Consider the following 56,234-nt stretch of genomic DNA (forward strand, 5'->3'; position numbering starts at 1 on the left):
ATCGTGCAGCACCAGTACCGCACGTGCGCGCGGCGGCAGGGTCGCCAACGCGCGTTCCAGATCGCGTTCGGTGCCGGCGCAGCCGTCATGCACCGCCATCTCTGGTATCCCACCGTCAACGTCGTCCAGGCTGTCGTGGTCATGCCCGGCGGCGCGGCCGCGCAGTTCCATCAACGCGGCGTTGACCCCCAATCGATGCAGCCAGGTGGACAGGCTGCTCTCGAAACGGAAGCCGGGCAGTGCCTTCCATGCCTGCAGGAACGTCTCCTGCAGTGCATCCTCGGCGCGTGCCTGCTGGCCGCCACACAGCCGCCACAACGAGGCAAACACGCGCGGCGAATGCCGCCGATACAGCAGTTCATAGGCAGCGGTATCGCCGGCCGCCGCCGCACGCACCAAGGCGGTTTCGTCGACGGCGTCGGTGGCGGCAGGCGGCGCGGGCATGGTGGTGTCGAGCATATCCGTTGGATGCGGCCAGCCGGAAAAAGGTTTAGATCTGCCGACGCGCTTTCCGCTTGCAACCTTTTCGCGGCTGGCTGCATCCATCACAGGTCCCCCGCAGGCCTTCCCGGCCAGGAGCCACCCATGTCCAGTCCTTCCTGCGCCGCCCTGCTGGCGATCGTGGCCTGCATGCTGCTGCAGGCGTTCGGCGTTTCCCTGCACTGGCGTGCCGAGAGCGGTCGCGCCTGCCTGCAGCAGCACAAACAGGACCTCGTCTGCCTTGCCTGGACACAGACGGTCGAAACGTCGACACGCGCCGGGTAACATCAAGCCCCGTTTCCGTCACACGTTGTCGCCCCATGATGTTGTCGCTGAAGGACCACCTGCCCGCCTGGACCCACCCCTGGCTGCATGACATCGGGATCGCCCTGCAGATCCTGATCACCCTGCTGGCCGCCTGGCTGCTGCGGGTCCTGGCCCGGCGCCTGATCCGCCGCTTCGCCGACCACTACACGCTGCCACCGGAAATGGTGATGGGCGCGCGCCGGATCACCAGTTTCGTGGTCTATTTCAGCGCGGTGCTGTACATCCTCAGCCTGCTCGGCGCCTCGCCCTCGGTACTGTGGACGGCCTTCACCGGCTTCGCAGCGGTGGGTGCGGTGGCGTTCTTCGCGGCCTGGAGCGTGCTGTCCAACATCTTCTGCACGCTGCTGATCTTCACCACGCGACCGTTCCGCCTGCATGACTACATCGAAGTGCTGGAGAACGGCGAAAAGCCCGGGCTGAAGGGCCGGGTGATCGACGTCAACCTGATCTACACCACGCTGCAGGAAACCGGTGACGGCCACGAGGGCACGGTGCTGCAGCTGCCGAACAACCTGTTCTTCCAGCGTACGGTGCGCCGCTGGCGCGACCCGACACAGGCGCCCGGCGGCATCCAGGGCGACGGCTGAGGTCGGGTTGGTCGGCAGGGCTGCGCCCTGCACCCGCCGAAGCGGTAGTGCCGGCCGCTGGCCGGCAACCTCAACAGCAAAAGCTGGGTTCCTGTGGGTTGGCGGGATGGGTCCGGTGGCAGGGGCCGCTGCAAGTACGTCCATGTAAGCTCGGTCGCCGCATCCATGCGGCTCACGCCCCTGCCACCGGCCCCACCCCGCCTTCGACAGTTTTCCGCGAGCTGTCGGAACGGCATGACCTGCCCTTGGTGGGTGTCGACCTTGGTCGACACGTAGATCCACGCCATGCGTGGATGTTTTTCGATCAATTGTCGAAATATTCGATTTCGATGGAGATTCATCCACGCATGGCGTGGATCTACCAGACATCGGGAAACTGTCGAAGGTGGGGCGGTGTCGGATTGCGGGGTGTCAGCCGCATGGATGCGGCTGCCAAGCCCCCAGGGATGGGTTTACGGCGTCCCCGCAATCCGACACCGCCCCGCCACCCCACGGAATGCCAGCTTTTGCTGTTGCTTTTGCTGTTGCCTTTGCCTTGGTTTGAAGGCCTCGGCGGGTGCAGGGCGCAGCCCTGCCGAACCCCCCTTACCGCAACTGGCTGTCCTTGCTACCGCGCCGGTTGTAGCCACTCTGCGCCTGTTCCTCTTCGTCGTGCGCCTGCTGGCAGTTCACGCACAGCCGAACCCCAGGCACCGCCTGACGACGCGCCAACGGAATCGGCGCGTCGCACTCCTCACAGTGTTCCAGACCCGGGCCCTGGCGCAGCTGGCGCCGCGCGCGGGCAATCGCATCGTCGACGGTGGCGTCGATCTGGTCCTGGACCGCGCCATCTCCGGCCCAACCGGTAGCCATGGCCATCCTCCGCAGGGGTGTCGCCTGATATGGGGACAATACACCCCGCCGCAATCGGTAGCGCCGGGCCATGCCCGGCGGACGCTGCGGCCGGTTCAGCGCCGCCTTACCAGACCAGGTCGTCGGGAACCTGGAACTGCGCGTAGTAGGCGTCGTCCTCGGCGTTGCCGGTGGAGATCTCGGCGCTGGAGCCGGGCGTGCCATGGTCGACGATGATGGCTTCCGGGGCGCGTTCACGCACTTTTTCAGCCGCCGCGCGTGGCAGCACCGCGTAGCTGTCGCCATGGGCCACGATGACCAGCACGCCCACCGACAACGCCTTGCGCAGTTTGGTATCGATCAACAGGGTACGGATCACCGCGCCATCGCTGAATCGGTACTCGTCCTCGCCTTTGTGCGGCACGGCGTGGGCCGCGATGATCTGTTTCGCCTGCGCCTTCTGTTCAGCCAGCTTGGCCTGCGCGTTGCGTTCGGCGGCCAGCGCGCGGTCGCGCTCGACCTTCTCGGCGCGAGCGCGTTCAGCTTCACGCTGGACTTCCGCCGACGTCGACTCGGCCTTGCCCTGGCGGGCCTTGGCCTGTTCACGCGCGGCGGCGCTGGCCTGCGACTTCTTGGCCAGGCCGGCCTTGAGCAATTGTTCCTGCAGCGCGTTGGGCTTTGCCATGGTCGATACGTACCGCGTGTAATCTGGATGCCCCATTCTACCGACGCGCCGACGCCCCTGCATGGCTGTCCTGAAGTACCTCACCGGCTACCCCGAACCCCTGGTCGCCCAGGTCAGCGACCTGCTGGCACAGGGCAAGCTCGGCCCCTGGCTGCAGCAGCGCTACCCGGACCCGCATGAGGTGCGCAGCGACCGCCAGCTGTACGACTACACCCAGGACATGAAGGACCGCTACCTGCGCAAGTCGGTGCCGCTCAACAAGGTCTGCTACGACAACACGCTGGAAGTCATCAAGCATGCCCTGGGCACCCACACCGCCATTTCCCGGGTACACGGTGGCCGGCTCAAGGCCAGCCGCGAGATCCGCATCGCTACCGTGTTCCGGCAGGCGCCAGCCGCCTTCCTGCGCATGATCGTGGTGCACGAACTGGCGCATCTGAAGGAGGCCGACCACAACAAGGCCTTCTACCAGCTGTGCCAGCACATGGAGCCCGATTACCTGCAGCTGGAGTTCGATACCCGGCTGTACCTGACCGAGCTGGCCAACCGTGGCCAGCGCTGAAACGGCGTAGCGGCTACACTGCGCGCCCCCTGCCCGACCTTTCGCCATGGAACCGACCCGACTCGACAAACGCCTGTCCGCCCTGCTCGGCATCCCGCGTGGTGAAGCGCGGCGCTATATCGAGGGCGGCTGGGTCAGCGTCGACGGCGAGGTGGTGGAACAACCGCAGCGCCCGGTGGACGAGAGCGCCAGCATCGTGGTGGCCGAGCAGGCCAGCGACAGCAAGGCCGAGCGCGCCAGCATGCTGCTGCACAAGCCGGCCGGCGTGCCGGCCGATGCCCTTTGCGCGCTGATCCGCACCGAGACCCGCAGCGAGCTGGATGCCAGTGACATCCGTCCGCTGCAGCGGCACTTCCACGGCCTGCAGCTGGCCTCCTCGCTGCCGGCCGACGACAACGGGCTGGTGGTGGTCAGCCAGGATCCGGCCGTGCTCGCGCACCTGCAGCGGAACCTGGGCCGCACCGAACAGGAGTATCTGGTGGAAGTGGCCGAAGGCGGCCCGGAACGTGGCCCGTGGCTGATGGCCCGGCTGCAGCATGAAGCCGGTGGCCCCAAGGTCAGCTGGCAGAGCGAGCAGCGCCTGCGCTTTGCAGGCAAGGGGCTGACCGCGAGAGGACTGAGGACTGCGGTGACGGCTGCCGGCCTGCAGGTTGTGGCGGTGCGCCGCCTGCGCATCGGCCGGGTCGCGCTGGGCCCGCTGGCCGTGGGCGAGTGGCGCTATCTGGGCAGCGACGAGCGGTTCTGAGTCACGCGCTTCATCCACGCGTGGCGTGGATCTACTGATGGTGCTTCATCCACGCATGGCGTGGATCTACTGATGGCGATTCATCCACGCATGGCGTGGATCTACTTCCAGGCGTTGCGTGGATCTACGCGCGGCGTGGAACTACCATCGGCGTCATGAGTCTGCGCAAACCCCTATGGCGGCGTCTGCTGCGCGTCGCCGCGATCATCATCGCTGCCCTGCTTCTGCTGGTCCTGTCCGGCCTGCTGCTGGCCGACCACCTGGCCCCGCAGGCGCGCGGCGAGGCCTCGCAGGTGCTGCCACTGCAGCCTGCGCAGACGCCCATCGATCGACAGATCATGCCCCTGCAGGCTGCCCATCCGGGGCAATCCGGCGTGGCCTTCCTCAGCGATGGCATGGATGCGTTCGCCGCCCGCGCGATGATCACCGAACATGCCGGCCGCAGCCTGGACCTGCAGTACTACATCTGGCACGACGACCTGATCGGCCACCTGATGGCCAAGGCGCTGTACGACGCTGCCGAACGTGGCGTGCGCGTGCGCATCCTGCTCGATGACATGAACGCCAAGGACAAGGATGCGCTGATGATGGCGCTCGATGCGCATCCCAACATCGAGCTTCGCCTGTACAACCCGTTCCGCAACCGCAGCGGCATCGCCCGCACGCTGGAGCTGGTGCAACGCGCCTTCAGCGTGAACCACCGCATGCACAACAAGAGCTGGATCGCCGATGGGCGCATCGCCATCGTCGGCGGCCGCAACATCGGTGAAGAATATTTCAGCGCGCGCAGCGATGTGAACTTCCAGGACCTGGACCTGGTGGTGGCCGGCCCGGCCGTGCAGCAGGCCAACCAGATCTTCGACGACTACTGGAACAGCGACGCGGCGATTCCGATCTCGGCGCTGGCGACCTACACCGATGCGCAGCTGCGCCAGCTGGTACGCCAGTCCGATCTGGACGCGCTGCATGCGCAGGCGCAACCGTACCTGCAGCGCGTGGCCGAGTCGCGCCAGCGCCAGCGCGCCAGCCCCGAGCCGCTGCACTGGAGCACGCAGGTACGGGTCCTCTCCGATCCACCGATGAAGCACCACGGCGATGCGCATGACGACTGGCTGGTCACCGCGCTGGTCCGGCAGCTGCAGTCGACGCGCTACAAGGCACTGTTGATCTCGCCGTACTTCGTGCCCGGCAGCGAAGGGCTGGACGGCCTCTCGGCAATGGCTAGGCGGGGCGCCCAGGTCGGCGTGGTGACCAACTCACTGGCGGCCAACGATGTGGCTGCCGTGCACGGTGGTTACATGGGCTACCGGGTGCCGCTGCTGAAGGCCGGCGTGCAGCTGTACGAACTGAAGGCGAGCGGCCAGACCGGTGACAGCAGCCTGTTCGGCAGCAGTGGCGCCAGCCTGCACACCAAGGCATTGCTGGTCGACGACCAACGCGGGTTCGTCGGATCGTTCAACCTCGATCCGCGTTCGGCCTATCTCAACACCGAGATGGGCGTGCTGTTCGACGACCCGGTGCTGGGCGCGCAGCTGCGTGCGGAATACCTGCGCCTGGCCAGCCCGGAACACAGCTGGTGGCTGGCACTGGGCACTGATGACGAACTGCGCTGGCTGCAGCGCGAGCCGCCACCGCATTGGGTCGAAGCCGAGCCCGGCAGCAGCCTCGGCAAGCGCTGGACGGCGCGGGTGATCAGTTGGTTGCCGCTGGAATCGCAGCTGTAACGATCAGCGGGCGGGCCCTTCGCCATCGCCGTGCAGGCTCTCGTCCAGGGTCTCCACATTGCGCCCGTGCAGGCGCCGCCAGATCCAGCGCAGCGCGTGCGGCGGCGCTGCCGGCAACTGCTCCAGCAAGGCCAGCATGCGGCCTTGGCTGGCATGCCCGTGCCGACACAGCAGGCTGGCCGCCGCAGCGGCGCTGGCCAGTCGCAGGCTGTCGGCCAGCGGACCGTCAGCGTCAGGCGCCAGGGCCTGATGCACCGGTTCGGGCAGTTCCCAGGCGGCAGCCACCCGCTGTGCCAGCGGTAGTGACCACTGCTGCAGCAACTGCAGGGCCAGCGCGGGCTCCACCTCTTCGCCGCGCGCCTGCGCTTCCTGCAGCAGTTGGCGCATGACCAGCGCCGCGCCCAGGCCCTGCACCAGGCCCAGCCATTGCGCAGCGAAGGCATCGCCGAAGGTGACCGTGCGTGCGTGGTCGGCGGCCGCGCGTGAAGCCAGCAGCGCGTGCTCCCAGATGATCGAACTGAACTGCGGGAACACCTCGCACTGCACCTGCATCACCGGCTGCACCAGCACGGCACTGATGATCTGCCGAACCCCTTCGGTGCCGACCAGGGTCACCGCCCGCTGCAGGCTTTCCACAGGCCGCTCGTGCACCTTGTAGGCCGGGCTGTTGGCGATCCGCAGCAGGTTGCCGGTCAGCACCGGATCCTGGCCGATGATCGCGGCCATCACCCGCGCCGATGCAACGTCGTCATTGACCGTCTGGATCAGCTGCGGCAGCAGTTGCGGACGCCGCGGCAGCTGCCGGGTAGCCCAGTCACGGTCCTGCAGCGCGCGGTCCACCGCCTCGGCCAGACCCGACGCGCTGACCGCGGTCGGTTCGCCGGCCAAGCGCGGATACAGGGCCAGTGCATGCAGCCCGCGCTGCAGGTGAGCGGCGACCTCGGCCGCCGGCAAGGCGTCACCCTGCAGGCTGGCCGCCGCCGCGGCCACGGCCTGGCGGGGGGCTGCGGCCAGACGTGCCGGGGCCTGCCCGGTCAGCTGCGACAGCCAACGCAGCACAGATCGCCACCACGCTGCGGTCATCGCCGCCCATCCTGTCGTTTTCCTGCTGCTGCCACTGCCTGCGCCTTCATCACATCCGGCCACCTGCCGTCGTCGCAGCATCGGCCGCACTTTCATCTTCTTTAACCCGGGCGCTTCCTGCGTCGACGGCATATCCCGGGCGAATGGACTAGAATGGCGCCGCGCGACCCGTCCCCCTGTACCGACGACGTCGCTTTTTTTGTTTTCGGACCCTACCGTTCATTGGCAGTTCGCCGCAGTTCACCGCAGATCGCGCCATCGGAGACCCCATGCTATTCGAAACCCTCGCAACCACCGGCCACGAACAGGTGGTGTTCTGCCACAACCAGGATGCCGGCCTGTGGGCGATCATCGCCATCCACAACACCACCCTGGGCCCCGCCCTGGGCGGGGTGCGCATGCGCCCCTACGCCAGCACCGACGATGCGCTGGCCGATGTGCTGCGGCTGAGCCGCACGATGACCTACAAGAATGCGCTGGCCGGTCTCAATGTCGGTGGCGGCAAGGCGGTGATCATCGGCGACCCCAAGGTCGACAAGACCGAAGTGCTGTTCCGCGCCTTCGGCCGCTACGTCGATTCGCTGGGCGGTCGCTACATCACCGCCGAGGATGTCGGTACCGACGTCAACGACATGGAGAACATCTACCTGGAGAGCCAGTTCGTCACCGGCGTGCACCAGGTCCATGGCGGCTCGGGTGATCCCGCTCCGTTCACCGCCTATGGCGCGCTGCAGGCGCTGATGGCCTCGATGCGCTTCAAGTTCGGCCATGAGGAAGTGGGCAAGACCAGCATCGCGGTGCAGGGCCTGGGCCATATCGGCATGGAACTGGTGAAGCTGCTGCGCGACCGTGGCGCCAAGCTGTATGTCACCGATCTGGACAGCGCGCTGGTGGATCGTGCGGTCAACGATTTCGGCGCCGAGGCCGTCAAGCCGGACGAGATCCACGAGGTGAATGCTGATGTGTTCGCGCCGTGTGCGCTGGAAGGCGCGATCAACGCCGACACCCTGCCGCGGATCAAGGCGAAGATCATCTGCGGCACCGCCAACAACCAGCTGTCCAGCCTGGAGATCGGCGACGAGCTGCATGCGCGCGGCATCCTGTATGCGCCTGACTACGCGGTCAACGCCGGTGGCGTGATGAACGTGTCGCTGGAAATCGACGGTTACAACCGCGAGCGCGCGATGCGGCTGATCCGCAGCATCTACCACAACCTGACGCGCATCTTCGAACTGTCGCAGCGCGAGAACATCGCCCCGCAGCGCGCGGCTGACCGGATCGCCGAAGCGCGCATCCTGTCGATCGGCAAGCTGAAGATGCCGCTGGGCCGCAGCACGCCGCGCCTGGGCAACCTGCGCGGCGGCTGATCGCCGCCCTCGCGAACCGTGCGCGTGCCGACCGTGGGTCGGCAGCGCCGGATGAACGCGCCGGGCAGCAGGCCCGGCGCTACGATCAGAAGCCCGTGCTGTAGCGCAGCGCCGCCTGCCGTGCATCATTGCCACCCACGCGCTGGTCGATACCCAGGCTCAGGCGGCCATTGCGGCCCCACCACGATTCCAGCGCCAGGCCGAACAAGGCACTGCCACGCGGTGCGTCGACACCGGCCAACGGCGCCCAGGCATCAACGCCAACGAAACTTGCCTGCCAGGCCTGCTCACTGCCATCCAGCCGTTGTTGCCATTCGGCATGGCCACGCAGGGTCCAACGACCCCACTGCCGCTCGCCGCGCAGGCCCGCCAGCATCTGGCTGCGCTGTGCACGTGACGCCTCCCCGCGCAGGCCGAAGCCGAAGCCGCCCTGCTCGTTGAAGCCATCGGTATCCAGGCGCGTGCTGCTGGCCCCCAGGTACGGGGTCAACGACGCACCGATGCGGCCGAAACGATAGCCGCCTTCGACACTGGCACTGCTGAAACGCCCGCCGTAGCGCGCGGACACACCGTAGGCACCGGCGCCCAGCAGCAACTGGCGGTCCAGCTCACGGGTGAACTGGCCGGTACCGAACTGGGCCAGCGCGTAGCCACGCCCCAGGTTCCAGCCGGCATACAACTGCGCCTGCGCCTGGCGGTCGCGACCACGATCGCCACTGAAGTTGCTGCCGCCGTTGCTGCGGGTTTCGCCGAAGGCCATGCCCAGCAGACCATTGCTGCCCAGTGCCACGTCCTGGCCTGCCATCCAGCCCTGGCTGTCGGCGCCGTTGCCGGCAAAGCTGCCCTGCCCTGCTTCGCCCAGCGCGCTCTGCCAGGCGCCACGCAGCTTCGGCGCTGCCTGCACGCGGTCGAAGCGCTCGGCAACCGCGCGGCGCGACATGTCCACACTGTCGAAGGTCGACGCTTCAGCACGCGCATGCGCCTGTCCGGACAGACTCTCCAGGCTCGCCGACAGGCCATCGGTCCCGCCCGCCGTACGCTGCAGCGCGCCGGCGGCCGCACCGAATGCCGAACCCTGCAGGTTCGCGTTGCGGTCCAGCGCGGTGAATGCCGACGCCACCCGCAGTGCCGATGCCTGTGCATTGGCGCCCAGGCCGGACGCAGCGGCGGAAACGTTGACCTGGGTCAGGTCCATCCACGCGTCGTTGCTGCCATAGCCGTACTGTGCCTGCAGCAGGGTCAGGCCGTTGGCGCCGGTGTTGGCCACCGGTGTGGTGAACGTACCGTTGATACCGCCGTTGGCATGGATCAGGCCCTGGCGGCTGCCGACCTGCGGCACATAGCCGGAAACGATGCCATCGACCACCACGCCACCGGCCAGGCGTGCGGTGCCGGTCACCTGCAGCGGGTTCACGCCCAGCGCGACGATCAGCTGCGCATCCGGTCGCTGGCTGTAATTGCCTTCGATGGTCGCGGTGGTGTTGGCATTGACCAGCACCACGCTGGCGCCGTTGTCGACGTTGCCGATCACCCGCGGCGTGCCCGGCATGAACTGCAGGCCGGCCATCGAGGCACCGCCGGCACCGGAGATGCTGACGTTGGAACGGATCACAGCGCCGCCCCGCAGGGCCAGGCTGCCGCGCTCGATGCGGGTGGCACCGCTGTAGCTGTTGTTGCCGCTCAGTTCCAGCCGGCCATCGCCGCGCTTGACCAGGCCGCCAGTGCCGGCGATGTCGTTGCTCCAGATCGAGCCTGAGGAAGGCGCATCGACATTGACCGTGACATCGCCCCAGTCGAAGCGGCCGGGACCGTTCACCGCCTTGCCGATGTTGAGCATGCCGTAGCCGTAGATCGGATCGACGCCCGGCGCGCCGATGTCGGTGGCGGTGCCGAGCAGGGTCTGCCGCACCAGGTCGTTGTCGAAGTACGGGTAGCGCTGCCAGACCAGCGCCGCGGCACCGGAGATCAGCGGCGCGGCGAAGGACGTGCCGTAGTTCCACAGGTATTTGCCGGTACCCGGCTCCGGGAACACCGCGCTGCCGGGAGCGGTCAGGCAGTAGCGTGCGGCGTCGCCACAGGCATTGGCCCACGGTGCACGCTCACCGGGCTTGTTCGGATCGATCGCGGTGGCCACCAGCCAGCCTTTTTCCAGATCGGCTGCCGGCAGCGATCCGCCGACGCCACGCTGGCTGGGCAGCGCGGCCACGCTGCTGGGCTGGTCGCGCCCCTCGTTGCCTGCGGCGAACACCACCAGGCCACCGTGATTGATGATGAAGGGGCGGTATTCGGCCGCGACCTGCGCGGTGGTGCCGAGGTCGGTCCAGTACAGGCCACCCCAGGAATTGTTCATCACCTTCACGCCGTAGTTGATCAGGTCCTGGTGGACCCCGGCCACGCCCAGCGTGCCGCTGAAGGAATTGCCCTTGCCGCTGCCGTCATCCTTGGGCGTGGTGTCGGAAATGATCCGTGCCGAGACGATCTCCGCACCCGGTGCGATGCCGCCGGGCCAGACGCCCACCGATGCACCGGCGGCCAGGCTGGCGACGGCCGTGCCATGACCAAGCACGTCATCGACGTTGAGATTGTTGCGGCTCGGGTCGATGTAGTTGAGGTTGGCCACTACCCGTCCGTTCAGCGCTTCAGCGTTGCGCAGCACGCCCGAATCGACGATGCCGATGCGCACGCCGCGGCCGGTCGCTCCAGTGACCTGTGCGGCACGCGCGTTGGTCTGTGCCAGATGCGCATCCACAGCCGGTTCCAGCGGCTTGGACGCGGGAGGTGGGGTGACCGGGGGCGTGACCGGCGGCGTGGTTGGTGGCGGGTCGATGCGCACGTTGCTGCCGCCCCCTCCACCGCCACACGCCGACAGCGCCACCGCCAGCGCCGATGCCAGGACCGACCTTCCCATCGTCTTACGTTCCATCGTTTCCTTCCCATGAACGTTGGCCTGCCGCCATCCGGGCAGGCATCCAGTACTGCCCAGCGGCAGTCTTCGCCGACCCTCTATACTGAGCCGACCCCCACGCAGTCTGCCGGGAAACGGCGCCGCTTCCAACGCCCGTCGTCTCCTTTCCGAATATTGCTCACGCATCAACGAGATTGCCATGTCCAACATCGTCATCGCCGCCGCCAAGCGCACCGCCATCGGCTCCTTCCTCGGCCAGTTCAACGGCGTTCCGACCCCGACCCTCGGCGCGGCCGCCATCGCCGCCGCGCTGGAACAGTCGGGCGTTCCTGCCAGCGACGTCTCCGAAGTCCTGATGGGCTGCGTGCTGCCGGCCAATCTCGGCCAGGCGCCTGCCCGCCAGGCAGCGATCACCGCCGGCATCCCGCTGTCGGTCGGCGCGACCACCCTCAACAAGGTCTGCGGTTCGGGCATGAAGGCCATCATGCTCGGTCATGACCTGATCAAGGCCGGCTCGGCCAAGGTCGTGGTCGCCGGTGGAATGGAATCGATGTCCAACGCCCCGCACCTGCTGCCCAACTCGCGCACCGGCAACCGTTTCGGCAACTTCCAGGCGGTGGACCACATGGCCCACGACGGCCTGGTCAATGCCTATGACGGCAAGGCCATGGGCGAATTCGCCGAATGCGCCGTGGACAAGTACCAGTTCACCCGCGAAGAGCAGGACGCTTACTCCATCGAATCGGTCAAGCGCGCACAGGCAGCCCAGGCCAACGGCGCGTTCGCCGACGAAATCGTTGCGGTGAAGGTCGCCACCCGCAAGGGTGAAGTCGAGGTCGCCAGCGACGAACAGCCCGGCCGTTCGGACATCGCCAAGATCCCGACCCTGCGCCCGGCCTTCAAGAAGGACGGCAGCGTGACCGCCGCCAGTTCCTCCAGCATTTCCGATGGCGCCGCCGCCGTGGTCCTGCTGACCGAAGAAGATGCTGCCGCGCGCGGCCTGCAGCCGCTGGCGCGCATCGTCGGCCATGCCACCCATTCGCAGGAACCGGAGTGGTTCACCACCGCCCCGATCGGCGCCATCCACACCCTGCTGGAGAAGACCGGCTGGTCGCTGGACCAGATCGATCTGTTCGAAATCAACGAGGCGTTTGCCGTGGTGGCGATGGCACCGATGCGCGAACTGGGCATCCCGCACGACAAGCTCAACGTGAATGGCGGTGCCTGCGCGCTGGGCCATCCCATCGGTGCCTCCGGCGCACGCCTGGTGGTCACCCTGGTCAACGCATTGCGCACGCGCGGCGGCAAGCGCGGCATTGCCACCCTGTGCATCGGCGGCGGCGAAGCGACGGCTATCGCCATCGAGTTGATCTGAAAGGGTTTAACGTCTATTTCGCAAAAATGAATGCGGGATCGCTTGACACCCAATCTTGGCTTGTCATCATGTTGTCGGCGCGCAGCATGCGCGTTGCCTAATTCTAACGACGAGGATTTACACAATGAGCATCAACAAGCTGCTGGTCGCGATGTCCCTGGCTCTGGCCCTGGCCGCCTGCTCGAAGCAGGAAGCTGCCCAGGACGCCGCTGCTTCGGCCAACCAGGCCGCCACCGAAGCCCAGGCTGCTGCCGACCAGGCCGCCGCTGCTGGCGCCCAGACCGCCGACGCTGCCCAGCAGGCCGCTGACACCGCCGCCACCGCTGCTGACGCTTCGGTTGACGCCGCTGCCCAGGCTGCTGGCGCTGCCACCGACGCTGCTGCCGGCGCTGCTGCCGACGCTGCCAAGGCTGCTGAAGGCACCGCCGAGAAGGCCAAGGACGCTGCTGAAGAAGCCAAGAAGTAATAACTTCTTTCTTCAAGCTGTTCTGAAGAAGCCGCTGGTTCGCCAGCGGCTTTTTCTTTGCGCGCAGTTCCGTGTGCAGGTCACCACCACGTCTTCACAACGGTATGAATAGGCTGGCGTCCCCATCCATTGCAGTACCGGAGACCGCCATGAAGATTCGCCCGCTGACCACCACCCTGCTGGCCGCCTCCCTGCTGCTTGCACTGGCTGCCTGCAAGGGCCCGGAAGCCGAACAGGCCAAGCAGGATGCCGCGCAGGCCGCCGACAGCGCCGGTGCCGCCGCACGCGATGCCGTCGACAAGGCCGCCGCAGCCACCCGTGACGCCGCCGACAAGACCGCCGCCGCCTCCGAGCAGGCTGCCGCCGACACCCAGCAGGCGCTGGACAGCGCCGCCGCCGCCACCGCCAACGCGGCCGACAAGGCCAAGGTCGCAGCGACCGATGCCGCCGCGCACGCCAGCGACGCCACTGCCGATGCCGCGCAGAAGGTTGCCGACAAGGCTCGCGACGTGGCCGACGACGCCAAGGCCACCGCCGCCAAGGAAGAAGCCAAGCACTAAGGCCTTCGCGTTCGCCGGGCACGGCCCGGCGCTACCGGAAAAGCCGAGCACGGGCTCAGCTCTACAGGAAAAGCCGCGGCATCGCCGCGGCTTTTCTGCTTTTCGCTTCTTCTGTTGATTCCGTGCTGGGCGCGCACGGAAACCGTCCAAGGCCGCGCGGGTGGGCTGCGCAGGGGCGTAAGCGCCATGGATGGCGCGCCCGAGCCTACAGGGACGTATTCACGGCGCCCCCTGCGCAGCCCACCCGCGCGGCCCTGCCCATGCTCCTGCAGCGCCCACCACGAGGGGCTTCGCCGTTGGCCACCACTACGGCAACGCGCGCGCCAGCATCCCCGCCACATCCACCCCGGCCGGCAGCGTGCCGAATGCCAACCCATGTTCGCCCTGCAGCCGGCTGCGGATGAATGCTTCTGCCATAGGACTGCGTGCACGCAGCAACAACGCCGCCTGCAGCAGCAAGGCCGTGCGTTCGCAGAACACCCGCGCCTGTGCCTCCTCCGGTGCCGCCGCATCGCGCCACTGCTGCAGCGCCGCCGCATAGCGCGCATCACGGTCGGATACCGCCTCCAGTTCACCGCGCAGTGCCGCCAGCACCTCCGGTTCGCGCGCCAGCGCGCGCAGCACATCCAGGCACTGGATGTTGCCGCTGCCCTCCCAGATCGAATTCAACGGCGCCTGCCGGTACAGCCGCGGCAACATCGATTCCTCCACGTAGCCGGCACCGCCCAGGCACTCCTGTGCTTCGTTGACGAACGCAGGCGCACGCTTGCATATCCAGTACTTGCCCAATGCCGTACCCAGCCGCGCAAGTGCGGCCTCGGCCGGATCGCTACCGGCGTGATCGACCGCGCGCGCGATACGCATCGCCAGCACCGTGGCGGCTTCCGACTCCAGCGCCAGATCGGCCAGCACGTTGGCCATCAGCGGATGGTCCATCAGCGGCTTTCCAAAGGTGCGTCGATGCCGTGCGTGGTGCAGCGCCTGTGCCAGCGCCATGCGCATTTCCGCCGCAGCGCCCAGCATGCAGTCCAGCCGGGTCATCATCACCATGCCGATGATGGTGGCCACGCCACGCCCTTCCTCGCCCACCCGCCAGGCCTGTGCACCGCAGAACTCCACTTCACTGGAGGCGTTGGCCCAGTCGCCCAGCTTGTCCTTCAAGCGCATCAGGCGGAACGCATTGCGATCGCCGTCGGCCAGCCGCCGCGGCATCAACAGGCAGGTCAATCCGGCCGGCGCCTGCGCCAGTACCAGGAAGCCATCGCACATCGGTGCGGAAAAGAACCACTTGTGCCCGACCAGTCGATAGCGCTCGCCATCGATGGGTTCGGCGCGGGTGGTGTTGGCGCGCACGTCCGAGCCGCCCTGCTTCTCGGTCATGCCCATGCCCAGGGTGATGCCGGCCTTGTCGGCCACCGGCACATCACGCGGGTCGTATACCGGTGCGGCGGCCTTGCGCGACCACTCGGCCAGATGCGGCTGCCCGCGCAGCACGGCTACCGCTGCATGAGTCATGGTCAACGGGCAGCTGGTGCCTGCCTCGGCCTGGTGGTGCAGGTAGCTCAGTGCAGCGCGCGCGACATGGGCGCCGGGCTGCGGCTCATGCCAGGACAACCCGGCAACGCCGTGCTCCTTCGCCGTCTGCATCAGCTGGTGGTACGCCGGATGGAATTCCACGGTATCGATGCGATGGCCCTGCGCATCGTGCGTGCGAAGGCGTGGGCGGTCGCGGTTGGCGTCGAAGCCGATGCGGTACAGCTCGTCCCCGGCCAGCCCTCCATACACCGCCAGGCGTGGCGCGAACGCTGCTGCACCCTCGCGCTGTACGGCCTCCATCAGTGCGATGTCGTCGGTCCACAACTGGCGACCGGCGAACGGTGGCGGCTGGTTGAGCACCACGTGGGTTTCGTAGGGAGCGCTGCTGTTGAAGCTCGGTCCACTCATCGGTTCCTTCCCCGCCGGCAAGAGGTGTGCGGCCCGATTGTGCCGTATCGTCCGGCAACCCCGCGTTCAGGCCGATTCTCGCGGTGTGCACGACCACCACGCCACAGTGATGGCATGGCAGGCAATGACGATCTGGTGGTACTGCGGCCGGAAGGGCTGTACTGCGCGGCAGGCGATTTCCATATCGATCCCTGGCGGCCGGTACCGCGCGCGGTCATCACCCATGGTCATGGCGACCATGCGCGGCCCGGCATGGGCGAATACCACTGCAGCACCGGCAGCGTGCCGATCCTGCGCTGGCGCCTGGGCGATGTGCCGCTGCACGCGCATGCCGAGGGCGTGCCGTTCGCGCTGGGCCGGGTGCAGGTGTCGCTGCATCCGGCCGGCCACGTGCTCGGATCGTCGCAGGTGCGCATCGACGACGGTGAGCAGGTCTGGGTGGCGTCGGGCGACTACAAGCGCCAGCCCGATCCCACCTGCACACCGTTCGAAGTGGTGCCCTGCGATACCTTCATCACCGAGGCGACGTTTGCGCTGCCGATCTATCGCTGGCCCGATACCCGCGCCGTGGCGGCCGAGATCGCCGCATGGCGTCGCGAGTGTGCGCAGCGTGGGGAGGCGGCCGTACTGCTCTGCTACGCGCTGGGCAAGGCGCAACGTGTGCTTGCCGAGCTGCGCGCGGTGGATGACCAGCCTGCGTGGTTGCATGGCGCCATCGCCAACGGCGTCGCCGTCTATCGCCAGGCCGGCGTACCGATGCTCGACACACTCACCGTTGCCGAACAGGGACGTCAACCCGATGCCGCAGGCCAGCTGATCCTGGCGCCGCCCTCGGCCGCCGGCACCCCCTGGCTGCGCCGGTTCGGCCGCCACCAGCTCGGCTTCGCCTCGGGCTGGATGCAGTTGCGCGGCAATCGTCGCCGCCGCAACGTCGACCGCGGCTTCGTGATCTCCGACCATGCCGATTGGCCAGCACTGCTGCAGACGATCACGCAGACCGGCGCGCAGAGGATCATCGCCACCCACGGCAACACCGATGCGCTGATTCCGTACCTGCGCGAGCGCGGCATTTCCGCCGAAGCCTTCCGCACCGATTTCGGAGGCGAGGAATGAAGGCCTTCGCCGCGCTGTACCAGCGACTGGATCGCAGCACCGCGACGTTGGACAAGCGCGCGGCGCTGATCGACTACTTCCAGCACGCACGACCGCACGACGCGGCGTGGGCGCTGTACCTGCTCAGCGGTGGCAAGGTGGGCGGCGCGCGCCGCAAGATCGCGGGCAGCGGCGAACTGCGGGCGTGGATCGCCGAAGAATCCGGCCTGCCGCCATGGTTGGTCGAGGACAGCTACGCGCAGGTCGGCGACCTTGCGGAGACGCTCACGCTGCTGCTGGATGATGCTGCCAGCGAAGGCGAGGATCGCCCCCTGGCCGACTGGATCGAACAGCACCTGCTTGCCGTCGCCAACCAGCCAGAGCCCGTGCGTCGTGCCGCTGTAGTCGAGGGCTGGCGACAGCTTGCATCGGCCGAACGCTTGGTCTTCAACAAGCTGCTGACCGGCGCACTGCGCGTTGGTGTATCGCAGCGCGTGGTGCAGCAGGCATTGGCCGAATGGTCCGGGCTGGACATCGCCCGCATCGCCCAGCGCATGCTCGGCGACTGGGTGCCCTCTCCCGGCCTGCTGACCACCTTGCTGTCTGCCGAAGAACTGCCGACCGATCGCCAGCAGCCCTATCCGTTCTTTCTGGCCTCGCCACTGGAAGGTGAGCCCACCGAGCGGTTGGGCGTTATCAGCAACTGGCTGCTGGAATGGAAGTGGGATGGCATCCGCCTGCAGCTGCTGCGGCGCCAGAGTGAGGTGGCGTTATGGTCGCGCGGCGAAGAACGGCTGGACGGTCGCTTTCCGGAGATCGAACAGGCCGCCGCATCGCTGCCCGATGGCTGCGTGCTGGATGGAGAGCTGCTGGCATGGGACGACGCTGACAATCTTCCGCGTGCATTCACCGCGCTGCAGACCCGCATCCAGCGCCGCAAACCCGGCGCCGCCACCCTGCGCAACACGCCGGTGCGCGTGCTCGCCTACGACCTGCTTGAACGCGACGGCGAAGACCTGCGTGCGCTGCCACTGCAGCAACGTCGCGCGCAGTTGGCCGAGGTGGTCGGCGCGCTCGACGATCCGCGCATCCAGCTGTCGCCCGAGGTGACCGCCGACGATTGGCAGCATGCCGCGCAGCTGCGCGAAGCATCGCGCGAGCGCGGCGTGGAAGGGCTGATGCTGAAGCGCCGCGATTCGATCTACCAATCCGGGCGTCGCCGCGGCGACTGGTGGAAGTGGAAGGTCGAGCCGCTCACCATCGATGCCGTACTGCTGTATGCACAGGCGGGTCATGGCCGGCGCAGCACGCTCTACACCGACTACACCTTCGGGGTCTGGGACGGCGACACGCTGGTTCCGGTGGCCAAGGCCTATTCCGGGCTGGACGACAAGGAAATTCTGGCCCTCGATCGCTGGATCCGCGCGCATACCCGCGAGCGCTTCGGCCCGGTACGCAGCGTCAGTGCCGAGCAGGTGTTCGAACTCGGCTTCGAAGCGGTCAACCGCAGCGCGCGCCACAAGTCCGGCATTGCCGTGCGCTTTCCACGCATCCTGCGCTGGCGCCACGACAAGCCGGCTGCCGAAGCCGACCACCTGGCCCAGTTGCAGGCGCTGGCGCGATGAAGCGCAGCGATGCGCTGCAGCGCCTGAACGACTGGTTCGGCAACCGCGGCTGGCGCCCCCTGCCCTTCCAGCGCGCGATGTGGCGCCACTACCTGGCCGGAGAATCCGGCCTGCTGCACACCCCCACCGGCAGCGGCAAAACCCTGGCCATGTTCGGCGGCCCCTTGCTGCAGGCGATGCTCGACCCGCCCCCCACACCGCGTCGTGCCAGCGCGGTACGCCCGCTGCAGGTGCTGTGGGTGACACCGCTGCGTGCGCTGGCCAGCGATACCGCACGCGCGCTGCAGGCACCGATCGACGCCCTTGGCCTGGGCTGGCGCGTGGGGCTGCGCAGCGGCGATGCCAGCAACCGCGACAGGCGCCTGGCCCGCGAAGGTCGCATCGACGTACTGGTGACCACACCGGAGTCGCTGGCGCTGTTGCTCAGCTATCCCGACACCCTTGAGCGCATGCGCCAGCTGCGCTGCGTGGTGGTGGACGAATGGCACGAACTGCTGGGCAACAAGCGCGGCGTGCTGCTGCAGTTGAACCTGGCGCTGTTGCGTGAGGCAGCACCCACGATGCAGCTGTGGGGGCTGTCGGCAACATTGGGCAACCTGCCGCAGGCACGCGACGTACTGCTGCCACACCGGCCCCAGGCACCGATCGTGGAGGGCGCACGGCAGCGGCCGGTGACGATACGCAGCCTGCTGCCCGAACCCGGCGAACGCTTTCCGTGGGCCGGGCATCTAGGCCTTTCCCAGCTTCCGCGCGTGCTCGATGCAGTGTTCCGCGCGCGCAGCAGCCTGCTCTTCACCAACACACGTGCGCAGGCGGAACTGTGGCACCAGGCCCTCGCGGCGGTGTGGCCGGAAGATGCCGGTACGCTCGCCCTGCACCACGGCTCATTGGATCCCACGCTGCGTCAGCAGGTGGAAGACGGACTGCGTGCCGGCACGCTGCGGTGCGTGGTGGCCACGTCCAGCCTGGATCTGGGCGTGGACTTTCCGGAAGTCGACCAGGTGCTGCAGCTGGGCAGTCCGAAGGGCGTGGCCCGCCTGCGCCAGCGGGCCGGGCGTGCACGCCATCGGCCCGGTGCAAGCGGCGAGATACTGTGCATTCCCAGCCACGCGCTGGAACTGGCCGAGTACGCGGCGGCCCGACGCGCGTTGCATGACGGGGTGATCGAAGCACGCCGTCCTCCCACCTTGTCGCTGGATGTATTGGCCCAGCACGCGGTCAGCCGCGCGCTGGCTGGCGGCTTCGACGCCGATGCACTGCTGCAACAGGTTCGTGGCACGCATGCCTTCGCCGCGCTGGAAGACGCGCAATGGAATGCCGTGCTCGATTTCATCGTGCAGGGCGGACGTGCGCTGTCCCGGTATCCGGAGTTCCACAAGGTGGTACGCGATGCCGATGGCATCTACCGCATGCCCGATCGCCGCCAGGCGCTGCGCCATCGGCTGTCGATCGGCACCATCAGCAGCGACGGCAGCGTGCGCGTGCAGTTCCTGCGTGGCGGCAGCCTGGGCGCGGTGGAAGAGCAGTTCGCCAGCCGCCTGCGCCGGGGCGACCGCTTCCAGTTTGCAGGACGCCTGCTGGAGCTGGTGCAGCTGCGCGACATGACCGCGTTCGTGCGTGTGGCACGTGGCGGTGGTGATGGCGTGGTGCCGCGCTGGCAGGGCGGGCAGTTGCCGTTGTCGATGCCACTGGGGCGCGAACTGGAGATGGTGCTGTCAGGCGCCGACCAGAGCGTGGAGTCGCGCTGGCTTGCGCCGCTGCTGGCGTTGCAGTCGCAGCTGTCTGCGCCGCCATCGCCCGGCCACCTGCTGGTGGAAGACGTGCGCCGACGCGAGGGCCAGTTCCTGTTCGTCTATCCCTTTGCGGGCCGCCATGTGCACGAAGCGTTGGCCGCGCTGCTGGCGCTGCGCTGCACCCGACGGCAGCGCAACAGCATCGGCTATGCGGTGAACGACCATGGCCTGGTGCTCGCGCCGGCAACGCCGGTGGAACTGCAGGAGCAGGACTGGCGGGCGATGTTGGACGCTGCAGGTCTGCTGCCGGACCTGCGCGAAGCGGTGAACCTGGGCGAGCTGGCGCGCCGTCAGTTCCGCGGCATCGCACGCGTGTCGGGCCTGCTGGTGCCCAGCCTTCCTGGTGGCATGCCACGCTCGCTGCGCCAGTTGCAGGCCTCCGCCGGACTGCTGCATGACGTACTGCGCGAGCACGACCCCGAGCATCTGCTGTTGGCACTGGCCGAGCATGAAGTGCTGCACGACAGCCTGGATCTGCCCGGACTGCAGCAGGTGCTGGCCGGCATCGCCACACGTTCGTTGTCGCTGCAGCAGCCATCTTCACTGACCCCACTGGCATTTCCGCTGTGGGCCGAGCGCCTGCGAGGGCAGTTCAGCAATGAAGACTGGCGCACGCGCGTGCAGCGTGCCGCGCAGCAGCTGGAGCGCCGTCATGGCCGCTGATCTGCCGCTGCAGCTGGGCGGTGAGTCGATGCTGCTGCTGGGCGGTCGGGCGCTGCTGTGGCCGGCGCGTCGCACGTTGTTGATCGCCGACCTGCACCTGGGCAAGGCGGACGTATTCCGGCGTGCGGGAATCGCCTTGCCGGCCGGCGGTACCGGCAATGACCTGCAGCGCCTGCAGGACATGGTGACCCTGCACCAGTGCCAGCACCTATGGATCCTCGGCGACGTCCTGCATGGCCCGGCGCATCGCGCGGCCTGGTACCAGCAATGGCTCGGTTGGCGCGAGCAGCACGCTGCGCTGGACATCCATGTGGTGCGCGGCAATCACGACCGTGATCTGCCGAAGGCGGCGCTGCAGGTGCAGATGCATGACGACGCGCGCTTGGGACCGTTCCTGCTGCGGCACGAGCCGCTGGCTGATGCCTCCGCGCACGTGCTGGCGGGCCATGTGCATCCGCAGGTTGCGTTGCCGGCACTGCGTCGACGCTTCCCCGCGTTCTGGCTGCGCCAGGGCATCACCATACTGCCGGCGTTCTCGGCATTCACCGCCGGTGTCGTGCCTGTGCTGGCACCGGGCGAACAGCTGCTCGCCTGTGTGGAAGACAGCGTGGTGCCGCTGCCGGTTCGCTGATTCGTCGAGGCCTACGTCGAGGCCTGCCCTGCATTACGACGGGCGGGCGACAATCCCGGGCATCAGACTGAAATCCGGCGCTTCCTCGTCAGCGTGGCGCGGCAGTGCCTGTATCGCCACCAGCATCTCGTGGGCGCAGGCGCGGATATGGTCGTGGCTTTCCGGTGATGCGTGGCTGATCAAACTGCCGACATGGAACTCGAACACATCTTCCAGTACGTCGGGCTGGTCCTCGTGCAGCATCCGCAGCAGACCGCGCAGCTTGCAGATTTCCGATTCCAGCTTCTCGACCGCGAACAACATGGCGTCCTCCTCGTACATCGTGCGGCACATCCGGGCCGCAGCAGGCAGCGACGGCGATGCCACCCGGGCCACGCGATGATCGATCACGAAAAGGAAAACGGGCGACGCGGCTGCCGCGTGCTCATCTCTTGTCGCATATACGGGGTGAGGTAATCGTTAATCGACGTGACGGAAGTTTCACGCGGTGGCCGGAATTGCCACGCTCTGTGCGGCCGAGGGCGAGGCGGCTAGCGCTTCAATGAATGCCGGATCGAGCGGCAACGCGCCCAGCCACCCGTGCTGGGTACCGCTGAGCACGCGCAGCATGTGACCGCGCCCGCCAGGCAATCGTCCCATCGGTCCCAGCAGCACATCGCGCGCCTTCGCCCACGCATCGCGATCGGACTGGAACAGCGGCGTCAGCCAGCGGCTCCAGCGCTGATACACCGCCACGTGCGCACGCCGTTGCGCCTGATAGGCCTGCAATGCCGGTTCACCGCCACCATGGGTGCGCAACGCATCGCGCAGTGCCAGCGCATCCAGCAGCGCCATGTTCACGCCCTGCCCCAGCTGCGGGCTCATCGCATGTGCTGCATCACCGACCAGTACCAGCCGGCCCTGATGCCAACGCTTCATCACGGCATCGCGGTACACCGCGCGCGCCAGTTGCCCAGCGTCCTGCAGATGGGCGAAACGCGCGCCCGCCTGTGGCCACAGCGTATGCAGTTCTTCCAGCCAGGGTGCCATGCCATCGCCCTGCCAGCGCTCGAAATCCGCGCGCGGCAGGCTCCAGAAGAAGCTCAGGCGAGGCGTATGGTCACCCGGACGGGTGCCGACCGGCAGCAGGCCGATCATCTTGCGCGCGGCGACGTAGCGCTGCCGCAGCTGCTGCATGTGCGGCCAGTCTTCGGCCGGCAACAGGCACCACAGCGCGCCCCACGGGTACACCCGGTCCAGCGCCGCGCCGCCTTCGATGCCGTTGCGCAGCGTGGACGCAGCGCCGTCGGCGACAACCACCAGATCGAACGGTCCGTGCGTGCGGCCGTCGCTGTCGCGCAGTCGACCCTGCTGGTGGTCGACGTCGACGATGGTCGTGCCCACGTGCAGCTCGCCGGCGCCTTCGCGCGCTTGGTCCAGCACCGAGAACAGAGCGCCCCGCTGCATGCCCAGGCCATGCAGGCGCGCATCCAGGCCGTCATAGCCCATGTCCATCACCGCGCGCTCGCACGGCGTATCGCCATACAGCCGGCGCACCGGCATGGCGTAGCCACGCACGGCATCGAGCAGGCCCATCTGCCACAGCACCTGCAGTCCGCTGGGCTGCAGCAGGAAACCCGCGCCCACCGGCCCTGGCGTCGGCACGCGTTCGAAGATCTCCACCTCGTGGCCATCACGGGTGAGCAGGATGGCCAATGCCTGGCCAGCGGTGCCGTATCCAATTACGGCGATGCGCAGTCGTTCCGTCATGCCCGCATTGTGCCATCGGCGCAGGGGCGGTACATCAGCTGGCTTCCCAGCAGAAGCTGTGCATCGGGCTCCGCCACCACTGCCGGCTCTCCTGCGAATGTCCCCCGGCAGCCTCTGCGCGGCTGCCTCCTCCTCTACTTCGCAGGAGAGCCGGCAGTGGTGGCGGCGCTCAGCTTTCATGGCCCCTGTTGGCGCGCGCGCGATTCCGCAACGGGAGCGCCTGTCATTGCGTGCGAAGTAAAGGAGGAGGCGATGGCCGCAGGCCGGCGCCGGGGGACATTCGCACGCAAGGACAGGCGCTCCCGCCGCAAAAGCATCTTCACGTTCACGGCCCGCAAAAAAAAACCCCGCCGAAGCGGGGTTTTCAACGCACTATCGAGTGGATCACTCGGCCGGAACGATGTTCGAGGCCTGGGCGCCCTTCGGGCCCTGGGTCACGTCGTAGGTGACCTTCTGGCCTTCCTGCAGACTGCGGAAGCCCTTGGAGTTGATCGCGGAGAAGTGCGCGAAGACGTCGGCGCTGCCGTCCTCCGGCGAGATGAAGCCAAATCCCTTGGCGTCGTTGAACCACTTGACGGTACCGTTCGGCATGGTGATGCGTGACCTTATGCAATGAATGGGTGGTGTACGCTGAACCCGCGCACAAGCTGAGTATGCAAAGCTTGTTACGCGAAGACAATCACCCCCGCGCCAATTCGCCGACCAGTTCCGGAAGTCCGTTGCTGGCGGCCTGCACATTGGCCAGTACTTCGGCCATGGTGATTTCCTCGCCGTCACCGCACCCGGCGGCCCAGTTGGCAACGATCGCCAGGCAGGCGTAATCCAGCCCCAGCTCGCGTGCCAGCGCCGCTTCGGGCATGCCGGTCATGCCTACCAGGTCGCAACCATCGCGGCGCATGCGCGCGATTTCAGCGATGGTTTCCAGTCGCGGGCCCTGCGTTGCGCCGTAGCAACCGCCATCGTGGACCTTCACACCGGTCACCTTCGCCGCCGCCAGGATCTTGCTGCGCAGCATCGGCGTGTACGGATGGCCGAAGTCGACGTGCACCACGTCGGTGCCTTCTTCTTCGCAGATCGTGCTGATCCGGCCCCAGGTGTAATCGATTACCTGATCCGGACAGGCCAGCACGCGCGGACCGAAATCGTCACCGATGCCGCCCACGGTATTCAGTGCCAACACCCGTTGCGCACCGATCTGCTGCAGCGCGGCCAGGTTGGCGCGGTAGTTGATCTTGTGCGGCGGCAGCGAATGACCTTCACCGTGGCGCGCCAGGAAAGCCACGCGATGACCGAGCAATGTCCCGATCCGCACCGGGCCGGACGGCTGTCCGAAACGGGTCGAGACTTCGTGGGTCTGCACGTCGTCAAGCTTGGCCAGGTTGTAGACACCGGTGCCGCCAATCACGGCCAGGGCGATCTGTTGCATGAAAAGCACTCCAGAGAAAAAAGAACGCCGGCACCCGAGGATGCCGGCGGCAGGAAACGCAGGCCGCAGGCGGCCGCGTTGTTATTCCTTCATCGCGTAGATGGCCGGCACGCAGCGCAGGGTTTCGTTGACGTCCATGCCGAAACCGAACACGTAGCGATCCGGCAGTTCGATACCGGCGTAGTCGGCGGTGACGTCCGGCAGTGCGCGATCGTGCTTCTTCACGGTCATCGCGGCAATGCGCACGTCGGTCGCGCCCTGCTCCAGGCACCAGGTGCGCACGCCCTGCAGGGTGTAACCCTCGTCGAGGATGTCATCGACCAGCAGCACGCGGCGGCCGAACAGCGCGGTAGCCGGCTTGTGCTTCCACACCAGGTCGCCGCCAGTGGTCTCGCCGCGGTAACGGGTGGCGTGCAGGTAATCGAACTGCACGTCCTGGCCACGCGCGCCCAGCTCCAGTGCCAGCTGGCCTGCGAACGGCAGCGCACCGTGCATGATCGACAGGAACAGCGGCACCTCGCCCTGGTAATCGCGCGCGATGGCGTCAGCGATGCCGGCAATGGCCTTGTCGATGGTGGGACGGTCGACCAGCAGATCAGCTTGGGCCAGGGCCTGGGAAATGGTGAGGTTCGGCATCAGACGGTTCTTCCAAGGGTTTGAAGCAGACGGGATTGGGTGTCGCCATGGCGGGCATCGGCCAGCAGGCCATCCCAGCCAAGCGCGCCGCGGCCGAGCAGGCCCAGCAGCGCAGCGGTATTGAGGGAGCGTCCCTGCACCGCGTGCAGGGCTTCATCGACCAGTTCCGGGTGGCAGACCAGCACTACATCGCAGCCGGCATCCAGGTGCGCGTGCACGCGCGCCGGCACGCCACCGGCGCTGTGCGAGGCGGCCATGCCGATGTCGTCGGAGAACACCACTCCGCGGAAGCCGAGTTCGCCACGCAGGATCTGCTGGATCCAGCGCGGCGAGTAGCCAGCGGGTTCCGGCGCGACCTGCGGGTAGACCACGTGCGCCATCATCACCGCATCGGCGCCGGCAGCGATACCGGCCGCGAACGGGATCAGATCCTGTGCACGCAGTTCATCCAGCGCGCGCGGATCGATCGCGGTGTCCACATGGGTGTCTTCCAGCACGGTGCCATGGCCGGGGAAATGCTTGAGGGTGGCGGCCATACCGACCGCGTGCATGCCACGCACGTAGGCGGCGGTGAACGCGGCCACGACCTGCGGGTCTTCACTGAAGGCGCGGTTGCCGATGGCGCGATTGCCACGGCCAAGGTCGACCACCGGCGCGAAGCTCAGGTCCACACCGCTGGCGCGCACTTCGCTGGCCATCAGCCAGGCATGCTGCTCGGCAAGTGCGAGTGCAGCGTCGGGGTCCTTGGCGTACTGGACACCAATGTCCTGCAGCGGCGGCAGCTCGCTGAAGCCCTCACGGAAGCGCTGCACGCGCCCCCCTTCCTGGTCCACGCAGATCAACTGCGGGCGCGGTGCGGCAGCGCGGATTGCCGCCGACAGTTCGGTCACCTGCTGCCGCGAAGCGAAGTTGCGCTTGAACAGCACCACCCCGGCCACAGCATCGTGCTGCAGCCAGTCGCGTTCCTGGGTGGTCAGTTCAGTACCGGCAACGCCGATCAGCAGCATGGTCGATCTCCACAACGGGCGCCCGCATGGCGCAGTGCCGCATTGTCGCAGAACCGGCCAACAGGCGCAGTGGTCAAAAAAGGGGACGGAGGGGATTAACGCGCAATCGACCCACTGGTGCCGAATACGACTTAATCCCCTCCGTCCCCTTTTGCGGTCCGGTCAGACCTTGCAGCCGTCCGCGCCGCAGGCGTCGCCGCTGTCATCCGGGGCACCCTGCGCGCCCTGCCCCGCCGCCTGCTCGGCGGCAATCTGGCGCAGCGCGTTGGCGAAGGCTTCCGGGGGCTGGGCTCCGGATACGGCCCAGCGGCCGTCGATGACGAAGGTGGGCACCGAGGAGATACCCAGGGCATGGGCCTGCGCCAGGCCCGCTTCCACTTCGGCCAGGCCACGATCGCCGGCCAGCATCTGCTGGATCTCGTCTGCAGCCAGACCGCCAGCAGCGCCGGCCTCGACCAGCACCGCCGGGTCGGCCAGATTCCGTCCATGCTCGAAGTGGGCACGGAACAGCGCCTCGCCGACCGCCTCCTGCACGCCGTGCTGGCCAGCCAGCCACAACAGGCGATGCGCCGGCAGCGTGGTTACCCGCACCTGGCCCTGGCCAAAGTCCATCGGCAGGCCCTCGGCCCGCGCAGTGGTCTGGGTCTGGCCAAGAATCTGCTCGGTGCGCTCGGCACCGCCGAACTTGCGCTCATAGGCCTCGCGCAGCGGAACCGGGGTGGCGTCCGCATCCGGATCGAGCTGGAACGGCTGCCAGTGGATCTCAAGTTCGGGCGCGTCGGCGCCCAGCAACTGCACACCCTGCTGGAAGCGATGCTTGCCGATCCAGCACCAGGGGCAGACCACGTCGGAGTAGATGTCGATTCTCATCCCTGCGACATGTGGCCTGCTCGCCCCGAAAAAAGGGCACGGAGGCAATTAAGTCGCATTCTGCACAGCTGGGATCAAGACGCCCCTCTACTTCACCACTGTGAATAGGGAATATTGGCCAACGCCACGTTGTAGTAGCGCGCGTCGTCGGTCACCTCAGCGCCGATCCAGTCCGGCAGGTCGATCGCCTGATCAGCGCTGTCGAGCTCGACTTCGGCAACTACCAGGCCGGCGTTGTCGCCAAGGAACTCATCCACTTCCCAGGTCAGGCCGGCGTACTCGACCAGATGCCGGCGCTTGTCGATCAGGCCGCCGACGCACAACGCTAGCAGATCGCGCGCATCCTGCACCGGGATCGGGTAGTCGAACTCCTGCCGGGTATGGCCCAGCGTTCGCGACTTCAGGTTCAGCGCGGCCTTCTCGCCTTCGATGCGGACCCGCACCGAGGCGTTCTGGGTGCCGCGGTCGAGCGCGCCCAGATCGTTGATATAGCCCTGTGCCATCGGAACGACCCGGTGCGCGGCGGTGCGCCACCCATCATGGGTGACGAGGAATTTGCGTTCGATTTCAATGCCCATGGGCACAGTATGCGGCTCACGCCAGACGCTGCCTATCGGCACGCCGGCAGGCACGACTACACTGCACGGCCCCCAACCAAGGAATGGTCGCTCATGACGCTTTCCCGTCGTCTTCGTCGTTGTCTTGCCCTGTCGGCACTGCTGCCGTGTGTGGCCGCCAATGCCGCATCAACGGCGATGCCATCGCTGCAGCAGGCACAGGCCGCGATGGACCGGATGTTCGATCAGGCCATTGCCGATCGCCCCGCCAGCGACAGCAGCCGCCTGGTCGCCGAGACCTTCCGGCCGCGCCTGCAGGCGCTGGACAGCTGCGCAGCAGCCGAGGCCGGCGACGCCGTCGATTGCATCGCCACCGCCAGCGCAGGCATCAATTCGCGACCGCAGCTGCTGCGGCTGGCACTGGTGGGCGGCGTGTGGACCCTGCCTGACCAGCGCGATGTCCCGGTTCCGGCGCCGCCGAAGGATCGGGTGCAGGCCCTGCTGCGGGAACGGATCGCCGCACAGGCGCAGCAGCAGGCCGACCCCGCCCTGCGCGCACGCTACGAGCAGGCGGCCGGCGCCCTGCAGGTGCAGGACGTGAGGAACTGCGACGTTGCCAGCGACAGGGCCGTCATCGAATGCACGGTGCGCGCCGGCGACGGCAACGAGCACGGCGAGCAGTCGATGGCCTTCGTGCGCGTGGACGGCCAGTGGCAGAACGCCCCGGCCGACTGACCGCGTTGCCTCCGCGCACGCGGCAGGGCAGGCGCCGGGTAGACCCCGGCGCTGCATCCATCAACGCTTTTCGAACACCGCGATGCTTTCCACGTGCGCGGTATGCGGGAACATGTCCATCGCACCGGCGCTGACCAGGGTGAAGCCCTGTTCGTTGACCAGGTAACCGGCATCGCGGGCCAGCGAGCCCGGATGGCAGCTGACATAGACGATGCGCTTGAACTGCTTCAACGGCAGCTGCTGCAGCACTTCGATGGCGCCCGAACGCGGCGGATCCAGCAGCAGCTTGTCGAAGCCCTGGCGCATCCACGGCGTGCTGCGCTGGTCCTGGGTCAGGTCGGCGCTGTAGAACTGCGCGTTGGCCAGTCCGTTGCGCTCGGCGTTCTCGCGCGCACGCGCCACCAGCCCGGCATCACCTTCCACGCCCACCACTTCGCGCACCTTGCGTGCCAGCGGCAGGGTGAAGTTGCCAAGGCCACAGAACAGGTCCAGCACACGCTCGTCGGCACCCGGTTCAAGCAGGCCCAGCGCGTGGGCGATCATCTTCTCGTTGAGCTTGGCATTGACCTGGATGAAATCCAGCGGACGGAACGCCAGTTCGACATCCCACGGCGCCAGCCGGAACGACAGTGCCACGCCCAGCCCGTCCAGCGGCTGCACGGTATCCACGCCGCCCGACTGCAGGTAGATGACAAAGCCCTGCTGCTGGCCAAAGGCGGCCCAGGCCGCGCGATCGGCGTCACTCAGCGGCTGCATGTGGCGCACAGTCAGCACCACAGCCTGGTCACCGGCGATGAACTCGATCTGCGGGATGTCGCGTTTGCCGTCCAGCGATTCGATGAAGGTCGACAGAACCTCCACCTTGGTGCCGATTTCCGGGATCACGGTCAGGCACTGCTGCAGGTCCGCGACGAAACGCGGATCCTGTTCGCGGAAGCCGACCAGGGTCTTGTCCTTCTTCTCGACCCGGCGCACCGAGAACCGGCCCTTGCGGCGGTAGCCCCAGCTGTCGCCGACCAGCGGCGGCAACACGGTGCCCGGCTTCACATGGCCGATGCGCTCCAGGTTGTCCATCAGCACGCGCTGCTTGGCGACGATCTGCTGGTCTTCATCCAGGTGCTGCAGCACACAGCCGGCACAGGTGCCGAAATGCGGGCACTTGGGGGTGACCCGCTGCGTCGAGGCCTGCAGCACCTGCACCGTGCGCGCCTCATCGAAGTGGCGGCTGCGGGCGGTCTGTTCGGCCATCACCACTTCGCCCGGCAGGGCGCCGCTGATGAAGGTGACCTTGCCGCCCTCGCCTTCACGGCGGGCAACACCGCGACCATCATGGCTGAGGTCGAGGATCTCGGTCTGGAAGGGAGTACGGTCGATACGGGAGCGGGATCGGGCCACGTGGCAACAGGCTGCGGGCAAAAGTGGGGCCGTATTGTCGCAGATCCTGACCGGCGGGGCCGCTGGCCGCTTGCGCCCGCCGCCGCCGTGCTTGATGATTGACCCCAGCTGACATGGAGGCAGCCCTGATGCAGATGACCCCGCGGGCCAGTCGACCCCGCTTCCTGCTTGTCGAGGACGACATCATCAGCCGTGGTTTTTTCAAAGCGGCGTTGGAAACGTTACCAGCGGATGTGGACACCGCCGACTCACTGGCCAGCGCCCTGGCGCGCGCCGAGCCCGGTGCCCACGACCTGTGGCTGATCGACGTCAACCTGCCGGACGGCAATGGTGCCCAGCTGTTGCACCAGCTGCGGCGCTCGCACCCGGACACCCCGGCGCTGGCGCATACCGCCGACGGCGATGCTGCCATTCACGCACGCCTGCGCGAGGCCGGTTTCAGCGACACCCTGGTCAAGCCGCTGGGTCGCGACCAACTGCTCAAGGCGGTCCGTCGTGCGCTGGTCAACAGCCCCGCCGGCTCCACGGTGCCGCCAGCGGCGGTCGAGCTGGCGCTGGAGGACTGGGATGAAACCGCCGCCCTGGCGGCGCTCAATGGCCAGCGCAACCACCTGATCGCCCTGCGCGAACTGTTCCTGGCCGAACTGCCGGGCGTGCGCGACGCGGTCGAACAGGCCGTGGACCAGCACGACGAGCGCCAGCTGCGCAGCCAGTTGCACCGGTTGCAGGCCAGCTGCGGGTTCGTGGGTGCAGCGCGACTGGCACGCGCGGTGCGGCAGCTGCACCACACGCCCGAATCGGGGCAGGCACAGGCGGTGTTCCGCGCCGCCGTAGCTGCTCTGCTGCACTGAGGGGTTCGGCCGGGCTGCGCCCGGCACCTGCAGATGCAACAGCCGGAGCAACGGCAACAGCCAAAGCGGCTTCCTGCGGGATGGCGGGGCGGCATGGGTTGGCAGGACACGCCGTAAACCCATCCATGGCGGCTCGATGGCGCCATCCATGGCGCCAACGGTCCTGCCACCCCATGCCGCCCCACCCCTGACAGTTTCCCGGTGGCTGGTAGATCCACGCCATGCGTGGATGAATCTCCATCGAAATCGAATATTTCGAGAATTGAACGAAGAGCATCCACGCATGGCGTGGATCTACGTGTCGACCAAGGTCGACACCTACCAACTGCAGTAGAAAACTGTCGACGCCGTGACCCCATCCATGCGGGCTTAGTCGCCGCATCGACAGTTTCCCGGTGGCCAGTAGATCCACGCCATGCGTGGATGAATCTCCATCGAAATCGAATATTTCGAGAATTGAACGAAGAGCATCCACGCATGGCGTGGATCTACGTGTCGACCAAGGTCGACACCCACCAAGAACAGGCCATGCCATTCCGACAGATCGCGGAGATCTGTCGAAGGCGGGGTGGGTCCGGTTGCGGGGGCGTGAGCCGCATGGATGCGGCGACCGAGCTTACAGGGACGTACTTGCAGCGTCCCCCGCAACCGGACCCACCCTGCCATCCCACGGAATGCCGGCTTTTGCCGTTGCTGTTGCCGTTGCTCCGGCCTCTGCAGGTGCAGGGCGCAGCCCTGCCGGGCACACCACCCTCACCGCCTGGGCGCGAGCTGCTCCAGCATCTCCCACGATTTCAGGCCGCGTGCGCCAAGGTGATGAGCCAGCACCCCCCGCATCGGCAGGCGCAGGCTGGCCAGATCGGCGGCGTCCGGCTCGTCGTCAGCTGCCAGGGCCAACAGTGCTGAACCTGTAGCCGCCGCGCGACGCTCGCCGCCACGCTCACTGAGCAGGCGCTGCGGTCCTTCCTGCGGGTCCAGCTCATAGCGCGCCGCCGGGTCGATCGGCTGGCCATCGCTGGCGGTCTCCAGATCGAAGCCCACACCCAGCGCCGCCAGCAGCTCGCGTTCGAAACGACGCAGGGTCCAGGCCAGGCCGGCACCCACGGCCAGGCGCGCACGCGCTTCGCCGTAGGCCAGGTACAACTCCGGCAGCGGATCCTGGCGCGGCGACAGGCGCAGGGTCAGTTCACTCAAATAGAACCCGGCCAGCATGGCCTGGCCGAGCAGGCGCGGCGCCACATCCAACGCTTCAGCACCGCGCAGCTGGGCCAGTTCGCCACGCTGCAGCGCGCTGAAGCGGATCCACTGCAGGGGCTGCAGGGCCGCTCGCAGCACCTGGCCCTTGGCCGTGGAAACGCCGCGCGCGAGCAGGCCGATCCGGCCGTGCTCGGCGCTCAATACCTCGACCAGCAGGCTGGTCTCGCGATAGGCCCGCGCATGCAGCACGAAGCCGGTGTCGTCCTCGATCAGCATCGAAGCGACCGTCGCGGCTTATTCGTAGCCGAAGGCCTTCAGCGCGGCCTCGTCATCGGACCAGCCCTCACGCACGCGCACCCAGGTTTCCAGGAACACCTTGGCCCCGAACAGACGCTCCATCTGCAGGCGGGACTTGGCCCCGATCTCCTTCAGGCGGGTGCCGCCCTTGCCGATCACGATCGCCTTCTGGCCTTCGCGCTCGACCCAGATCACCGCACCGATGCGCAGCAGGTTGCCGTCCTCGGTGAAGCGCTCGATCTCCACCGTGGTGGCGTACGGCAGCTCTTCGCCCAACTGGCGCATCAGCTGTTCACGCACCAGTTCGCCAGCCAGGAAGCGCTGGCTGCGGTCGGTGATTTCGTCTTCGCCGAACATCGGCGGGGCTTCCGGCAACAGCGCCAGCACATCACGGACCAGGGCTTCCAGGCCGTTGCGCTTCTGCGCCGAAATCGGATGCACCGACGAGAAGTCACGGCCGGCGGTCACTTCCTGCAGGAACGGCAGCAGCGCGCCCTTGTCCTTCATGCGGTCGATCTTGTTGACCACCAGCACCACCGGGATACCGGCGTCGCGCAGCACGTTGAAGGCCAGGCTGTCCTCTTCGTCCCAGCGTCCGGCTTCGATCACCAGCAGGCCGGCGTCAACGCCTTCCAGCGAGCCGCGGGCGGCGCGGTTCATGACCCGGTTCATCGCCCGCTTCTGCACCTTGTGCAGACCGGGCGTATCGACCAGCACCAGCTGCCCTTCCGGGTAGGTGGCGATGCCCAGCAGGCGGTGACGGGTGGTCTGCGGCCGGTTGGACACGATGCTGACCTTGGCCCCGACCAACGCATTGGTCAGGGTCGATTTGCCCACGTTCGGGCGGCCGATGACGGCCACGCTGCCGCAATGATGGGGAGTTTGTTCGCTCACTTGGAATCCAGTTGTTCAAGGACGGCCGCAGCCGCTTGTTGTTCGGCGATCCGCCGCGAGGAGCCTTCGCCCTCGGTGCTGGCGGCGGGGTCGGCTACGTTGCAGCGTACCCGGAAGTGTTTGGCGTGGTCGTCACCGGATTCTGACACCAGTTCGTACTGTGGCAACGCCTTCTGTCGGCCCTGCAGCCATTCCTGCAGGCGGGTCTTGGGATCCTTCTCCGGTCGCCCGGTGGCCGGCAGCGCCTCCATCGAGGCGGCAAACCAGGGCAGGACCATCGCCCGGCAGGCTTCAAAGCCCACGTCCAGGTAGATCGCCGCGACCACGGCCTCGAATGCATCGGCCAGGGTCGAGTCGCGGCGATGGCCGCCCGACTTCATTTCGCCGGGCCCCATGGTCAGCCGGTCACCCAGCTGCAGGGTCCGCGCGATCACCGCCAGCGCGCCTTCGCGCACCAGCTCGGCGCGGGCGCGGGTCATCGCGCCTTCGTCTGCCTTGGGCCAGCGCAGGTACAACGCCTCGGCGACCATCATGTTGACGATGCTGTCGCCAAGGAACTCCAGCCGCTCGTTATGCGGCGCGCCGGCACTGCGATGGGTCAGCGCCTGCTTGAGCAGGTCTGGATCGCGGAAGGCATGACCGATCAGGTCTTCACGTTGGAAAGATTTATTCGGCACCGCTACGGGTCAGGTCCTGGGAAGAATCGAATTTGCCAACCACATCCAGGTTGCCGACCAGTTGGCGGCGCACTTCGTAGTTGACCTTGAGGGTCCAGCCATTGTCGCGACGGTCGAACTTGACGTTGGCCGGCTTCACGTTGTCCGAGTAGTTGATGTACAGCCGCTTGAAGAACAGGTCCTGGATGTTGGCCGGCGCCATGCTGCCGATGCCGGGTTCCTTGGCCAGGCTCTTCATCGCCGAGCGCACCGCGTAATACTCCTGGTACATCGGGAACAGCTTCATGCCGATGTAGAGGAAGAAGCCAACCACGATCAGGACCGTCAGGAACGAGGTCAGGGTCATGCCGCGCTGCGTGTTCATCGTCTTCATTGCGTTCTCCCCAGATACGCGAGTGGATGTGAAGTCAGTTGATGCTCGAGCCGATCCGCGACGGTTCGAAGCCGTCCTTGCAGAACCAGCCCTGGCAGTTCAGCCAGATCAGGAACGCCTTGCCGCGCAGGTTCTCTTCCGGCAGCAGGCCCCAGAACCGACCGTCGTCGCTGTTGTCGCGATTGTCGCCCATCACCAGGTACTTGCCGGCCGGCACGGTCCACTGGCCCTGGCCACGCGGATAGTCGGTCTCCAGCACGGTGTGGGTACGGCCCGGCAGGTGCTCGACCAACAGGTTGGCGCCCTCGCCCTGGCCCTTGTGGCCGGCGTAGATGCCCTTGTTGTCGTACTTCAGCGGTTCGCCGTTGAGGATCACGCCGTCGCCTTCGAACACGATGGTATCGCCCGGCACGCCGATCACGCGCTTGATGAAGTTCTCGCCCTTGGCCGGGTCGTTGTCACCATGGCCGGGGAAATGGAACACCACCACGTCGCCGCGGGCCGGATCACCGACCGGCACAAAGCGGGTATTGGTGATCGGCAGGCGCAGGCCATAGGAGAACTTGTTGACCAGGATGAAATCGCCGATCAGCAGGTTCGGCATCATCGAGCTGGACGGGATCTTGTACGGCTCGGCGATGAAGCTGCGCACGATCAGCACGATCGCCAGCACCGGGAAGAACGCACGCGAGTAGTCCACCAGCACCGGCTCGGTGTCGAGCAGGCCGGCGCGCTGGGCGCGACGCTTGGCCAGGTACAGCTTGTCGGCCAGCAGGATCAGGCCGGAGGCCAGGGTCAGCACGACCAGGAGGATCTCAAACAGTTTCATTCAGGGTCCTTTGCAACGTCACCGGACGATCGGCCCGAAGGCCGGTTTCGGGGCTTATTTGTTGTCCATCTGCAGCACGGCCAGGAAGGCTTCCTGCGGAATTTCCACGCGGCCGACCTGCTTCATGCGCTTCTTGCCTTCCTTCTGCTTTTCCAGAAGCTTCTTCTTGCGCGAAACGTCGCCACCATAGCACTTGGCCAGAACGTTCTTGCGCATGGCCTTGACCGTGGTGCGCGAGATGATCTGCGAGCCGACGGCGGCCTGGATGGCCACGTCGAACTGCTGGCGCGGGATCAGGTCCTTCATCTTCTCGCACAGCTCGCGACCACGACGATCGGCATGGCTGCGGTGCACGATCAGCGACAGCGCATCGACCTTGTCGCCATTGATCAGCACGTCCACGCGCACGAACGGACCGGCATCGAAGCGCACGAAGTGATAGTCCAGCGAGGCATAGCCACGGCTGACCGACTTCAGCTTGTCGAAGAAGTCCAGCACCACTTCGGCCATCGGCAGCTCGTAGCTGATCTGCACCTGGCTGCCCAGGTAGTTGATGCCGAGCTGGCTGCCACGCTTTTCTTCGCACAGCTTGATGATGTTGCCGATGTACTCCTCGGGGGTGAGCACGTTGGCGCGGATGATCGGCTCGCGGATCTCCTGCACATGGTTCAACGGCGGCAGCTTGGCCGGGTTGTCCATGTTGATGATCGTGCCATCGGTCTTCAGGACTTCATACACCACCGTCGGCGCGGTGCTGATCAGGTCCAGGTTGTATTCGCGTTCCAGGCGCTCCTGCACGATTTCCATGTGCAGCATGCCGAGGAAGCCGCAGCGGAAACCAAAGCCCATCGCTTCGGAACTTTCCGGCTCGAAGCGCAGCGCGGCATCGTTCAGGCGCAGCTTGTCCAGCGCTTCGCGCAGGTCCGGGTAATCCTCGGCATCGACCGGGAACAGGCCGGCGAACACGCGCGGCTGCATTTCCTGGAAGCCCGGCAGCGGCTTCGCCGCGGGATCGGCAGCGAGGGTGAGGGTGTCACCGACGGGCGCGCCATGCACGTCCTTGATGCTGGCAGTGACCCAGCCCACTTCGCCCGCACGCAGTGCCGGCAGCACCTTGCGCTTCGGTGTGAACACACCGACGTTGTCGACCTGGTGGTTGCGGCCGGTGGACATCACCTGCAGCTTGTCGCCGGCCTTGATCTCGCCCTGCATCACGCGCACCAGCGAGACCACGCCCAGGTAGTTGTCGAACCACGAGTCGATGATCAGCGCCTGCAGCTTGTCGGTATCACGCGGCACCGGCGCCGGAATGCGATGCACGATCGCTTCCAGCACGTCGACCACGTTCAGTCCGGTCTTGGCACTGACCGGGACTGCGTCGCTGGCATCGATGCCGATCACGGCCTCGATCTCGGCCTTGGCACGCTCGATATCGGCGGTGGGCAGGTCGATCTTGTTGATCACCGGCACCACTTCCAGCCCCTGCTCCACGGCGGTGTAGCAGTTGGCCACCGACTGCGCTTCCACACCCTGGGCTGCATCGACCACCAGCAGCGCGCCCTCGCAGGCGGCCAGCGAGCGGCTGACTTCATAGGAGAAGTCGACGTGGCCGGGGGTGTCGATGAAGTTCAGATGGTAGGTCTGGCCGTCCTTCGCCACGTACGGCAGCGACACCGACTGCGCCTTGATGGTGATGCCACGCTCACGCTCGATCGGATTGGAGTCGAGCACCTGCGCTTCCATCTCGCGTGCCTGGAGGCCGCCACAGAGCTGGATGATGCGGTCGGCCAGCGTGGACTTGCCGTGGTCGACGTGGGCGATGATGGAGAAGTTGCGGATGTTCCGCATCGAATCAGAGGACATAGAGAGGTGGCGGCGGCGCGCGGCGTCGTCAGGGTAACGGTCGATTATCGCACGCCCGGAGGGTGGCCGCGTGGTTGGCCTGTCCGGGCAAGCCCCGGAATGGCCGAAGCCCCGCCAGGGCGGGGCTTCGGGGATACCACATGGGCCGCCGTGAAGGCGGCCATCCGTTGTTACGGGCCGGCCTTGACCGCCACAAAGGCGCTGTTGCCGCTGCCGGTACGGACCAGCAGCATGACCACGTCGCCCTTCTTGTACCCGGACAGTGCACGGTTCAGGCTTTCCACGCTGCCGACCGGATTGCTGGCCACCTGCAGGATCACCATGCCGCCGGACAGGCCGGCATCACGTGCGCCTTCGCCCTTCACTGCGGTGATGCGGACACCTTCGCCCGCCTCCAGGCCCAGCTGCTTGCGCTGCGGCGCGGTCAGGTCGGCAACCTCCAGCCCCAACAGGGCATTGGCGCCGGTCTGCGGAGCGGCCATGTCATTGCCTGCGGACGGGCTGCGGGCATTGCCCTGCGCATCCTCGGCCAAGGCAGTCAGGGTCGCGCTCAGGTCACGCGGCTTGCCGTCGCGGATCACGCCCAGAGTGACCCGACTGCCCGGCGCCATCGCACCGATCAGCGGCGGCAGGTCGGACCAGCTGTTGACCTGCGCACCGTTAACCGTGCGGATCACGTCACCGATCTTGACCCCGGCCTTGGCCGCGGCACTGTTCGGCACGATCTGGTTGACCAGCGCGCCGCGGCTGTCGGGCAGGCCCAGGCCTTGCGCCTTCAATGAATCAATCGGCTCGACCACCGCACCCAGCTGGCCACGGGTGACCTTGCCGCTCTTTTTGATCTGCTCGACCGCGTTCATCGCCAGGTCGATCGGGATCGCGAAGCTGATGCCCATGTAGCCGCCGGAGGCCGAGAAGATCTGCGAATTGATGCCGACCACTTCACCGCGGGTGTTCAGCAGCGGACCGCCGGAATTGCCCTGGTTGATCGCCACGTCGGTCTGGATGAACGGCACATAGCGCTGGTCCGGCCCCCCGGTGTTGCGGCCGAGGGCACTGACCACGCCAGCGGTGACCGAATGATCAAGGCCAAACGGCGAGCCGATTGCGACAACCCACTGACCGGGCTTGAGGGTATTGGAATCACCCACGCGCACGGTCGGCAGGTTCTTGCCGTCGATCTTGAGCAGGGCCACGTCGTACTGCTGGTCGCTGCCCACCACCTTGGCGGTGAATTCGCGGCTGTCGCCGAGCTTGACCTTCACTTCACTGGCGTCGGCGACCACGTGGTAGTTGGTCAGCACGTAGCCGTCAGGCGAAATGATGAAGCCCGAACCCATGCCCCGGCCCTTGATGCTGGGTCCACCGTCCTGGCCACCGGAGCCCTGCCCCGGCATCGGGAAATCCGGGCCGAAGAAGCGGCGGAAGAACTCGGGCATCTCGTCATCACCCGGGCCCATGCCGCCGCGTGCCTGACGGTTGCTGCGGACAATGGTGGTGTCGACGTTGACCACGCCGGGGCCAACCTGTTCCACCAGATTGGTGAAGTCAGGCAGACCGCTGACCAGCGGTTGCGCCGGTGCGCGCGGCGCCGCAGCAGCGGCGGCGGCCTGCGGCGGGGCGGTCGTCGGCGCCGCCGGTTGGGCGCAGGCCACCAGCGGCAGGGTCAGGGCGAACAGGCCAATGGCCTGTGTGCGCAGTCGGGGAGTCATCGGACGGCAACCTCCGGGTCGGATGGAAAGGGAAAGAAGCGCCCCGCTGGCGGCGGGGCGTGTGACGTTACCCGGCTCAGTCGCGCGGGCGCTGCGGCGCCGGCAGATCATCCTGCAGGCGCGGCTCGAACGGATAGAACGCGGCGCCACCGGCATGCGCCGGGAAGCTGGCATTGAGGGCGCCACCGGCGGCGGGCGCCAGGCTGGAGCGCGGCCACGGCCGCGCCTGCAGGCTGCCGACCTCGCCAAATGGCAGGTTGCGCGCGCTGCCGGCCGGCACGGTCGGGGTCAGCGGCGCTTGGCTGGCGACCGCGCGCAACGGGGTGTCATCGCGCTGGGCCACGCGTGCGGCCTGCTGGCTGCGGGTGGCGCTGGCGCGGCGCGCGTCCTGGCGACGGCTGGCCGCGGCCATGGCCACCGCCGGCACGCTGGCCACGGCCATCGTGGCGGTGTCCACCGATGCCTCGGTGACAGCCTCGGGCTGCCCGGATGCCGGCGGCAACTGCGCCTGGCTGGCGATCACCTGCGGTGCGGAGACATCGACGGGCGGCGCCTCCTGCAGTTTTTCGCGGCCTACGAACAGCGCTACGGCGGCAACCGAAGCGGCCAGGGCTCCGCCGCCCCAGGCACGCCAGCCACTACGACGGGCCTGTCGCTTCGGCTCGGCCAGCGGCGCAGGCTCGGCGGCGATGGCGGCAGCCACGGCGGCGCTGAAACCGGCCGGTGCCAGCAGTGACGCCTGGCCACGCATGACGTCACCCAGCAGCTGCCAACGTTCCTGGCAGCCGGCCAGTTCCGGATCGTGTTCCATGCGGCGCACCAGGAAGCGCGCCTCGTCTGCCCCCAGCTCGCCGTCGACCAGCGCCGACAACTGCTGGCGATGGCGTTCGTCCAGGCGTTGCCCGGCGGGAGACTGGTGGTTGTGCGATTCGTTGTTCGGAATGCGGGTCATATACGGCTCTTCTCGCGGGTGGCGCTGCCGATGTCCAACAGCGGCCGGAGTTCGGTGTCGATCGCCTCGCGCGCCCGGAAGATCCGGGAACGCACGGTGCCGATCGGGCACCCCATCTTCTGCGCGATTTCCTCGTAGCTCAGGCCTTCCACCTCGCGCAGGGTGATCGCTGACCGGAGTTCTTCCGGCAGCGCGTTGACGGCCTTCATCACCGTCTGTTCCAGCTCCTGGCGCATCAACTCGCGCTCCGGCGTGTCGGTGTCGCGCAGGCGTGTGCCGCTGTCGAACTGCTCGGCGTCACCGATGTCGATGTCATCGGTCGGCGGGCGGCGATTGTGCGAAGCCAGATGATTTTTGGCGGTATTCACGGCGATCCGATGCAACCAGGTTGAGAACTGGGCGTCGCCACGGAAGCTTCCAATCGCACGGTAGGCACGGATGAAAGTGTCCTGGGCCACGTCCTGACATTCACTCCAGTCGGCGATGTAGCGACCGACCAGGGCCACGACCCGATGCTGGTACTTGCGCACCAGGACATCGAAGGCGGCACTCTCGCCGTGCTGCACGCGCCGGACCAGTTCCAGATCCAGCTCCTGTGGTGTATCAACATCGGCCATGAGGGGCCGCACTCCTGTCAGCCCAACCGACGTCGGGCAATGAGACTGCCAATCCCGGGAAAAGTTCAGTCGCCGATCACCTGGCGCCGCACCAGCTTTTAACCACCGTTCCGTTAACGTTCCGGTCCAAGGCCTGCGATCCGGGGCGCCACACCCCTGCTATTGGGATTTGACGCGGGGGAAACAACCTCTGGATCATAGCCCCCTTCTCCATACACAACCGGATGGAACGTCCATGCTCTCAAGCTTCGATGGTCTCCGCTTCAGCCACTGGCACCCCGAGATCCGCGACGATGGCGTGGTGGTCCTCTCCCTTGATCGTCAGGACAGCAGTGTCAACGCAATGTCGCAGGATGTCCTGCTGGAGCTGGGCGATCTGCTTGAGCGCATCGCCATGGACCCGCCCAAGGGCGTGGTGATCCAGTCGATCAAGAAGGCAGGCTTCATCGCCGGTGCCGACCTGAAGGAATTCCAGGAATTCGATCGCCGCGGCACCGTCAACGATGCCATCCGCCGTGGCCAGTCGACCTACCAGAAGCTGGCCGAACTGCCCTGCCCGACCGTGGCCGCCATCCATGGCCATTGCCTGGGCGGCGGCACCGAGCTGGCCCTGGCCTGTCGCTACCGCGTCGCGTCCAATGACAGTTCCACCCGCATCGGACTGCCGGAAACCCAGCTGGGCATCTTCCCGGGCTGGGGTGGCAGCGCGCGCCTGCCGCAGCTGGTCGGCGCGCCCGCTGCGATGGACATGATGCTGACCGGACGCACGCTGTCGGCCTCGGCCGCACGCGGCATCGGCCTGGTCGACAAGGTGGTGGCACCGGCCGTAGTACTCGACACCGCCGTGGCGCTGACCTTGTCCGGCACCACCCGCCCGTTCAAGCAGCGCGCGACGGCGTGGGCGACCAATACCTGGCTTGCACGCCAGCTGCTGGCACCGCAGATGGTCAAGCAGGTTGCGCGCAAGGCGAAGAAGGACCAGTACCCGGCGCCGTATGCGTTGATCAGCACCTGGCAGCGCAGCGGCGGCAAGCCGGTGCAGGCACGCCTGGACGCCGAACGACGCGCGGTGGTGAAGCTGGCCAGCACACCGACCGCACGCAACCTGATCCGCATCTTCTTCCTCACCGAACGCCTGAAGGGCCTCGGTGGTGGTGATTCCGGCATCCGCCACGTGCACGTGATCGGTGCCGGCGTGATGGGCGGTGACATCGCCGCGTGGGCGGCCTACAAGGGCTTCGACGTGACCCTGCAGGACCGCGAGCAGCGCTTCATCGACCCGGCCATGGAACGCGCGCAGGCGCTGTTTGCCAAGAAGGTGCGCGACGAGAGCAAGCGCCCGGCCGTAGCCGCGCGCCTGCGTGCCGATCTGGAAGGCAACGGCGTGGCGCAGGCCGATCTGGTCATCGAAGCGATCATCGAGAACCCGGAAGCCAAGCGTGCGCTGTACCAGACGCTGGAGCCGAAGATGAAGCTCGACGCGTTGCTGACCACCAACACCTCGTCGATTCCGCTGGTGGAACTGCGCGATCACATCCAGCGTCCGGCGCAGTTCGCCGGCCTGCATTACTTCAATCCCGTGGCACAGATGCCGCTGGTGGAGATCATTCATCACGATGGTATGGCGACTGAAACCGAGCGTCGCCTGGCCGCCTTCTGCAAGGCGCTGGGCAAGTTCCCGGTGCCGGTGGCCGGCACCCCCGGCTTCCTGGTCAACCGCGTGCTGTTCCCGTACATGCTGGAAGCGGCCACCGCGTATGCCGAAGGCATTCCGGGGCCGGTGATCGACAAGGCGGCCGTGAAGTTCGGCATGCCGATGGGCCCGATCGAATTGATCGACACCGTGGGCCTGGACGTGGCCGCTGGCGTGAGCAAGGAACTGGCACCGTTCCTGGGCCTGCAGATTCCGGCGGCGCTGCAGGCGGTGGAACCGGACAAGCGCGGCAAGAAGGATGGCCAGGGCATCTACACGTGGGAAAACGGCCGGGCCAAGAAGCCGGACGTGGCGCGCGACTATCAGGCGCCTGCCGATCTGGAAGATCGCCTGATCCTGCCGCTGTTGAACGAGGCAGTCGCGTGCCTGCACGAAGGCGTGGTGGCCGACGCGGACCTGCTGGATGCGGGCGTGATCTTCGGTACCGGTTTCGCACCGTTCCGCGGCGGTCCGATCCAGCACATCCGTGCGGTCGGTGCCGATGCCATCGTGGAGCGACTGAAGGCGCTGCAGCAGCGTCACGGTGACCGCTTCGCCCCGCGCCCGGGCTGGGACAACCCGGTCCTGCGCGAACCGGTGGTTTGATCGGCCGGGCCTGCGGCCCGGCACCCGCAGAGGCAACAACAACAGCTACAGCAAAAGCCAGAGCCAAAGCGGCTCTGGCTTTTCTGTTTGTTGGGCGGGGCGGTGTCGGGTTGCGGGGACGCCGTAAACCCATCCTTGGGGGCTTGGCCGCGGCATCCATGCCGCGGACACCCCGCAACCCGACACCGCCCCACCCCTGACAGGTTCACGCGGCTGTTGGTAGGTGTCGACCTTGGTCGACACGCTTGATCCACGCCATGCGTGGATGCGAGCGAAGCGACCAGCGTTTGATTTTGATTTTGATTTTCTTTTTTCTTCTCCGTGGCTGGACGGCACACGGAAAGTGTCAGAGGCCGGGCGAGTGGGTTGCGCAGGACCGTTGGCGCCATGGATGGCGCCATCGAGCCCCCATGGATGGGTTTACGGCGTGTCCTGCGCAACCCACCCGCCCGGCCAAGCGCGGCCTTTGATTTTGCTTCTGCCTTACGCGACCAACCAACCAACAGCCACGAGGGGCTGCGCCGTTGGCTGGAACAACCTGTTACCCGAACGGGGAATGTCACCGTCACGACAGCATGCGATGCTGACCGCCTTGATCCCTGCCAGCGAGAACGCCCGCATGACCACCATCATCGCCCCGCGCGTACACGACATCGGCGGCCTGGAAGTGCGCCGTGCAGTGCCCACCCTGCAGGCCCGCAGCATCGGTTCGTTCGTGTTCGTCGACCAGATGGGCCCGGCACTCATGCACCCCGGTACGGCCATCGACGTGCGCCCGCATCCGCATATCGGCCTGGCCACCGTCACCTATCTGTGGTCGGGCGCCATCGGCCACCGCGACACGCTGGGTTCGGACCAGGTGATCCGCCCGGGCGACGTCAACTGGATGACCGCCGGCCGCGGCATCGCCCACTCCGAGCGCACGCCGCAACCGGACCGCGACCATGACAACCCGATCCACGGCATGCAGACCTGGGTAGCGTTGCCGAAGTCGCATGAGGAAATCGAACCGGCGTTCTACCACCATGCGGCTGCCACCCTGCCCGAGCAGCGTCGCAACGGCGCCTGGTTGCGGGTGATCGCCGGACGCGCCTATGGCGAGGAATCGCCGGTGCAGGTGTTCGCCGATACGCTCAACGTAGCGATCGATCTCGACCCGGATGCAGAGATCGACATCGATGATGGTCACCGCGAGCGCGCGCTGTACATCCTCGAGGGCGAAGCGCAACTGGATGGCGTGGACATTCCGGCCCAGCACCTGGTGATTCCCGAAGCCGGTGCGCGCGGGCGTCTGCGCGCGAAGACGCCGGTGAAGGCGATGCTGTTCGGCGGCGAGCCGCTGGATGGCCCGCGCCATCTGTGGTGGAACTTCGTTTCCAGTTCGAAGGAACGTATCGAGCAGGCCAAGCACGATTGGGAAGCCGGGCGTTTCGGCACCATTCCCGGTGACGACAAGGAATTCATTCCCCTGCCCGAGCATTGAGCATCGCGTGTTGCACACATCCGAGGGTGTATCCCTGCACCCGGCGTTGACGCTACAGTCACCCGCTGATCACTGAAATGTGACATAAATCACACTTTCGACCGTCAAAGGAGTGCAACACATGAGCATGGGTAAACGCTTGTCCGCCGAGTTCCTCGGCACGTTCTGGCTGGTTCTGGGTGGCTGTGGCAGTGCGGTGCTGGCCGCCAAGTTCGGTGGCGACGGCAATCCGCTGGGTATCGGTTTCCTCGGCGTGGCGCTGGCCTTCGGCCTGACCGTGGTGACCGGCGCCTACGCGTTCGGCCATATCTCCGGTGCGCACTTCAATCCGGCAGTCAGCGTAGGCCTGTGGGCCGGCGGCCGCTTCCCGACCAAGGATCTGCTGCCCTACATCATCGCCCAGGTGGCCGGCGGCCTGCTGGCCGGCTTCATCCTGCTGCAGATCGCCTCCGGTGCCAGCGGCTTCGCCATTGATGGCAGCCAGGCCGGTGCGTTCGCCAGCAACGGCTATGGTGCGCTGTCGCCCGGTGGCTACAGCGTGGCGGCCGCGTTCCTGTGCGAAGTGGTGCTCACGGCAGTGTTCCTGATCGTGATCATGGGCGCGACCCATGGCAAGGCGCCGGCAGGTTTCGCGCCGCTGGCCATCGGCCTGGCCCTGACCCTGATCCACCTGATCAGCATTCCGGTCACCAATACGTCGGTGAACCCGGCCCGCTCCACCGCGGTGGCCTTCTTCGCCGGCAGCGGCGCAACCGGCCAGCTGTGGCTGTTCTGGGTCGCCCCGCTGTTGGGCGGTGCGATCGGCGGCATCATCTACAAGTGGATCGGCAACGACCGCTGAGCCGTGACCGTGCCATTGCGGCCGACCCTCGGCCGCAATGGTTACGGATGTAACCGCGATTTGTGCGATCGCTCACGTTCCGTTAAGGTCTGGCCATCTGCTCGTGCTTGTGCCGGGCAGGACGGCATCCGGGGATGGGATGCCTCGGCCGCCGGTGACACCGGCGGTGCCAACGACACGCCACCTTGGGGGATGCATGAAGTTCGCGCCTGTTGTTTTGTCGAGCCTGCTGTTCGTTGCGGCGTCTGCCTGTGCGCAGGCCCCGGTCGAATGTCCATCGTTGCCCGCCAGCAGCGGCCTGCAATGGCAGCAGCAGGCACAGTCCGGCTTCCTGGTCTGCCGTGCGGCCACCGGCGACGGTCGCGAAGTGTTGAGCCTGATGCTCAGCCAGCGCGATCCGGGCATTCCGCTGACCCGCTCGCTGCGCCAGGAAAAGGGCAGCTTTGCCGGTGAATCGATGTATTGGTACCAGCCGGATCTGGGTGGCCAGCAGCCGCCCGGCTATGCCGAGCGCCGCATCAGCGTGGTCAAGCTGGACAAGGGCCGCTACGCGCAGATCGCGCTGTATCCCGACAGTTCCCAGGAACTGGGCACACTGCAGCAGCTTGCGCAGGGCATGAACCTGACGCCCTCTGCCGTGGCCGACGGCCGCTGAGAGGCTGCGGGGATGACTGCATTGCAGCGTCCCCGCAGGATCCGGCACGCCGGGCAACTGCCGGGCATGGCCCGGCGCTACCCCTCAGAACCTGCCTTCCTGGAAATCGACGAAGGCCTGCATCAGTTCTTCGCGGGTGTTCATCACGAACGGGCCGTGGCGCATCACCGGCTCGCGCAGCGGACGACCCGCCACCAGGATCAACCGCGCACCGTCGCTACCTGCCGAAAGATGCAGCTGCTCGCCGCCGCCCAGCACCGCCAGCTCCTGCCGTGCCACGTCGCGCGCAGCATCCTGCTCGCCCACCGTCAGCCCGCCTTCGAACACATAGACGAACGCGTTGTGGCCTTCCGGCAGCGCATAGGTCCAGGCACGGTCGGCAGCCAGTTCGATATCCAGGTACAGCGGATCGGTGGCTGGCTGCGCGATCGGGCCCGCCGTGCCATCGACCGTACCGGCGATCACCTTGACCTGCACGCCTTCGGCCGGTCGCACCACCGGGATCTTTTCGGGAGCGAATTCCTGGTACTTCGGCGCGGACATCTTGTCGCGCGCCGGCAGGTTCACCCACAACTGGAAGCCGCGCATCTGCCCGCTTTCCTGTTCGGGCATCTCCGAATGCACCAGGCCACGGCCGGCGGTCATCCACTGCACGCTGCCCGGGGTCAGCAGGCCTTCGTTGCCGTGATTGTCGCGATGCCGCATGCGGCCATCGAGCATGTAGGTGACGGTCTCGAAACCGCGATGCGGATGCTCGGGGAAACCGGCGATGTAGTCCTCGGCGCGATCGGTGCCGAATTCATCGAGCAGCAGGAACGGATCGAGGTCGGGCAGCGACGGACCGCCGATGACCCGGGTCAGGCGAACACCGGCACCGTCGGAGGTGGGCATGCCACGGATGGTGCGCAGGACGCGGACCGGCTCGGGAAGGCTCATGGTGACTCCTGTTGGATGGATGCCAGTAAAAATGGACGCTGCGGCGCGCAACGCCAATGGATGCCGTCGCAACCGATTGTTCCATCCCTGGTGTTCGCCGCATGTCATGTCCGCACGCCGGCACCGCCTGCGTTGTGGGCAGCGAGGGAACATCGCCCCCTGCCACCCCCATGTACGACCAAAGTACTACCGCTGAATGGTCCCGTGCACATTGACCCTGCCAAGGGCACGCGGGACTCTTTGCCTGTCTTTCCGGGAGAGAGCACCTCATGAAAGGTTTTTCCAAAATAGGCTGGGCGGCCCTCGCCCTGCTCGGCGCGTTCTGCCTGGGTACGGTGGCGCTTCGACGCGGTGAGCACATCAATGCGTTGTGGATCGTGGTGGCGGCGGTATCGCTGTACCTGGTCGCCTACCGCTTCTACAGCCTGTTCATCGCCGACAAGGTGATGCAGATCGATCCGACCCGGGCCACGCCGGCGGTGATCAACAACGATGGCCTGGACTACGTACCGACCAACAAGCACGTACTGTTCGGCCACCACTTCGCCGCCATTGCCGGTGCCGGTCCGCTGGTCGGCCCGGTGCTGGCCGCGCAGATGGGCTACCTGCCCGGCCTGCTGTGGCTGGTGGTCGGCGTGGTGCTGGCCGGCGCGGTGCAGGACTTCATGGTCCTGTTCCTGTCCAGCCGCCGCAACGGCCGCTCACTGGGTGACCTGGTGCGCGAGGAGATGGGCCAGGTGCCCGGCACCATCGCGTTGTTCGGTGCTTTCCTGATCATGATCATCATCCTGGCCGTGCTGGCGATGGTGGTGGTCAAGGCGCTGGCGGAAAGCCCGTGGGGCATGTTCACGGTGATCGCCACGATGCCCATCGCGATCCTGATGGGCGTCTACATGCGCTACATCCGGCCAGGCAAGATCGGTGAGATCTCGGTGGTGGGCCTGGTGCTGCTGCTGGCCGCAATCTGGTTCGGCGGCAAGGTGGCGGCAGACCCGACCTGGGGCCCGGCCTTCACCTTCACCGGCACCCAGATCACCTGGATGCTGATCGGCTACGGTTTCGTCGCCTCGGTGCTGCCGGTGTGGCTGCTGCTGGCACCCCGCGATTACCTGTCGACCTTCCTGAAGATCGGCACGATCATCGCGCTGGCCATCGGCATCCTGGTGGTAATGCCGGAACTGAAGATGCCGGCGTTGACCCAGTTCGCTGCCAGCGGCGACGGCCCGGTGTGGAAGGGCGGCATGTTCCCGTTCCTGTTCATCACCATCGCCTGCGGCGCGGTGTCGGGCTTCCATGCACTGATTTCTTCGGGTACCACACCGAAGCTGTTGGCCAATGAAGCGCACATGCGCTACATCGGCTACGGCGGCATGTTGATGGAATCGTTCGTGGCCGTGATGGCACTGGTGGCCGCTTCGATCATCGATCCGGGCATCTACTTCGCGATGAACAGCCCGGCTGCGGTGATCGGTGCCGATGCAGCGTCGGCCGCGCACTACATCACCAATACCTGGGGCTTCACCATCACCCCCGAACAGCTGACGGCCACGGCCGCAGCCATCGGTGAACCGACCATCCTGCACCGTGCCGGTGGTGCGCCCACCCTGGCGGTGGGCATCGCGCAGATCCTGCATGAGGCGATCCCCAGCAGCAGCGACGCGATGATGGCGTTCTGGTACCACTTCGCCATTCTGTTCGAAGCACTGTTCATCCTCACCGCTGTGGATGCGGGCACCCGTGCCGGTCGCTTCATGCTGCAGGACCTGCTCGGCAACTTCATTCCTGCACTGAAGAAGACCGAGTCGTGGACCGCCAACATCATCGGTACGGCCGGCTGCGTGGCGCTGTGGGGCTACCTGCTGTACACCGGCGTGGTCGATCCGTTCGGCGGCATCCAGACGTTGTGGCCGCTGTTCGGCATCTCCAACCAGATGCTGGCGGGCATCGCGTTGATGCTGGGTACGGTGGTGCTGTTCAAGATGAAGCGTGACCGCTACGCGTGGGTCACTGCGGTGCCTGCGGTGTGGCTGCTGATCTGCACCACCTACGCCGGCTTCATCAAGATCTTCGACAGCAATCCGGCGCAGGGCTTCCTGGCTCAGGCACACAAGTTCCAGGACGCGTTGGCCAGCGGCACCATCACCGCACCGGCGAAGTCGGTCGCACAGATGCAGCAGATCGTGGTCAATGCCTACGTAAACACCGGCTTGACCGCGCTGTTCCTGCTGGTGGTGGCATCGGTGCTGGTGTATTCGATCAAGACGATCGTGGCGGCGCGCCGCAATCCGCAGCGCAGCGACCGCGAGACCCCGTACGTGGCCCTCAAGCCGCATGAAATGGTGGACCTGTAATGAGTACGCAACTGGTTCCGGTAGGGCAGTACCAGGCGCATCGCCGCCTATGGCGACGTCTGGTGCAGACGGCACGGCTGTGCTGCGGCATTCCCGACTACGACAACTATGTGCGGCATGTGCGGGAGAAGCATCCGGACCGCGAGCCGATGGACTACAAGACGTTCTTCCGCGAGCGGCAGGAAGCGCGGTATGGCGGGCGCAACGGCGGTCGCTGCTGTTGAAATTCGAGGTGGGTGCCGGGCTTGTAGCCCGGCGCCCGCAGAAGCGACGGCAACCACAACTGCAACTGCAACGGCCGAAGCGTCGGCTCTGGGTTTCTGTTTGGTTGGCGGGGCGGTGTCGGATTGCGGGACGCCGCAAGTACGTCCCTGTAGGCTTGGCAGCCGCATCCATGCGGCTGACACCCCGCAATCCGACACCGCCCCACCTTCGACAGATTTCCGGTGGCCAGTAGATCCACGCCATGCGTGGATGAATGTCCATCGAAATCGAATATTTCGATAATTGATCGAATGATCGAAGAGCATCCACGCACGGCGTGGATCTACCGTGTCGACCAAGGTCGACACCCACCAAGAGCAGGCCATCCCATTCCGGCAGATTGCGGAGATCTGTCGGAGGCGGGGTGGGTCCGGTTGCGGGGGTGTCCGCGGCATGGATGCCGCGGCCAAGCCCTCAGGGATGGGTTTACGGCGTCCCCCGCAATCGAACCCACCTCGCCATCCCACGGATAGCCCGCTGTTGCTGTTGCTTCGGCTGTTGCCGTTGAGGTTGCCGGCCAGCGGCCGGCACTACCGCGGGTGCCGGGCGCCGCCCGGCTGGACTACTCAGCCGTTGGCCATCCACTTCAGGATCAGCCCGGTCACGTATGCCAGTCCGGTACCGGTGGCATAACCGACCGTGCCGAGCAGCACGCCTACCGGCGCCAGCGTCGGATGGAACGCCGCCGCCACCACCGGTGCCGACGCTGCCGCACCGATGTTGCCCTGCGAACCAATCGCGAAGAAGAACATTGGCGCGCGCACCAGCTTGGCGACGATCCACAGCACCAGCACGTGGGTGGCCATCCAGATCGCACCGAGCAGGAACAACCACGGACGATCCAGCAGCGAGAGCAGGTTCATCTGCATGCCGATGCAGGCGATCAGGAAGTACAGGAACACGGTACCCAGGCGCGAAGCACCGGCCGCTTCCAGCCGTCGTGCACGGGTGAAACTGAGGGTCAGGCCCATCGCGGTGGACAGCAGGATCACCCAGACGAACTGGCTGTCGAGGCTGAACTGGCTGGCCCAGCTGACATTGGCCTTGAACCAGCCGGACAACGGTGCGGCGATGGCATGGGCCAGGCCGACGCCGCCCAGTGCCACACCGACGATCACCATCAGGTCGGTCATGCTGGGGATGCGTGCGTTCTGCGCATCGTAGGCGCTGATGCGCGCCTTCATCTCATCGATGGCGCGGGTGTCGGCACCGTTGCGGGCATCGATCTGCTGCGCGCGGTTGGCCATGAACAGCAGGATCGCCATCCACAGGCTGGCGCAGGCCACGTCGACCACGGCGAACTGGCCGAAGGTGGTGGCATCGGTGCCGAACACTTCGCGCATGGCGACCATGTTGGCGCCACCGCCGATCCAGCTGCCGGCCAATGCGGCCATCCCGGCCCAGGTGTCACCGGCGACGGTTTCCGGGTGGATCAGCTTCATCACCTGGAAGGAGACGATGGCGCCGAGCATGATGCCGGCGGTGCCGGCGCAGAACACCAGCAGCAGCTTCGGGCCGAGCTTGGCGATGCCTTTCAGGTCGATCGACAGGGTCAGCAGGACCAGTGCCGCCGGCAGCAGCACGTCACGTGCGACCGGGTTGTACAGCGAGGTGTTGTGGCCATCGATGACACCGGCGGTGTTGTAGATGGCGGGGATGAAATAGCACAGCAGCAGTGCGGGTACCCAGGCGAAGATCTTCTTCAGCAAGGGCGTTGGGCCACTGGCAGCCCAGAAAATCAGGGCGAGAGTAGCGGCGATCAGGCCAAGGCCAACGATGTCGTTGCTGATCAGGGCAGTAGCAGTAGCGGGTTCGGTCGGCATGGGATCCTCTGTCGATCGAAAGAGCGGAAAAGAAAAGCGCCGCATAAGCGGCGCGGGTCGAAATTAACATAGTCTTCACGCAGGGTCATGCTGCGCTGCTTGCGGCAGCGCGCAGGCCTGTCGAGAATCGCAGCCTTCCCTTCTGGAGCCTGCCCCATGCAACTCGGCGCTTTTTCAATCAGCCTAGCGGTGAAGGACCTGGCCACCTCGCGTGCGTTCTATGAGGCGCTCGGGTTCTCGGTAACCGGTGGTGATGCGGCGCAGAACTGGCTGGTACTGCGCAACAACGGCATCGTGGTCGGCCTGTTCCAGGGCATGTTCGAGGGCAACCTGCTGACCTTCAATCCCGGCTGGGACCAGCACAAGCAGGAACTGTCATCCTTCCAGGACGTCCGCGAGATACAGGCCGAACTGGATGCCAAGGGCATTGAACTGGCGCTCCGCACCGATCCTGATGGCCAGGGTACGGGCTACCTGCAGCTGGCTGATCCCGACGGCAACGTGATCCTGATCGACCAGCATGTGGCGCGGCCGACGGCGCGGTGACGCGGTCAGCGTGCCAACCAAGGTTGGCACCTACCAGAACGCACGCGGCCATTGCCTGGTAGGCGCCGACCTCGGTCGACGGACAGGTCAGCCTGGCCGCGATGTACCAAAGTCGAGCGAGGCCAGGGTGCCGCGCGGCTCACAGGGCTGCAGCTGCAGGGTCCAGCCCAGGTGTTCGCACAGCCGCGCGATCAGCTCCAGGCCGATGCCGCCGCGGTCGCCCCGCTCACCGCGTGCCATCCGCGCATGGATCGCAGCGATCTCTTCCGGACTCATGCCATGGCCGGGGTCCTGCAGGGTCAACACCGCTGCCGAGGTCAGGCGCAGCTCGATATGGCCGCGCCCGCTGTTCTCGATGGCATTGCGCAGCAGGTTGCCGATCGCTGCCTGCACCACGGCCAGTGGTGCGACGATGTCCACCGGCGCAGCCTGGATGCCGATGCTCAGGTCCTTGTCGCCCAGCAGATGGCGATGGTCGTCGACGATCTCCGGCAGCAGCTGGTCCAGGGCGATGCGCTCGGCACGGGTGGCCAGGCGTGCGGGATCACGCGCCAACACCAGCAACAACTCGATCAGCTGTTCGACACCCTGCGCCGTCCGCAGCACACGCTGCATCTGCTGGCGTGCGCGCTCAGGCAGGCCCGGCTGCTCCAGGGCCAGCTCGGCGGCACCGGTCATCACCGCGATCGGCGTGCGCAGTTCATGGCTCGTGGTGCTGATGAACACCCGCTCACGCTCGACGAACTGCTCGTTGCGATCAAGGTAATCGTTCAGCGCATCGGCAATGGTATGCAGCTCGGAACTACCGCGCGGATCGACGTGGATGCGCTGGCCCTGCACGCCAGGCCGCAGTGCACCGATGTGCTGGGCCAGCAGGCTCAGCGGGCGCACCATGCGCTCCATGCCGAACGAGGCCATCAACACGGTGACGAAGATCATGATGATGCCGGCGAGCATCACCCAGCGTGTTGCGAACTGTTCCAGGTCATGGAAATCGGAGATGTCCAGGGCCAGCGCAACCCGTCCCATCGAACCAGTATCGCGCACCATCACCGCCGTCTCGCGCTCGCCGATCATCACCCCGTCATGCAACCCCGGATGCAGGGTGCGCAGGCTGGCGGGCATGTTGGCTTCGTTGAAGCGGAACAGGCTGAGCGTGTCCGAGTCCTGCCAGCGATAGTGCGGCTCGTGCTCGGTGTGATCGACAATGCTGTCCAGTTCGGAATTGAGCAGCGCGCGCCATGCGGCATGCTCGGCGTGTTCGTGCACGTAGTTGCCCACGCTGAACACCGCCAGCGAGATCAGCGCCAGGTAGCCCAGCAGCCACCACACCACCCGCCGGTACAGCGGCCCGGGTTTACGCGCCATCGTCATCGTTCCGTGCGTCGGCGCCTGCAGTAGACGCCAGCCGGTAACCGACCCGAGGCAGGGTGTGGATCAACTTGTCGGCAAACGGACCGTCCACGCTGCGGCGCAGCTCGTACACATGCGAGCGCAGCAGGTCGCCATCCGGCGGCTCATCACCCCACAGGGCGAATTCCAGCTGCTGCCGGGTCACCGCACCCGGGCTGGCCCGCATCAGCACTTCCAGCAGCTTGCGGCAGGCCGGGTACAGGTGCAGCACCTGGCCGGCACGCTGCGCCTCCAGGGTCGCCAGGTCCAGCACCAGGTCGCCCACCTGCAGGCGCTTGCGCGGATTGCGGCCCTGCGCGCGCAGCAGCAGCGCCTCCAGGCGCACTTCCAGTTCCGGCAAGGCGAATGGCTTGGTCAGGTAGTCATCCGCGCCGGCACGGAAGCCCGCGATCTTGTCCGGCAGTTCGTCGCGCGCGGTCAGCATGATCACCGGCACTTCCGAGACGTGCTCGGAGCGCAGCCGGCGCAGCACCTCCGGGCCCTCCATGCGCGGCAGCATCCAGTCCAGGATCACCGCGTCGTACGGGTGGCTGCCGGCCAGGTGCAGGCCGGTGATGCCATCCGGGGCAACGTCCAGCACATGCCCGCGCGACTCGAAGTAGTCGAACAGGTTGGCCACCAGCTGGCGGTTGTCCTCGATCACCAACAGGCGCATGCACGAAACATCCACGGGAAGTGCCACCATGGTAGCGCCGCGGATGTCGGAATGCGGTCGCCATGGCGGCGGCTCCGACGGCTTTCCCACGTGCCCCTCATCAGAATGGCCGTTTTGCTGCCGGAGCCCCCCGTGCCCGTTGCCCTGCCCCGCCGCTGGCACCTTCCCCTGCTGTGGCTGCTGATCGTGATGGCGCTGGCTGCCGGTCTTGGCATGCGCCAGCCGCAGCCACCGGACGAGCCACGGTTCGTACTGGCCGCGCGGGCCATGGTGGAGAGCGGCGAGTGGCTGCTGCCGCACCGGGGCAGTGAGCTGTACGCCGAAAAGCCGCCGGTGTTCATGTGGCTGCAGGCCGCTGCCCACCAGGTGGTCGGCAGCTGGCAGTGGTCGTTCCTGCTGCCGTCGCTGCTGGCCGCGCTGCTCAGCCTGTGGCTGGTTTCGGACCTGGCGCGCCGGCTGTGGTCGCCACGCCATTCGCTGTATGCACTTGGTGCACTGTTCTGCACCCTGCAGTTCGGCCTGATGGCCAAGCGCGCGCAGATCGACATGGTGCTGGTGGGCATGACCACGCTGGCCCTGTGGGGCCTGCTGCGCCACCTCTGCGAGCGCCGCAACCTGCCGGCGCTGTGGCTGGCCGGCTTCGCCGCTGGCGTGGGCACGGTGACCAAGGGTGTGGGTTTCCTGCCGCTGCTGATGGTGCTGCCCTGGTTCGGCTGGTGGCTGTACCAACGCCGTCGCGGCCAGGTGGTGGACGGCCCCCACCCCGCCAGCCTGCTGTGGCTGGTTCCGGCGTTCCTGCTGGGCACGGCGGTATGGCTGGCGCCGCTGGGCTGGGCGCTGCTGCATGAACCCAGTGCATCGCTGCAATCGTACGCACACGAACTACTGTTCAAGCAGACTGGCACCCGCTATGCCAACGCCTGGCATCATCGCCAGCCGGTCTGGTATTACCTGCAGGTGATCGCCACCCTGTGGCTGCCCGGCGCCCTGCTGCTGCCGCTGATGATCAAGCCGTGGTGGCGTCGCCTGCGTCGCGGTGACCAGCGCCAGTGGCTGCTGCTAGGCTGGGCCGCGCTGGTCCTGCTGTTCTTCACTGCCAGCCCCGGCAAGCGTGAGGTGTATGTGCTGCCGATGTTGCCGGCGATGGCACTTGCAGTTGCACCGTTGCTGCCCGGCCTGCTGCGTCGCCTGTGCGTGCGCCGCTACCTGTTCGGCTACAGCCTGCTGCTGATGCTGGTCACCGGCGTCCTAGGCGTGATGATGCTGACCGACAGCCCCTGGGCACAGGCGCAGTTGGCACGGCGGGCGATGCCCGACACGTTGCTGCCCGTATTCGGCGATGGCCTGCTGACCTTCGCCATCGCCGTGGCGACGCTGGCGGTGTGGCTGCGGGTTCGGCGCGCGGCCATGCTCGTACTGCTCACCCACGGCCTGCTGTGGATGCTGTACGGACTGGTGCTGATACCGGCGCTGGACCCCTACGCCTCGGCCTCGGCGGTGATGCGCCGGGTAGGCACGCGGATCGGCCCCGATGCGGAACTTGCGCTGGTGGCCTGGCGCGAACAGAACCTGCTGCAGGCCGACCGGCCGGTGCGCGAGTTCGGCTTCAAGCGACCGTGGGCGGAGCAGTGGCACGACGCTGGCCCATGGTTGGCCGAGGCCCCGGACAAGCGCTGGTTGCTGGTGCTGGACAAGGCGATGAGTCCCTGTGTCGATCCGGCCCAGGTCATCGAGATCGGTGTTGCAAACCGCAATCGTTGGCAGTTGCTTCCGGGTACTGCGTGGGACCCGGCGTGCCACGCCGAACGCGCCGGCGCCAACGACGATGAAGACTGAACGACGATTCGCGCCGGGTGCGTATTAACCCGGCGCAAACGCATGTACGACCCTTCTCCGACATGCCAGTGACGAGCATGGCCGCGGATTCCCGTAACGGCCCCTTCCCTGCATGCCCGCTCGTCCTCTTGCCCCGGCAGTCTCCTTCGCGCCATCGCTGTTGGCGTCGCGTTTTGCCGTTACCCATCTTTGGCTGCCCTCAGTAATCGGCATTGCGGTGTTCACCCTGCTGATGGGCTTCGGTGGCGACCAGTGGCTGGCCGACCATCTGTTCCGCCTGGAGGGCGGTCAATGGGCACTGCAGAACAGCTGGCTGACCCGCTCGGTTGTGCACAAGGGCGGCAAATGGTTGAGCACCGCTGCGGCCTTGGTGGTGATGCTGCTGTGCTTCCACCACTGGCGTCGTGGTCGTGATCGCACGCTGCGCTGGGCGCTGCTGTATGTCGTGATTGCCATGGCTCTGGGTACCGGGGTGATTTCCCTGCTGAAGTCGCTGGTGCCGATGGACTGCCCGTGGGATCTGCTGCGCTATGGCGGACACGAACCGTTCGTCGGCCTTTTCAGCAACCGCCCGACCGGCATGGCCGCCCGCGCCTGTTTCCCCGCCGGCCACGCAAGCGCGGGATACGCGTGGCTGTGTCTGTATTTTTTCGCTCTGCTGTGGCGACCGTCGTGGCGCCGGGCCGGGCTGTGGATCGGCCTCGGCAGTGGCCTGGTGTTCGGCATCGGCCAGCAGCTTCGTGGCGCCCATTTCCTTTCGCATGACGTTGCTACCGCGTTGATATGTTGGCTGCTGTCGCTGGGCCTGTACCTGATGGTCCGCCGCCAGTTGGACCGCTCGACCCGCCAGGAGGCAATTGCATGAACGCATCGGTCCAACGTTCCTTCCGGTTGCCGACACTGGCCAGCATCCGCGCATGGCGGCCACAGCTGTCCACCGAAGCGCTGATCATTCTCACCAGCCTGTTCTTCGCTGTGGCCGGCAATGGCCTGTTCTGGCACAGCGCCATGGCCAGCCATCCGGGCAGCCTGCGCTATGCGCTTTCGCTG

Annotated in this window: 53 protein-coding genes (2 of these 53 only partly in view); 25 read left to right on the forward strand and 28 right to left on the reverse strand. The window is 66.7% G+C overall.

Annotated elements, in window-relative coordinates:
• Positions 1–459, reverse strand: the 5' portion of a protein-coding gene (locus QOL57_RS07115; protein WP_089236401.1) for an RNA polymerase sigma factor. Its footprint begins 120 nt before the window's first position; only the first 459 of its 579 coding nucleotides appear in the window; the start codon lies at positions 457–459; the stop codon falls past the left edge of the window.
• Between the two features lie 126 nt (positions 460–585).
• Between QOL57_RS07115 and QOL57_RS07120 the strand changes: the two genes are divergently transcribed.
• Together QOL57_RS07120 and QOL57_RS07125 are read left to right on the forward strand one after the other, a co-directional pair.
• Complete coding sequence (locus tag QOL57_RS07120) at positions 586–765, forward strand: hypothetical protein (RefSeq protein WP_089236402.1); 180 nt, start codon at positions 586–588, stop codon at positions 763–765.
• A gap of 35 nt (positions 766–800) precedes the next feature.
• Entirely contained in the window at positions 801–1,394 is a 594-nt protein-coding gene (locus QOL57_RS07125) for a mechanosensitive ion channel family protein (protein WP_080353823.1), read from the forward strand.
• 585 nt (positions 1,395–1,979) lie between these two features.
• On the opposite strand, the gene QOL57_RS07130 is transcribed toward QOL57_RS07125, so the two are convergent.
• Both QOL57_RS07130 and QOL57_RS07135 read right to left on the reverse strand, forming a co-directional pair.
• Positions 1,980–2,246, reverse strand: coding sequence for a DksA/TraR family C4-type zinc finger protein (locus tag QOL57_RS07130; RefSeq protein WP_025879161.1), 267 nt, complete (start codon positions 2,244–2,246; stop codon positions 1,980–1,982).
• A 106-nt stretch (positions 2,247–2,352) separates the two neighbouring features.
• On the reverse strand, positions 2,353–2,910 hold the full coding sequence (locus tag QOL57_RS07135) for a DUF2058 domain-containing protein (protein WP_089238045.1): 558 nt from the start codon (positions 2,908–2,910) through the stop codon (positions 2,353–2,355).
• 61 nt (positions 2,911–2,971) lie between these two features.
• Between QOL57_RS07135 and QOL57_RS07140 the strand changes: the two genes are divergently transcribed.
• The 3 genes from QOL57_RS07140 (at position 2,972) to QOL57_RS07150 (ending at position 5,941) form a co-directional block, all read left to right on the forward strand.
• Positions 2,972–3,472: a M48 family metallopeptidase gene (locus QOL57_RS07140; RefSeq protein ID WP_059064772.1), complete on the forward strand. Its 501-nt coding sequence runs from the start codon at positions 2,972–2,974 to the stop codon at positions 3,470–3,472.
• A gap of 46 nt (positions 3,473–3,518) precedes the next feature.
• Entirely contained in the window at positions 3,519–4,217 is a 699-nt protein-coding gene (locus tag QOL57_RS07145) for an RNA pseudouridine synthase (protein WP_089236403.1), read from the forward strand.
• Positions 4,218–4,372: 155 nt separating this feature from the next.
• Complete coding sequence (locus tag QOL57_RS07150; RefSeq protein WP_089236404.1) at positions 4,373–5,941, forward strand: phospholipase D family protein; 1,569 nt, start codon at positions 4,373–4,375, stop codon at positions 5,939–5,941.
• Positions 5,942–5,944: 3 nt separating this feature from the next.
• On the opposite strand, the gene QOL57_RS07155 is transcribed toward QOL57_RS07150, so the two are convergent.
• The gene (locus QOL57_RS07155; RefSeq protein ID WP_089236405.1) at positions 5,945–7,024 is read right to left on the reverse strand and encodes an HDOD domain-containing protein; all 1,080 of its coding nucleotides are present in this window, start codon (positions 7,022–7,024) and stop codon (positions 5,945–5,947) included.
• 269 nt (positions 7,025–7,293) lie between these two features.
• Between QOL57_RS07155 and QOL57_RS07160 the strand changes: the two genes are divergently transcribed.
• Positions 7,294–8,391 carry a Glu/Leu/Phe/Val dehydrogenase dimerization domain-containing protein gene (locus tag QOL57_RS07160; protein WP_089236406.1) on the forward strand — a complete coding sequence of 366 codons (1,098 nt, stop codon included), beginning with the start codon at positions 7,294–7,296 and terminating at the stop codon, positions 8,389–8,391.
• Positions 8,392–8,476: 85 nt separating this feature from the next.
• On the opposite strand, the gene QOL57_RS07165 is transcribed toward QOL57_RS07160, so the two are convergent.
• Complete coding sequence (locus tag QOL57_RS07165) at positions 8,477–11,314, reverse strand: autotransporter serine protease (protein WP_089236407.1); 2,838 nt, start codon at positions 11,312–11,314, stop codon at positions 8,477–8,479.
• 181 nt (positions 11,315–11,495) lie between these two features.
• Here QOL57_RS07165 and QOL57_RS07170 point away from each other — a divergent pair, with 181 nt between their 5' ends.
• The 3 genes from QOL57_RS07170 (at position 11,496) to QOL57_RS07180 (ending at position 13,697) form a co-directional block, all read left to right on the forward strand.
• Entirely contained in the window at positions 11,496–12,671 is a 1,176-nt protein-coding gene (locus QOL57_RS07170; RefSeq protein WP_089236408.1) for a thiolase family protein, read from the forward strand.
• 124 nt (positions 12,672–12,795) lie between these two features.
• Positions 12,796–13,137, forward strand: coding sequence for a hypothetical protein (locus tag QOL57_RS07175; protein WP_089236409.1), 342 nt, complete (start codon positions 12,796–12,798; stop codon positions 13,135–13,137).
• Positions 13,138–13,286: 149 nt separating this feature from the next.
• A complete protein-coding gene (locus QOL57_RS07180; RefSeq protein WP_089236410.1) occupies positions 13,287–13,697 on the forward strand; it encodes a hypothetical protein in 411 nt (136 codons plus the stop codon).
• A 306-nt stretch (positions 13,698–14,003) separates the two neighbouring features.
• Here the strand turns inward: QOL57_RS07180 and QOL57_RS07185 are convergent, their stop codons facing one another.
• The gene (locus QOL57_RS07185) at positions 14,004–15,641 is read right to left on the reverse strand and encodes an acyl-CoA dehydrogenase family protein (protein WP_089236411.1); all 1,638 of its coding nucleotides are present in this window, start codon (positions 15,639–15,641) and stop codon (positions 14,004–14,006) included.
• Between the two features lie 114 nt (positions 15,642–15,755).
• On the opposite strand from QOL57_RS07185, the gene QOL57_RS07190 reads away from it, so the two are divergent.
• The 4 genes from QOL57_RS07190 to pdeM are packed head-to-tail and all read left to right on the forward strand — an operon-like array spanning position 15,756 to position 21,445.
• Positions 15,756–16,754: a ligase-associated DNA damage response exonuclease gene (locus QOL57_RS07190; protein ID WP_089236412.1), complete on the forward strand. Its 999-nt coding sequence runs from the start codon at positions 15,756–15,758 to the stop codon at positions 16,752–16,754.
• A complete protein-coding gene (locus QOL57_RS07195) occupies positions 16,751–18,358 on the forward strand; it encodes an ATP-dependent DNA ligase (protein WP_089236413.1) in 1,608 nt (535 codons plus the stop codon). Before QOL57_RS07190 ends, QOL57_RS07195 begins: the two co-directional genes overlap by 4 nt.
• A complete protein-coding gene (locus tag QOL57_RS07200; RefSeq protein ID WP_089236414.1) occupies positions 18,355–20,814 on the forward strand; it encodes a ligase-associated DNA damage response DEXH box helicase in 2,460 nt (819 codons plus the stop codon). The genes QOL57_RS07195 and QOL57_RS07200 overlap by 4 nt, the downstream gene beginning before the upstream one ends.
• Positions 20,804–21,445: a ligase-associated DNA damage response endonuclease PdeM gene (gene pdeM / locus QOL57_RS07205; protein ID WP_089238046.1), complete on the forward strand. Its 642-nt coding sequence runs from the start codon at positions 20,804–20,806 to the stop codon at positions 21,443–21,445. The genes QOL57_RS07200 and pdeM overlap by 11 nt, the downstream gene beginning before the upstream one ends.
• A gap of 33 nt (positions 21,446–21,478) precedes the next feature.
• Here pdeM and QOL57_RS07210 read toward each other — a convergent pair whose 3' ends face one another.
• The 8 genes from QOL57_RS07210 to QOL57_RS07245 form a co-directional block, all read right to left on the reverse strand.
• Positions 21,479–21,748, reverse strand: coding sequence for a hypothetical protein (locus tag QOL57_RS07210; RefSeq protein ID WP_089238048.1), 270 nt, complete (start codon positions 21,746–21,748; stop codon positions 21,479–21,481).
• A gap of 177 nt (positions 21,749–21,925) precedes the next feature.
• Positions 21,926–23,194, reverse strand: a complete 1,269-nt coding sequence (locus QOL57_RS07215) for an NAD(P)/FAD-dependent oxidoreductase (protein ID WP_089236415.1) — start codon at positions 23,192–23,194, stop codon at positions 21,926–21,928.
• A 384-nt stretch (positions 23,195–23,578) separates the two neighbouring features.
• Positions 23,579–23,785, reverse strand: coding sequence for a cold-shock protein (locus QOL57_RS07220; protein WP_019183439.1), 207 nt, complete (start codon positions 23,783–23,785; stop codon positions 23,579–23,581).
• A gap of 88 nt (positions 23,786–23,873) precedes the next feature.
• A complete protein-coding gene (locus QOL57_RS07225; RefSeq protein WP_089236416.1) occupies positions 23,874–24,620 on the reverse strand; it encodes an S-methyl-5'-thioinosine phosphorylase in 747 nt (248 codons plus the stop codon).
• A gap of 81 nt (positions 24,621–24,701) precedes the next feature.
• Positions 24,702–25,256 (reverse strand): hypoxanthine-guanine phosphoribosyltransferase, encoded by a 555-nt coding sequence (locus QOL57_RS07230; RefSeq protein ID WP_025879180.1) that lies wholly within the window; start codon positions 25,254–25,256, stop codon positions 24,702–24,704.
• Positions 25,256–26,263, reverse strand: a complete 1,008-nt coding sequence (gene nagZ, locus QOL57_RS07235; RefSeq protein ID WP_089236417.1) for a beta-N-acetylhexosaminidase — start codon at positions 26,261–26,263, stop codon at positions 25,256–25,258. The genes QOL57_RS07230 and nagZ overlap by 1 nt, the downstream gene beginning before the upstream one ends.
• Positions 26,264–26,425: 162 nt before the next feature.
• Entirely contained in the window at positions 26,426–27,133 is a 708-nt protein-coding gene (locus tag QOL57_RS07240; protein ID WP_089236418.1) for a DsbA family oxidoreductase, read from the reverse strand.
• A 92-nt stretch (positions 27,134–27,225) separates the two neighbouring features.
• The gene (locus tag QOL57_RS07245; RefSeq protein ID WP_089236419.1) at positions 27,226–27,711 is read right to left on the reverse strand and encodes a CYTH domain-containing protein; all 486 of its coding nucleotides are present in this window, start codon (positions 27,709–27,711) and stop codon (positions 27,226–27,228) included.
• Between the two features lie 93 nt (positions 27,712–27,804).
• Between QOL57_RS07245 and QOL57_RS07250 the strand changes: the two genes are divergently transcribed.
• Positions 27,805–28,425 (forward strand): hypothetical protein, encoded by a 621-nt coding sequence (locus tag QOL57_RS07250; RefSeq protein ID WP_141134214.1) that lies wholly within the window; start codon positions 27,805–27,807, stop codon positions 28,423–28,425.
• Between the two features lie 60 nt (positions 28,426–28,485).
• Here QOL57_RS07250 and rlmD read toward each other — a convergent pair whose 3' ends face one another.
• Positions 28,486–29,820 (reverse strand): 23S rRNA (uracil(1939)-C(5))-methyltransferase RlmD, encoded by a 1,335-nt coding sequence (gene rlmD / locus QOL57_RS07255; RefSeq protein ID WP_089236421.1) that lies wholly within the window; start codon positions 29,818–29,820, stop codon positions 28,486–28,488.
• A 128-nt stretch (positions 29,821–29,948) separates the two neighbouring features.
• Between rlmD and QOL57_RS07260 the strand changes: the two genes are divergently transcribed.
• Positions 29,949–30,671 (forward strand): response regulator, encoded by a 723-nt coding sequence (locus QOL57_RS07260; RefSeq protein ID WP_089238050.1) that lies wholly within the window; start codon positions 29,949–29,951, stop codon positions 30,669–30,671.
• A gap of 753 nt (positions 30,672–31,424) precedes the next feature.
• Here the strand turns inward: QOL57_RS07260 and recO are convergent.
• From recO to rpoE, 9 genes are all read right to left on the reverse strand, one after another.
• Entirely contained in the window at positions 31,425–32,144 is a 720-nt protein-coding gene (gene recO, locus QOL57_RS07265; RefSeq protein ID WP_089236422.1) for a DNA repair protein RecO, read from the reverse strand.
• 18 nt (positions 32,145–32,162) lie between these two features.
• Positions 32,163–33,059 carry a GTPase Era gene (gene era / locus QOL57_RS07270; protein ID WP_025877117.1) on the reverse strand — a complete coding sequence of 299 codons (897 nt, stop codon included), beginning with the start codon at positions 33,057–33,059 and terminating at the stop codon, positions 32,163–32,165.
• Complete coding sequence (gene rnc / locus QOL57_RS07275) at positions 33,056–33,736, reverse strand: ribonuclease III (protein WP_032977092.1); 681 nt, start codon at positions 33,734–33,736, stop codon at positions 33,056–33,058. The genes era and rnc overlap by 4 nt, the downstream gene beginning before the upstream one ends.
• Positions 33,726–34,109: a DUF4845 domain-containing protein gene (locus tag QOL57_RS07280; protein WP_089236423.1), complete on the reverse strand. Its 384-nt coding sequence runs from the start codon at positions 34,107–34,109 to the stop codon at positions 33,726–33,728. Before QOL57_RS07280 ends, rnc begins: the two co-directional genes overlap by 11 nt.
• Positions 34,110–34,143: 34 nt before the next feature.
• The gene (gene lepB / locus QOL57_RS07285; protein ID WP_059064781.1) at positions 34,144–34,938 is read right to left on the reverse strand and encodes a signal peptidase I; all 795 of its coding nucleotides are present in this window, start codon (positions 34,936–34,938) and stop codon (positions 34,144–34,146) included.
• 54 nt (positions 34,939–34,992) lie between these two features.
• A complete protein-coding gene (gene lepA, locus QOL57_RS07290) occupies positions 34,993–36,786 on the reverse strand; it encodes a translation elongation factor 4 (RefSeq protein WP_176429828.1) in 1,794 nt (597 codons plus the stop codon).
• Between the two features lie 185 nt (positions 36,787–36,971).
• Entirely contained in the window at positions 36,972–38,513 is a 1,542-nt protein-coding gene (locus QOL57_RS07295) for a DegQ family serine endoprotease (RefSeq protein ID WP_089236425.1), read from the reverse strand.
• Positions 38,514–38,589: 76 nt separating this feature from the next.
• Positions 38,590–39,465: a sigma-E factor negative regulatory protein gene (locus tag QOL57_RS07300; RefSeq protein ID WP_089236426.1), complete on the reverse strand. Its 876-nt coding sequence runs from the start codon at positions 39,463–39,465 to the stop codon at positions 38,590–38,592.
• Positions 39,462–40,082, reverse strand: a complete 621-nt coding sequence (gene rpoE / locus QOL57_RS07305) for an RNA polymerase sigma factor RpoE (protein ID WP_025877103.1) — start codon at positions 40,080–40,082, stop codon at positions 39,462–39,464. The genes QOL57_RS07300 and rpoE overlap by 4 nt, the downstream gene beginning before the upstream one ends.
• A gap of 235 nt (positions 40,083–40,317) precedes the next feature.
• Between rpoE and QOL57_RS07310 the strand changes: the two genes are divergently transcribed.
• From QOL57_RS07310 to QOL57_RS07325, 4 genes are all read left to right on the forward strand, one after another.
• Entirely contained in the window at positions 40,318–42,381 is a 2,064-nt protein-coding gene (locus tag QOL57_RS07310; RefSeq protein ID WP_089236427.1) for a 3-hydroxyacyl-CoA dehydrogenase NAD-binding domain-containing protein, read from the forward strand.
• 619 nt (positions 42,382–43,000) lie between these two features.
• On the forward strand, positions 43,001–43,864 hold the full coding sequence (locus QOL57_RS07315) for a pirin family protein (protein ID WP_089238052.1): 864 nt from the start codon (positions 43,001–43,003) through the stop codon (positions 43,862–43,864).
• A 121-nt stretch (positions 43,865–43,985) separates the two neighbouring features.
• On the forward strand, positions 43,986–44,705 hold the full coding sequence (gene aqpZ / locus QOL57_RS07320) for an aquaporin Z (RefSeq protein ID WP_089236428.1): 720 nt from the start codon (positions 43,986–43,988) through the stop codon (positions 44,703–44,705).
• A gap of 196 nt (positions 44,706–44,901) precedes the next feature.
• The gene (locus QOL57_RS07325) at positions 44,902–45,360 is read left to right on the forward strand and encodes a hypothetical protein (protein WP_089236429.1); all 459 of its coding nucleotides are present in this window, start codon (positions 44,902–44,904) and stop codon (positions 45,358–45,360) included.
• An 84-nt stretch (positions 45,361–45,444) separates the two neighbouring features.
• On the opposite strand, the gene QOL57_RS07330 is transcribed toward QOL57_RS07325, so the two are convergent.
• Positions 45,445–46,296 carry a pirin family protein gene (locus QOL57_RS07330; protein ID WP_089236430.1) on the reverse strand — a complete coding sequence of 284 codons (852 nt, stop codon included), beginning with the start codon at positions 46,294–46,296 and terminating at the stop codon, positions 45,445–45,447.
• Between the two features lie 269 nt (positions 46,297–46,565).
• Here QOL57_RS07330 and QOL57_RS07335 point away from each other — a divergent pair, with 269 nt between their 5' ends.
• Both QOL57_RS07335 and QOL57_RS07340 read left to right on the forward strand, forming a co-directional pair.
• Entirely contained in the window at positions 46,566–48,647 is a 2,082-nt protein-coding gene (locus QOL57_RS07335; RefSeq protein ID WP_089236432.1) for a carbon starvation CstA family protein, read from the forward strand.
• A complete protein-coding gene (locus QOL57_RS07340) occupies positions 48,647–48,871 on the forward strand; it encodes a CstA-like transporter-associated (seleno)protein (RefSeq protein WP_089236433.1) in 225 nt (74 codons plus the stop codon). The genes QOL57_RS07335 and QOL57_RS07340 overlap by 1 nt, the downstream gene beginning before the upstream one ends.
• 606 nt (positions 48,872–49,477) lie before the next feature.
• On the opposite strand, the gene QOL57_RS07345 is transcribed toward QOL57_RS07340, so the two are convergent.
• Positions 49,478–50,734, reverse strand: coding sequence for a DUF819 family protein (locus QOL57_RS07345; protein ID WP_089236435.1), 1,257 nt, complete (start codon positions 50,732–50,734; stop codon positions 49,478–49,480).
• A 156-nt stretch (positions 50,735–50,890) separates the two neighbouring features.
• Here QOL57_RS07345 and QOL57_RS07350 point away from each other — a divergent pair, with 156 nt between their 5' ends.
• Positions 50,891–51,280: a VOC family protein gene (locus QOL57_RS07350; protein ID WP_089236436.1), complete on the forward strand. Its 390-nt coding sequence runs from the start codon at positions 50,891–50,893 to the stop codon at positions 51,278–51,280.
• Between the two features lie 87 nt (positions 51,281–51,367).
• On the opposite strand, the gene QOL57_RS07355 is transcribed toward QOL57_RS07350, so the two are convergent.
• On the reverse strand, positions 51,368–52,648 hold the full coding sequence (locus QOL57_RS07355) for a HAMP domain-containing sensor histidine kinase (protein WP_089236437.1): 1,281 nt from the start codon (positions 52,646–52,648) through the stop codon (positions 51,368–51,370).
• Positions 52,638–53,348, reverse strand: a complete 711-nt coding sequence (locus QOL57_RS07360) for a response regulator transcription factor (RefSeq protein ID WP_089236438.1) — start codon at positions 53,346–53,348, stop codon at positions 52,638–52,640. Before QOL57_RS07360 ends, QOL57_RS07355 begins: the two co-directional genes overlap by 11 nt.
• A gap of 132 nt (positions 53,349–53,480) precedes the next feature.
• On the opposite strand from QOL57_RS07360, the gene QOL57_RS07365 reads away from it, so the two are divergent.
• The 3 genes from QOL57_RS07365 to QOL57_RS07375 all read left to right on the forward strand — a co-directional run.
• Positions 53,481–55,184 (forward strand): glycosyltransferase family 39 protein, encoded by a 1,704-nt coding sequence (locus QOL57_RS07365; RefSeq protein ID WP_089236439.1) that lies wholly within the window; start codon positions 53,481–53,483, stop codon positions 55,182–55,184.
• 112 nt (positions 55,185–55,296) lie between these two features.
• Complete coding sequence (locus tag QOL57_RS07370) at positions 55,297–56,049, forward strand: phosphatase PAP2 family protein (RefSeq protein ID WP_089236440.1); 753 nt, start codon at positions 55,297–55,299, stop codon at positions 56,047–56,049.
• Positions 56,046–56,234 carry the beginning of a phosphoethanolamine--lipid A transferase gene (locus tag QOL57_RS07375; protein WP_089236441.1) on the forward strand. 1,461 nt of this gene lie beyond the right edge of the window, so only the first 189 of its 1,650 coding nucleotides appear in the window; its start codon is at positions 56,046–56,048; its stop codon lies beyond the right edge, outside the window. Before QOL57_RS07370 ends, QOL57_RS07375 begins: the two co-directional genes overlap by 4 nt.

The organism is Stenotrophomonas sp. yr243, from assembly GCF_900184195.1.
GTDB lineage: Bacteria > Pseudomonadota > Gammaproteobacteria > Xanthomonadales > Xanthomonadaceae > Stenotrophomonas > Stenotrophomonas lactitubi.

Excerpts from the sequence above, each read along its gene's own strand:
- QOL57_RS07180 (WP_089236410.1), top strand. The coding sequence starts at position 13,287 with ATGAAGATTCGCCCGCTGACCACCACCCTGCTGGCCGCCTCCCTGCTG.
- QOL57_RS07120 (WP_089236402.1), top strand. The coding sequence starts at position 586 with ATGTCCAGTCCTTCCTGCGCCGCCCTGCTGGCGATCGTGGCCTGCATG.
- QOL57_RS07220 (WP_019183439.1), bottom strand. The coding sequence starts at position 23,785 with ATGCCGAACGGTACCGTCAAGTGGTTCAACGACGCCAAGGGATTTGGC.
- QOL57_RS07335 (WP_089236432.1), top strand. The coding sequence starts at position 46,566 with ATGAAAGGTTTTTCCAAAATAGGCTGGGCGGCCCTCGCCCTGCTCGGC.
- lepA (WP_176429828.1), bottom strand. The coding sequence starts at position 36,786 with ATGCGGAACATCCGCAACTTCTCCATCATCGCCCACGTCGACCACGGC.
- pdeM (WP_089238046.1), top strand. The coding sequence starts at position 20,804 with ATGGCCGCTGATCTGCCGCTGCAGCTGGGCGGTGAGTCGATGCTGCTG.
- QOL57_RS07195 (WP_089236413.1), top strand. The coding sequence starts at position 16,751 with ATGAAGGCCTTCGCCGCGCTGTACCAGCGACTGGATCGCAGCACCGCG.
- QOL57_RS07210 (WP_089238048.1), bottom strand. The coding sequence starts at position 21,748 with ATGTTGTTCGCGGTCGAGAAGCTGGAATCGGAAATCTGCAAGCTGCGC.
- QOL57_RS07370 (WP_089236440.1), top strand. The coding sequence starts at position 55,297 with ATGCCCGCTCGTCCTCTTGCCCCGGCAGTCTCCTTCGCGCCATCGCTG.
- QOL57_RS07355 (WP_089236437.1), bottom strand. The coding sequence starts at position 52,648 with ATGGCGCGTAAACCCGGGCCGCTGTACCGGCGGGTGGTGTGGTGGCTG.
- QOL57_RS07315 (WP_089238052.1), top strand. The coding sequence starts at position 43,001 with ATGACCACCATCATCGCCCCGCGCGTACACGACATCGGCGGCCTGGAA.
- lepB (WP_059064781.1), bottom strand. The coding sequence starts at position 34,938 with ATGAAACTGTTTGAGATCCTCCTGGTCGTGCTGACCCTGGCCTCCGGC.
- QOL57_RS07145 (WP_089236403.1), top strand. The coding sequence starts at position 3,519 with ATGGAACCGACCCGACTCGACAAACGCCTGTCCGCCCTGCTCGGCATC.
- QOL57_RS07295 (WP_089236425.1), bottom strand. The coding sequence starts at position 38,513 with ATGACTCCCCGACTGCGCACACAGGCCATTGGCCTGTTCGCCCTGACC.
- QOL57_RS07170 (WP_089236408.1), top strand. The coding sequence starts at position 11,496 with ATGTCCAACATCGTCATCGCCGCCGCCAAGCGCACCGCCATCGGCTCC.
- QOL57_RS07250 (WP_141134214.1), top strand. The coding sequence starts at position 27,805 with ATGACGCTTTCCCGTCGTCTTCGTCGTTGTCTTGCCCTGTCGGCACTG.
- QOL57_RS07125 (WP_080353823.1), top strand. The coding sequence starts at position 801 with ATGATGTTGTCGCTGAAGGACCACCTGCCCGCCTGGACCCACCCCTGG.
- QOL57_RS07200 (WP_089236414.1), top strand. The coding sequence starts at position 18,355 with ATGAAGCGCAGCGATGCGCTGCAGCGCCTGAACGACTGGTTCGGCAAC.
- rpoE (WP_025877103.1), bottom strand. The coding sequence starts at position 40,082 with ATGGCCGATGTTGATACACCACAGGAGCTGGATCTGGAACTGGTCCGG.
- QOL57_RS07240 (WP_089236418.1), bottom strand. The coding sequence starts at position 27,133 with ATGAGAATCGACATCTACTCCGACGTGGTCTGCCCCTGGTGCTGGATC.
- QOL57_RS07185 (WP_089236411.1), bottom strand. The coding sequence starts at position 15,641 with ATGAGTGGACCGAGCTTCAACAGCAGCGCTCCCTACGAAACCCACGTG.
- QOL57_RS07360 (WP_089236438.1), bottom strand. The coding sequence starts at position 53,348 with ATGCGCCTGTTGGTGATCGAGGACAACCGCCAGCTGGTGGCCAACCTG.
- QOL57_RS07280 (WP_089236423.1), bottom strand. The coding sequence starts at position 34,109 with ATGAAGACGATGAACACGCAGCGCGGCATGACCCTGACCTCGTTCCTG.
- QOL57_RS07190 (WP_089236412.1), top strand. The coding sequence starts at position 15,756 with ATGGCAGGCAATGACGATCTGGTGGTACTGCGGCCGGAAGGGCTGTAC.
- QOL57_RS07150 (WP_089236404.1), top strand. The coding sequence starts at position 4,373 with ATGAGTCTGCGCAAACCCCTATGGCGGCGTCTGCTGCGCGTCGCCGCG.
- QOL57_RS07245 (WP_089236419.1), bottom strand. The coding sequence starts at position 27,711 with ATGGGCATTGAAATCGAACGCAAATTCCTCGTCACCCATGATGGGTGG.
- aqpZ (WP_089236428.1), top strand. The coding sequence starts at position 43,986 with ATGAGCATGGGTAAACGCTTGTCCGCCGAGTTCCTCGGCACGTTCTGG.
- QOL57_RS07310 (WP_089236427.1), top strand. The coding sequence starts at position 40,318 with ATGCTCTCAAGCTTCGATGGTCTCCGCTTCAGCCACTGGCACCCCGAG.
- QOL57_RS07340 (WP_089236433.1), top strand. The coding sequence starts at position 48,647 with ATGAGTACGCAACTGGTTCCGGTAGGGCAGTACCAGGCGCATCGCCGC.
- QOL57_RS07350 (WP_089236436.1), top strand. The coding sequence starts at position 50,891 with ATGCAACTCGGCGCTTTTTCAATCAGCCTAGCGGTGAAGGACCTGGCC.
- QOL57_RS07155 (WP_089236405.1), bottom strand. The coding sequence starts at position 7,024 with ATGACCGCAGCGTGGTGGCGATCTGTGCTGCGTTGGCTGTCGCAGCTG.
- QOL57_RS07215 (WP_089236415.1), bottom strand. The coding sequence starts at position 23,194 with ATGACGGAACGACTGCGCATCGCCGTAATTGGATACGGCACCGCTGGC.
- QOL57_RS07345 (WP_089236435.1), bottom strand. The coding sequence starts at position 50,734 with ATGCCGACCGAACCCGCTACTGCTACTGCCCTGATCAGCAACGACATC.
- QOL57_RS07230 (WP_025879180.1), bottom strand. The coding sequence starts at position 25,256 with ATGCCGAACCTCACCATTTCCCAGGCCCTGGCCCAAGCTGATCTGCTG.
- QOL57_RS07130 (WP_025879161.1), bottom strand. The coding sequence starts at position 2,246 with ATGGCTACCGGTTGGGCCGGAGATGGCGCGGTCCAGGACCAGATCGAC.
- QOL57_RS07140 (WP_059064772.1), top strand. The coding sequence starts at position 2,972 with ATGGCTGTCCTGAAGTACCTCACCGGCTACCCCGAACCCCTGGTCGCC.
- QOL57_RS07160 (WP_089236406.1), top strand. The coding sequence starts at position 7,294 with ATGCTATTCGAAACCCTCGCAACCACCGGCCACGAACAGGTGGTGTTC.
- recO (WP_089236422.1), bottom strand. The coding sequence starts at position 32,144 with ATGCTGATCGAGGACGACACCGGCTTCGTGCTGCATGCGCGGGCCTAT.
- QOL57_RS07225 (WP_089236416.1), bottom strand. The coding sequence starts at position 24,620 with ATGCAACAGATCGCCCTGGCCGTGATTGGCGGCACCGGTGTCTACAAC.
- QOL57_RS07300 (WP_089236426.1), bottom strand. The coding sequence starts at position 39,465 with ATGACCCGCATTCCGAACAACGAATCGCACAACCACCAGTCTCCCGCC.
- QOL57_RS07175 (WP_089236409.1), top strand. The coding sequence starts at position 12,796 with ATGAGCATCAACAAGCTGCTGGTCGCGATGTCCCTGGCTCTGGCCCTG.
- QOL57_RS07330 (WP_089236430.1), bottom strand. The coding sequence starts at position 46,296 with ATGAGCCTTCCCGAGCCGGTCCGCGTCCTGCGCACCATCCGTGGCATG.
- QOL57_RS07165 (WP_089236407.1), bottom strand. The coding sequence starts at position 11,314 with ATGGAACGTAAGACGATGGGAAGGTCGGTCCTGGCATCGGCGCTGGCG.
- QOL57_RS07325 (WP_089236429.1), top strand. The coding sequence starts at position 44,902 with ATGAAGTTCGCGCCTGTTGTTTTGTCGAGCCTGCTGTTCGTTGCGGCG.
- nagZ (WP_089236417.1), bottom strand. The coding sequence starts at position 26,263 with ATGCTGCTGATCGGCGTTGCCGGTACTGAACTGACCACCCAGGAACGC.
- QOL57_RS07135 (WP_089238045.1), bottom strand. The coding sequence starts at position 2,910 with ATGGCAAAGCCCAACGCGCTGCAGGAACAATTGCTCAAGGCCGGCCTG.
- QOL57_RS07260 (WP_089238050.1), top strand. The coding sequence starts at position 29,949 with ATGCAGATGACCCCGCGGGCCAGTCGACCCCGCTTCCTGCTTGTCGAG.